45 protein-coding genes and 4 tRNA genes (2 of these 49 cut by a window edge) are annotated in these 57,671 nt (G+C 69.7%); 32 read left to right on the forward strand and 17 right to left on the reverse strand.

The genetic code is table 11. From position 1 onward, the window contains the following. Window positions 1-35: the 3' end of a Y-family DNA polymerase gene (locus BM272_RS02385; protein ID WP_093427139.1), read on the forward strand. It extends 1,381 nt beyond the left edge of the window; 35 of the gene's 1,416 nt are visible here — the last part of the coding sequence; the start codon falls outside the window, past its left edge; the stop codon is at window positions 33-35. Window positions 36-54: 19 nt separating this feature from the next. On the opposite strand, the gene BM272_RS02390 is transcribed toward BM272_RS02385, so the two are convergent. Continuing rightward, window positions 55-1,734, reverse strand: a complete 1,680-nt coding sequence (locus tag BM272_RS02390; RefSeq protein WP_159432999.1) for a Na/Pi cotransporter family protein — start codon at window positions 1,732-1,734, stop codon at window positions 55-57. 115 nt (window positions 1,735-1,849) lie between these two features. On the opposite strand from BM272_RS02390, the gene BM272_RS02395 reads away from it, so the two are divergent. The 10 genes from BM272_RS02395 (at window position 1,850) to BM272_RS02440 (ending at window position 16,121) form a co-directional block, all read left to right on the forward strand. Further along, entirely contained in the window at window positions 1,850-4,945 is a 3,096-nt protein-coding gene (locus BM272_RS02395) for an error-prone DNA polymerase (RefSeq protein WP_093427141.1), read from the forward strand. 110 nt (window positions 4,946-5,055) lie between these two features. After that, window positions 5,056-5,140 (forward strand) — tRNA-Leu (locus BM272_RS02400). Window positions 5,141-5,286: 146 nt separating this feature from the next. Further along, on the forward strand, window positions 5,287-6,102 hold the full coding sequence (locus BM272_RS02405; RefSeq protein WP_093427142.1) for a hypothetical protein: 816 nt from the start codon (window positions 5,287-5,289) through the stop codon (window positions 6,100-6,102). Window position 6,103: 1 nt separating this feature from the next. Further along, window positions 6,104-7,150 carry an extracellular solute-binding protein gene (locus BM272_RS02410; RefSeq protein ID WP_093427143.1) on the forward strand — a complete coding sequence of 349 codons (1,047 nt, stop codon included), beginning with the start codon at window positions 6,104-6,106 and terminating at the stop codon, window positions 7,148-7,150. Then, window positions 7,147-8,646 carry an ABC transporter permease gene (locus BM272_RS02415; RefSeq protein WP_240307982.1) on the forward strand — a complete coding sequence of 500 codons (1,500 nt, stop codon included), beginning with the start codon at window positions 7,147-7,149 and terminating at the stop codon, window positions 8,644-8,646. The genes BM272_RS02410 and BM272_RS02415 overlap by 4 nt, the downstream gene beginning before the upstream one ends. 18 nt (window positions 8,647-8,664) lie before the next feature. Beyond that, window positions 8,665-9,780, forward strand: coding sequence for an ABC transporter ATP-binding protein (locus tag BM272_RS02420; protein ID WP_093427144.1), 1,116 nt, complete (start codon window positions 8,665-8,667; stop codon window positions 9,778-9,780). A 38-nt stretch (window positions 9,781-9,818) separates the two neighbouring features. Next, window positions 9,819-10,220: a hypothetical protein gene (locus tag BM272_RS13500; protein WP_143613123.1), complete on the forward strand. Its 402-nt coding sequence runs from the start codon at window positions 9,819-9,821 to the stop codon at window positions 10,218-10,220. Window positions 10,221-10,285: 65 nt separating this feature from the next. After that, window positions 10,286-11,533: a TolC family protein gene (locus tag BM272_RS02430; RefSeq protein WP_093427146.1), complete on the forward strand. Its 1,248-nt coding sequence runs from the start codon at window positions 10,286-10,288 to the stop codon at window positions 11,531-11,533. Continuing rightward, a complete protein-coding gene (locus tag BM272_RS02435) occupies window positions 11,530-13,044 on the forward strand; it encodes an efflux RND transporter periplasmic adaptor subunit (RefSeq protein ID WP_093427147.1) in 1,515 nt (504 codons plus the stop codon). Before BM272_RS02430 ends, BM272_RS02435 begins: the two co-directional genes overlap by 4 nt. Before the next feature lie 8 nt (window positions 13,045-13,052). Continuing rightward, the gene (locus BM272_RS02440) at window positions 13,053-16,121 is read left to right on the forward strand and encodes an efflux RND transporter permease subunit (protein ID WP_093427148.1); all 3,069 of its coding nucleotides are present in this window, start codon (window positions 13,053-13,055) and stop codon (window positions 16,119-16,121) included. A 55-nt stretch (window positions 16,122-16,176) separates the two neighbouring features. Here BM272_RS02440 and BM272_RS02445 read toward each other — a convergent pair. From BM272_RS02445 to BM272_RS02470, 6 genes are all read right to left on the reverse strand, one after another. Further along, window positions 16,177-16,251 (reverse strand) — tRNA-Cys (locus tag BM272_RS02445). Between the two features lie 115 nt (window positions 16,252-16,366). Then, window positions 16,367-16,442, reverse strand: a tRNA-Gly gene (locus BM272_RS02450). 39 nt (window positions 16,443-16,481) lie between these two features. Then, window positions 16,482-17,060 (reverse strand): CDP-diacylglycerol--glycerol-3-phosphate 3-phosphatidyltransferase, encoded by a 579-nt coding sequence (gene pgsA / locus BM272_RS02455; RefSeq protein ID WP_093427149.1) that lies wholly within the window; start codon window positions 17,058-17,060, stop codon window positions 16,482-16,484. 3 nt (window positions 17,061-17,063) lie between these two features. Next, window positions 17,064-18,923 (reverse strand): excinuclease ABC subunit UvrC, encoded by a 1,860-nt coding sequence (uvrC, locus tag BM272_RS02460; protein WP_093427150.1) that lies wholly within the window; start codon window positions 18,921-18,923, stop codon window positions 17,064-17,066. Further along, entirely contained in the window at window positions 18,920-19,558 is a 639-nt protein-coding gene (locus BM272_RS02465) for a uracil-DNA glycosylase (protein WP_093427151.1), read from the reverse strand. Before BM272_RS02465 ends, uvrC begins: the two co-directional genes overlap by 4 nt. Continuing rightward, complete coding sequence (locus tag BM272_RS02470) at window positions 19,558-20,298, reverse strand: response regulator (RefSeq protein ID WP_240307983.1); 741 nt, start codon at window positions 20,296-20,298, stop codon at window positions 19,558-19,560. The genes BM272_RS02465 and BM272_RS02470 overlap by 1 nt, the downstream gene beginning before the upstream one ends. Window positions 20,299-20,466: 168 nt before the next feature. On the opposite strand from BM272_RS02470, the gene BM272_RS02475 reads away from it, so the two are divergent. The 7 genes from BM272_RS02475 to BM272_RS02505 all read left to right on the forward strand — a co-directional run bounded on the left by BM272_RS02475 (window position 20,467) and on the right by BM272_RS02505 (window position 30,485). After that, entirely contained in the window at window positions 20,467-20,985 is a 519-nt protein-coding gene (locus BM272_RS02475; RefSeq protein ID WP_205407727.1) for a hypothetical protein, read from the forward strand. A gap of 244 nt (window positions 20,986-21,229) precedes the next feature. Beyond that, window positions 21,230-26,566, forward strand: coding sequence for a PAS domain S-box protein (locus tag BM272_RS02480; RefSeq protein WP_159433000.1), 5,337 nt, complete (start codon window positions 21,230-21,232; stop codon window positions 26,564-26,566). Then, entirely contained in the window at window positions 26,563-27,480 is a 918-nt protein-coding gene (locus tag BM272_RS02485; protein WP_093427153.1) for a diguanylate cyclase, read from the forward strand. Before BM272_RS02480 ends, BM272_RS02485 begins: the two co-directional genes overlap by 4 nt. A gap of 149 nt (window positions 27,481-27,629) precedes the next feature. Further along, window positions 27,630-28,445, forward strand: a complete 816-nt coding sequence (locus BM272_RS02490; protein ID WP_093427154.1) for a hypothetical protein — start codon at window positions 27,630-27,632, stop codon at window positions 28,443-28,445. Between the two features lie 86 nt (window positions 28,446-28,531). Beyond that, window positions 28,532-28,831 (forward strand): type II toxin-antitoxin system CcdA family antitoxin, encoded by a 300-nt coding sequence (locus tag BM272_RS02495; protein WP_093427155.1) that lies wholly within the window; start codon window positions 28,532-28,534, stop codon window positions 28,829-28,831. Between the two features lie 183 nt (window positions 28,832-29,014). Next, the gene (gene abiEi / locus BM272_RS02500; protein ID WP_093427446.1) at window positions 29,015-29,599 is read left to right on the forward strand and encodes a type IV toxin-antitoxin system AbiEi family antitoxin; all 585 of its coding nucleotides are present in this window, start codon (window positions 29,015-29,017) and stop codon (window positions 29,597-29,599) included. Further along, a complete protein-coding gene (locus BM272_RS02505) occupies window positions 29,577-30,485 on the forward strand; it encodes a nucleotidyl transferase AbiEii/AbiGii toxin family protein (protein WP_093427156.1) in 909 nt (302 codons plus the stop codon). Before abiEi ends, BM272_RS02505 begins: the two co-directional genes overlap by 23 nt. Before the next feature lie 391 nt (window positions 30,486-30,876). Here BM272_RS02505 and BM272_RS02510 read toward each other — a convergent pair. Next, a tRNA-Ser gene (locus tag BM272_RS02510) sits at window positions 30,877-30,966 on the reverse strand. Between the two features lie 170 nt (window positions 30,967-31,136). On the opposite strand from BM272_RS02510, the gene BM272_RS02515 reads away from it, so the two are divergent. Further along, window positions 31,137-31,805: a Bax inhibitor-1/YccA family protein gene (locus tag BM272_RS02515; RefSeq protein WP_093427157.1), complete on the forward strand. Its 669-nt coding sequence runs from the start codon at window positions 31,137-31,139 to the stop codon at window positions 31,803-31,805. A 107-nt stretch (window positions 31,806-31,912) separates the two neighbouring features. Here the strand turns inward: BM272_RS02515 and serS are convergent, their stop codons facing one another. The 5 genes from serS to BM272_RS02540 all read right to left on the reverse strand — a co-directional run bounded on the left by serS (window position 31,913) and on the right by BM272_RS02540 (window position 37,983). Next, window positions 31,913-33,193, reverse strand: a complete 1,281-nt coding sequence (gene serS / locus BM272_RS02520; protein ID WP_093427158.1) for a serine--tRNA ligase — start codon at window positions 33,191-33,193, stop codon at window positions 31,913-31,915. 95 nt (window positions 33,194-33,288) lie between these two features. Then, on the reverse strand, window positions 33,289-33,666 hold the full coding sequence (gene crcB / locus BM272_RS02525; protein ID WP_093427159.1) for a fluoride efflux transporter CrcB: 378 nt from the start codon (window positions 33,664-33,666) through the stop codon (window positions 33,289-33,291). After that, entirely contained in the window at window positions 33,663-35,012 is a 1,350-nt protein-coding gene (locus tag BM272_RS02530) for a replication-associated recombination protein A (protein ID WP_093427160.1), read from the reverse strand. The genes crcB and BM272_RS02530 overlap by 4 nt, the downstream gene beginning before the upstream one ends. A gap of 3 nt (window positions 35,013-35,015) precedes the next feature. After that, window positions 35,016-35,648: an outer membrane lipoprotein periplasmic chaperone LolA gene (gene lolA, locus BM272_RS02535; protein ID WP_093427161.1), complete on the reverse strand. Its 633-nt coding sequence runs from the start codon at window positions 35,646-35,648 to the stop codon at window positions 35,016-35,018. 13 nt (window positions 35,649-35,661) lie between these two features. Then, complete coding sequence (locus BM272_RS02540) at window positions 35,662-37,983, reverse strand: DNA translocase FtsK (RefSeq protein WP_093427162.1); 2,322 nt, start codon at window positions 37,981-37,983, stop codon at window positions 35,662-35,664. A gap of 318 nt (window positions 37,984-38,301) precedes the next feature. On the opposite strand from BM272_RS02540, the gene trxB reads away from it, so the two are divergent. From trxB to infA, 5 genes are all read left to right on the forward strand, one after another. Then, complete coding sequence (trxB, locus tag BM272_RS02545; protein WP_093427163.1) at window positions 38,302-39,279, forward strand: thioredoxin-disulfide reductase; 978 nt, start codon at window positions 38,302-38,304, stop codon at window positions 39,277-39,279. Window positions 39,280-39,476: 197 nt separating this feature from the next. Continuing rightward, window positions 39,477-40,649, forward strand: a complete 1,173-nt coding sequence (locus BM272_RS02550; protein ID WP_093427164.1) for a GNAT family N-acetyltransferase — start codon at window positions 39,477-39,479, stop codon at window positions 40,647-40,649. Next, window positions 40,646-41,386, forward strand: a complete 741-nt coding sequence (gene aat / locus BM272_RS02555; RefSeq protein WP_093427165.1) for a leucyl/phenylalanyl-tRNA--protein transferase — start codon at window positions 40,646-40,648, stop codon at window positions 41,384-41,386. Before BM272_RS02550 ends, aat begins: the two co-directional genes overlap by 4 nt. Continuing rightward, window positions 41,383-42,117 (forward strand): arginyltransferase, encoded by a 735-nt coding sequence (locus BM272_RS02560; protein ID WP_205407742.1) that lies wholly within the window; start codon window positions 41,383-41,385, stop codon window positions 42,115-42,117. Before aat ends, BM272_RS02560 begins: the two co-directional genes overlap by 4 nt. 93 nt (window positions 42,118-42,210) lie before the next feature. Continuing rightward, entirely contained in the window at window positions 42,211-42,432 is a 222-nt protein-coding gene (gene infA / locus BM272_RS02565) for a translation initiation factor IF-1 (protein WP_093427167.1), read from the forward strand. Window positions 42,433-42,465: 33 nt separating this feature from the next. Here infA and clpA read toward each other — a convergent pair whose 3' ends face one another. Next, window positions 42,466-44,769, reverse strand: a complete 2,304-nt coding sequence (gene clpA / locus BM272_RS02570; protein WP_093427168.1) for an ATP-dependent Clp protease ATP-binding subunit ClpA — start codon at window positions 44,767-44,769, stop codon at window positions 42,466-42,468. 16 nt (window positions 44,770-44,785) lie between these two features. Next, window positions 44,786-45,106, reverse strand: a complete 321-nt coding sequence (clpS, locus tag BM272_RS02575; protein WP_093427169.1) for an ATP-dependent Clp protease adapter ClpS — start codon at window positions 45,104-45,106, stop codon at window positions 44,786-44,788. A 300-nt stretch (window positions 45,107-45,406) separates the two neighbouring features. Between clpS and BM272_RS02580 the strand changes: the two genes are divergently transcribed. Beyond that, window positions 45,407-45,619 (forward strand): cold-shock protein, encoded by a 213-nt coding sequence (locus tag BM272_RS02580; protein WP_093427170.1) that lies wholly within the window; start codon window positions 45,407-45,409, stop codon window positions 45,617-45,619. Window positions 45,620-45,640: 21 nt separating this feature from the next. Here the strand turns inward: BM272_RS02580 and icd are convergent, their stop codons facing one another. Then, a complete protein-coding gene (icd, locus tag BM272_RS02585) occupies window positions 45,641-46,903 on the reverse strand; it encodes an NADP-dependent isocitrate dehydrogenase (RefSeq protein WP_093427171.1) in 1,263 nt (420 codons plus the stop codon). A gap of 439 nt (window positions 46,904-47,342) precedes the next feature. On the opposite strand from icd, the gene BM272_RS02590 reads away from it, so the two are divergent. The 7 genes from BM272_RS02590 to BM272_RS02620 all read left to right on the forward strand — a co-directional run bounded on the left by BM272_RS02590 (window position 47,343) and on the right by BM272_RS02620 (window position 56,741). Further along, the gene (locus tag BM272_RS02590) at window positions 47,343-47,795 is read left to right on the forward strand and encodes an NUDIX hydrolase (RefSeq protein ID WP_093427172.1); all 453 of its coding nucleotides are present in this window, start codon (window positions 47,343-47,345) and stop codon (window positions 47,793-47,795) included. A gap of 281 nt (window positions 47,796-48,076) precedes the next feature. Then, on the forward strand, window positions 48,077-49,225 hold the full coding sequence (mnmA, locus tag BM272_RS02595; protein ID WP_093427173.1) for a tRNA 2-thiouridine(34) synthase MnmA: 1,149 nt from the start codon (window positions 48,077-48,079) through the stop codon (window positions 49,223-49,225). Beyond that, window positions 49,222-49,848, forward strand: coding sequence for a high frequency lysogenization protein HflD (hflD, locus tag BM272_RS02600; protein ID WP_093427174.1), 627 nt, complete (start codon window positions 49,222-49,224; stop codon window positions 49,846-49,848). The genes mnmA and hflD overlap by 4 nt, the downstream gene beginning before the upstream one ends. A gap of 77 nt (window positions 49,849-49,925) precedes the next feature. Beyond that, entirely contained in the window at window positions 49,926-51,929 is a 2,004-nt protein-coding gene (locus BM272_RS02605) for a bifunctional diguanylate cyclase/phosphodiesterase (protein WP_159433001.1), read from the forward strand. A 109-nt stretch (window positions 51,930-52,038) separates the two neighbouring features. Continuing rightward, window positions 52,039-54,783 carry an aconitate hydratase AcnA gene (gene acnA, locus BM272_RS02610; RefSeq protein ID WP_093427176.1) on the forward strand — a complete coding sequence of 915 codons (2,745 nt, stop codon included), beginning with the start codon at window positions 52,039-52,041 and terminating at the stop codon, window positions 54,781-54,783. A gap of 9 nt (window positions 54,784-54,792) precedes the next feature. Then, complete coding sequence (gene purB, locus BM272_RS02615; protein ID WP_093427177.1) at window positions 54,793-56,166, forward strand: adenylosuccinate lyase; 1,374 nt, start codon at window positions 54,793-54,795, stop codon at window positions 56,164-56,166. Next, a complete protein-coding gene (locus BM272_RS02620) occupies window positions 56,163-56,741 on the forward strand; it encodes a Maf family protein (protein WP_093427178.1) in 579 nt (192 codons plus the stop codon). Before purB ends, BM272_RS02620 begins: the two co-directional genes overlap by 4 nt. Before the next feature lie 156 nt (window positions 56,742-56,897). Here the strand turns inward: BM272_RS02620 and BM272_RS02625 are convergent, their stop codons facing one another. Further along, window positions 56,898-57,671: the 3' portion of a S49 family peptidase gene (locus BM272_RS02625; RefSeq protein WP_093427179.1), read on the reverse strand. Its footprint extends 219 nt past the window's final position; only the last 774 of its 993 coding nucleotides appear in the window; its start codon lies off the right edge, out of view — the gene reads right to left on this strand; it ends in the stop codon at window positions 56,898-56,900.

Genomic DNA, 57,671 nt, shown 5'->3' on the forward strand with positions numbered 1-57,671 from the left:
ACGGCGCCTGGTATCTGGCGGGGCTGTTCGGTTGAGCGCCGGGGACGCCGAGGCTCAGCGCACCGGCTCCTCGTCCCCCTCGCCCTCCCGATCCTCCGGATCCGGGGTCAGGACCTGATCGCGGTGGCGGTGGAGGTGTCGGGTGTAGCGCGCCGCCTTCAGCCCCTGATCCACCGCGCGGCGCAGGGCACTGATCCGGTCCAGGGCGGCGACCACCCGGCGCACCGGCTCGCGATCCTCGCTGCCGGCCCGCAGGATGGCCGCCTTGACCTCCTGGTAGTCGGCATCGAAGGTCTTGAAGGCGCGCTTGACTGCCTTGCGCGGCCAGGCCTCCGGCTCGGCCAGGGCGCCATCCAGTTCACTGATGGCCCCCGCCTCCAGGCGCGCGATGGCGGCGGCAAGTTCCGGATCCTCCGGTTCGCCGCCGGCCGCGCGCTGATGGGCCATGTCCACGGCCCGTTCGGCCATGTCCTGGTAGTAGTGGGTGACCCGGACCACCTCCGGCAGCGCCTCCGCCACCTCGGCCGGGGCCTCGTCCCGCCGGATCCGGTTGACGAAGTCGTCGATGGCCAACCCCAGGTCGGTCACCGCCTGCCGCTGGGTGCGCAGCTGCGGCTCCTCGTCCCCGCCCTCGTCGTTCACTGCCTGGCGCACGGCCGCGTGGGCCTGCTCCCCCATGCGTGCCAGCTCCAGGGTGGCTACCTCCAGGGCCAGACCCGGCGTCTCCAGCAGCGTGTGGTCCAGGTGGCGGGGCTGGCCGGCCACGGCCTCCGTGCCTCGATAGCGGCGCTCCAGCCAGCGGACCAGCGCCGGCGTGGCCGGCCACAGCAGCAGGATCCCCAGCAGCTTGGTCTGGGTGTGGAAGAGGGCCAGCAGGGTCGCCGGCTGCAGGGCCAGCCCCAGGGCCCCGGCGGCCAGCCGGGACAGCTCCAGCAGCGGCGCCAGCAGGATGAAGGCGGCCACCGCCACCACCACGTTGAAGGCCACGTGGGCGGCGGCCACCCGGCGTGCCGGTGCGGTGGCGCCGATGGAGGCGAAGACGGCGGTGGAGGTCGTACCGACGTTGGCGCCGATGACCATGGCGGCGGCCGTGGTGAGCGGGATGAGGCCGCTACCGGCGGCCGTGAGGGTCACCGCCAGGGCCGCGCTGGAGGACTGCATCACCACGGTCATGGCGATACCCAGGAACATGAGCAGGAGCAGCGCCGGGATTCCCTCGCCGGACCCGGCCATCCAGTCCGCGGCGACATCCCCCGCGGTCATGGTGTCGTGGAGGACATCCAGCCCCAGGAAGAAGATCCCGAAGCCGGCCACCGCCTCCCCCAGGGCGCGCTGACGCGGTTTCTGCGACAGCACGCGCAGGAACATTCCCAGGGCGATGGCCGGCAGGGCCAGGGCGCGCAGGTCCACGTTGAAGCCCAGCAGGGCGACGATCCAGGAGGTGAGCGTGGTCCCGAGGTTGGCGCCGTAGACCACCCCCACCGACTGGGCGAGGTTGAGCAGGCCGGCGTTGACGAAGCCGACCACGGCGAAGAGGACGGCGCTGGAGGACTGCACCGCCGCCGTGATGGCGACCCCGGAGAAGAGGCCCCGCAGGCGGCTGCGGGTGGAGGCGGCCAGGATGGCGCGCAGGGTGCGACCGGCAGCGACCTGCAGACCGTCGGTCATCAGCCGCATGCCCAGCAGGAAGAGCCCCACCCCGCCCAGGAAGGCGAGTACCGCGCCGATGTCCATTGCCACCCCCGTTGCCCGCGAGCCGGCAACCATGCCACGGACGGGGCAGCGGGAAAACGGTCCCCCGGCGCCGTCCGCCCTTGCCCGCCCCGGATGGTGTAAATAGTATCACCCCATGGACGACGCCCCCGCCTATGCCGAACTCCACTGCCTCTCCCGCTTCTCCTTCCTGCGCGGGGCCTCGGACCCGGCCGAGCTGGTGGCCACGGCGGCGGAACGCGGCTACACCGCCCTGGCGCTCACCGATGAATGCTCCCTGGCCGGGGCTGTACGCGCCCACGAGGCGGCCCGGGAATCCGGTCTGCCCCTCCTCCACGGCAGTGAACTCCACCTGGCCGCCGGGGAGGGCCTGCCGCCCCTGCACCTGGTCCTGCTCGCCGCGGATGCCGGGGGCTACGCCAATCTGGCCGCCCTCATCACCACCGGCCGGCGGCGGGCCGACAAGGGCAGCTACCATCTGACCCCGGCCGACATCGCCGCCCACGCCGAGGGCTGCCTCGCCCTCTGGATACCGCCGGCAGCAGCCGAGCCCGAACCGGCCCCGGGGCACTGGCTGGCAGCGACCTTTCCCGGCCGCGCCTGGCTGGCCGCGGAGTTCCACCGGGACGGCCGGGACGAGCAGCGCCGGACCACCCTGACCACGCTCCAGCGCGCCACCGGCCTGCCCGTCACCGCCGCCGGCGAGGTCCACATGCACCGGCGCGGCCGGCGCGCCCTCCAGGACCTGGTCACCGCCATCCGCCACAACACCACCCTGCAGGGGGCCCGCCCCCACCTCTTCCCCAACGGCGAGCGCCACCTGCGCCCGCGCGACGACCTGGCCCGCCTCTACCCCGCCGACTGGCTGGCCCAGAGCGTGGCCATCGCCGGGCGCTGCCGCTTTTCCCTGGACGAGCTGGAGTACGCCTACCCCGAGGACGACCTGCCCGCCGACCAGCCGCCGGCCGCCGCCCTGCGCCGGGCAGTGGAGGCCGGCATGGCCGAGCACTGGCCCGAAGGGGCGCCCCACCGGGTGGCGCGCCAGGTGGAGCACGAGCTGGCCGTCATCGCCGAGCTGGGCTACGAGGCCTACTTCCTCACCGTGGCCGACCTGGTCACCTTCGCCCGCAACCGCGGGATCCTCTGCCAGGGACGCGGTTCGGCGGCCAACTCGGCGGTCTGCTACTGCCTGGGGATCACCGCCGTGGACCCCTCGCGCTCCGCCCTGCTCTTCGAGCGCTTCCTCTCCCCCGAGCGAGGCGAACCGCCGGATATCGACGTCGACTTCGAGCACCAGCGCCGGGAGGAGGTGATCCAGTACGTCTTCGCCAAGTACGGCCGGGACCGGGCCGCCCTGGCGGCCACGGTCATCCGCTATCGCCCCCGGGGCGCCCTGCGCGACGCTGCCCGCGCCCTGGGCTTCGAACCGGTGGCGGTGGACCGCCTCAGCGGCGCCCTGGCGCGCTGGGACCACGGCCTGCCGCCCCCGGAGGCCCTGCGCGAGGCCGGCTTCGACCCGGAGGGCCCCGCCGTGCAACGGCTGCTCACCCTGGCCGGCGAGCTGGTGGGGACGCCGCGCCACCTCTCCCAGCACGTGGGGGGCATGGTCATCGCCCGGGAGCCGCTGTACCGGCAGGTGCCGGTGGAGAATGCCGCCATGGAGGACCGCACCGTCATCCAGTGGGACAAGGACGACCTGGCCGCCATGGGCATGCTCAAGGTGGACCTGCTCAGCCTCGGCATGCTCTCCGCCATCCGCCGCGCCTTCGACCTCGTCGCCGGCTACCGCGGCCGGCCGCTCTCCCTGGCCGCCATCCCCGCGGAGGACCCGGCCGTCTTCGCCATGCTCTCCCGGGGCGACTCCCTGGGCGTCTTCCAGGTGGAATCCCGGGCGCAGATGGCCATGCTGCCGCGGCTGCGGCCGGCGACCTTCTACGACCTGGTCATCCAGGTCTCCATCGTCCGCCCCGGCCCCATCCAGGGCGACATGGTCCACCCCTACCTGCGCCGCCGACAGGGGCTGGAGCCGGTGGAGTACCCCGGCGAGGCGGTGCGCGGGGTGCTGGAGCGGACCCTGGGCGTCCCCATCTTCCAGGAGCAGGTCATCGAGCTGACCATGGTGGCCGCCGGTTTCTCCGCCGCCGAGGCCGACCACCTGCGCCGCTCCATGGCGGCCTGGAAGCGCGGCGGCGGGCTGGAACCCTTCCGCGAACGGCTCCTGGCGGGTATGGCGGCCAATGGCTACGCCGCCGAATGGGGGGAGCGGATCTTCGAGCAGATCCGCGGCTTCGGCGAGTACGGCTTCCCGGAGTCCCACGCGGCCAGCTTCGCCCTGCTGGTATGGGTCTCCGCCTGGCTGAAGTACCACGAGCCGGCCGCCTTCGCCGCCGCCCTGCTCAACAGCCAGCCCATGGGCTTCTACGCCCCGGCCCAGATCGTCGCCGATGCCCGCGACCACGGCGTGGAGGTCCGGCCGGTGGACGTTACCGCCAGCGCCGCCGAATCGACGCTGGAGGGGGACGGTGAGGCCGCGCCGGCCCTGCGCCTGGGGCTCGGGATGGTCCACGGCCTGAGCCGGGCCGGGATCCGGCGGCTGCTGGAGGCCCGGTCGGCGCGTCCCTTTGCCGGTGTGGATGACTGCCTCCAGCGGGCCGGGCTGGACGCCCGGGATCGCGCCGCCCTGGCGGATGCCGGCGCCCTGGCGGCCCTGGCCGGGGATCGCCGCCGCGCCTGGTGGGCAGTGCTGGGCCACGAACCCGCCGCCCCCGCGGCCCCGGCGCCCCGGGATCCCGCCGCGGAACTGGCGGCACCCACGGAGGGCGAGGAGCTGGTGGCCGACTACGCCAGCCTCGGCCTAACCCTGGGCCGCCACCCCGTGAGCCTGCTCCGCGACGGCCTGAACCGCCACCGCTGCACGCCCTGCGGCGACCTCGCCCACACCGGCCACGGCCAGCGCGCCCGGGTCGCCGGCCTGGTCATCAACCGGCAACAGCCCCACAGCGCCCGGGGGACGCTCTTCATCACCCTGGAGGACGAGAGCGGCCACGCCAATCTCATCCTTCGCCCCTGGCTCAAGCCGCGCCACCGCCGGGCGCTGCTGGCCGGCCGGATGCTCCAGGTGGAGGGCGTCGTCCAGCGCCAGGGCGAGGTGGTCCACCTGCTGGTGGACGAGGTCACCGATCGCACCCCCTGGCTGGGCGAACTCCCCACCCGCTCCCGGGACTTCGGCTGAAACCGCGATCCGGGCGGGAGGTCGCCGCCGCTGCCCCGGCACGCTAGAATGGACGCCACCGCGGGACTTATTGTTCATTCAGAACTTAAACAATCCCCGGTAACTACCTGGCCCGGGTGACGAAACTGGTAGACGTAGCGGACTTAAAATCCGCGGGCTCAGGCCGTGCCGGTTCGAGTCCGGCCCCGGGCACCATTTACAGCACCGACCCCGCAAAGCGGGGCCGCGGAGGGGCGGCACCGGGGCGACCATGACACCCCGTTTACACCCAAATAAAAATGAGTTTTATTTAGGGTGATAATTCGATCCGTCCTTGTAACCCCGTTCTGGAGGAACGCCCGATGACCATCCGTTCCGGACATGCCGGCTCCACCCCCCTGGCTGCCACCCTGCTGCTCGGGGCCTCCCTCCTCGTCCCGGCCGGCGCCCTGGCCCACGGCGAGGCCGGCGAACACGTCGAGGAGTTCCAGGAGCACCTGGATGACTACGCCGCGGACGTGCGCACCCTGGCCGACTCCCTGGATGCCCTGGCCCGGGATTACGCGGCTGGCGAGGCCGGCCCGGAACGGGTCCAGGCCTTCGTCGACGAATGGGAAGAGGTGCGCTACCACGCCGCCGTAGAGAAGGTCGCCACCCCGCTCTATCCCGCCATCTGGCAGGCCATCTCCGACCTGCGCCAGGCGGTGGACGGGGGCGCGGAGGCCGAGGTGATCCACCAGCGCGCCCACGCCGTTACCGCCGCCCTCCACCAGGGCATGGGCGGGCTGCGCCTGACTGCCGCTCGCGGTGGCGGGGCGGCCGCGGACGACCACGGCCACGACGAGCCGGCGGGCCCCGAGGCCGCCTTCCAGCGTATCGACGAGCTGCTGGACAGCGCCGTGGCCGAGTACCAGGCCGGCCACGCCGACGACGCCCTGGAGCTGGTCCGCAGCGCCTACTTCGACTACTTCGAGGGCCTGGAGGGTGGCCTCATCGAGGTGGATGCCCAGCGGGTCGCCCGCCTGGAGGAGGACTTCAACGGCACCCTGCCCCGGCTGCTGGAGAGCGGCGCCTCCATGGACGAGGTGCGCGAGCAGGTGCAGGCCATGAAGGAGTCCCTGGACACCGCCGAGGGCCAGCTGGAAGAGTCCGACGGCGACAGCAGCGAGGTCTTCTAGCATGGACCGCCGGACCTTCCTCCAACGCGCCTCTGCCCTGGGGGCCCTGGGCCTGCTCGGCCCGACCGGCCTGATCGGATGCAGCGGTGAGCCGGCCGCCCCGCCGGCGCTGTCGGTGGACGAACTGCCGCCCCTGGAGGGCCAGCTCCGGGTCTACCTGGGGCGCGGCGAGGGCGGGCTCTACACCGACGTGATCCGCGCCATCCGGGACCGCAATCCCGACCTCGACCTGGAGGTCCGACGCGGGAGCTCCAGCGCCCTGGCCAATACCCTGGTGGCCGAGTCCGAGCGCGGCGGGGCCCGGGCCGACCTCTTCTGGTCCACCGACACCAGCTCCCTGGGGCAGGTGGTGGATCGCGGTCTGACCCACGCCATCCCGGAGAGCCTCCAGGAGAAGCTGGAACCGCCCTTCCGCTTCCAGCAGATCGCCCCCGTCTCCGGGCGGGTGCGGACGGTGGCCTACAACACCGATCGCCTCACCGCCGAGGACATCCCCACGGACATCATGGCCCTGCCCGACAGCGGTCTCACCGTGGGCTGGGCCCCGGCCTACGGCGCCTTCCAGTCCTTCATTACCGCCATGCGGCTGCTGGAGGGGGACGAGGCCACGGTGGCCTGGCTGGAGGCCATGAAGCCCAACACCCGTGAATATGCCGGCGAACTGGGGGCGGTGCTGGCCACCGCCCAGGGCGAGGTGGATGTCGCCCTGGCCAACCACTACTACACCCTGCGGCTGAAGTCCGGCCAGCCCGACGCCAGCGTCGACCTGGCCTTCACGGAGGGCGATGCCGGCTCCCTGGTGAATGCCTCGGGGGTCACCATCCTCAATCCCAGCGAGATCGCCAACGACTTCATCCGCTACCTGCTCTCCCGCGAGGTCCAGTCCTACCTGGCCCGGAAGGCCTACGAGATCCCGCTGGTCCCCGGTGTCCCGGTGCCGGACAACCTCCCCTCGCTGGACCGGATCCAACCCCCCTCGGTGGATCTCACGCAACTGGGTAACCTCCAGCCCACCCTGAAGCTCATGCGCCGGGCGGGGGTGCTTTGACCCGTCTCCCCCTGGTGACCCTGCTCAGCGCCCTGCTGGCCGCCGCCGTGCTTTCGCCGGTGGTGGTCCTGCTGGGCATGGGCATCGGGGCGGAGGCCGGTCTGGATGCCCGCGTGGCCGAGGTGGCGCTGAACAGCCTGCTGCTGGCCGGCCTCACCGTCATCGGCGCGACCCTCCTGGGCGTCCCGCTGGCCTTTCTCACCGCCTGGACCCGGCTGCCCGGTCGCGGGATCTGGACCGGCCTGCTGGCCGCCCCGCTGGCCATCCCCAGCTACCTCGGGGCCTTCGCCTGGTTCGCGGCCTCCGGCCCCGGCGGCGAGATCCGGATGGCCACCGGGATCCCGCTGCCCAACGTGGACGGCCTGGCCGGGGCCACCCTGGTCATGAGCCTGTACACCTATCCCTTCGTCTTCCTGGCGACCCGGGCGGCCCTGCGCAACATGGACGCCAGCCTGCTGGAGGCGGCGCGCACCCTGGGCATGCCCCTGGCGCCCGCCCTGTGGCGGGTCGTCCTGCCCCGCGTACGCAACAGCGTCGCCGCGGGCGGCCTGCTGGTGGCCCTCTACACCCTCTCCGACTTCGGCACCCCGGCGATCATGCGGGTGGATACCTTCACCCGGGTCATCTTCGTGGAATACAACGCCTTCGGCCTCGACCGCGCCGCCCTGCTCTCCCTGGCGCTGCTGGTCCTGGTGGCCGTGGTGCTCTTCCTGGAGTCCCGGGTCCGCGCCGTGCGCGAGACCCCGGGCCGGCCGCCGAGCTTCGCCCTGGGCCAGGGGGCACGGCTCGGCGCCATCGCCGGCATGGGCACGGTGCTGCTGGCCGCCATCGGCCTGCCGGTGGGGATCTTCACCCTCTGGCTGGTACGCGAGGGGACGGGCCACTTCGACCCCGCCATCCTGCTGAACTCCACCACCGCCTCCCTGCTCGCGGCCGTGGCCGCAGTGGCCGCCGCCCTGCCCATCGCCTTCGCCGCCACCACCGGGCGCCTGGGCCGGCTGCTGGAGCGCGTGGCCCACGTGGGCTTCGGCGTCCCCGGCATCGTGCTGGGAACGGCGCTGGTGGTCGTCGGTCTGAATGTCGGATTCCTCTACCAGACGCTGGCGCTGCTGGTCTTCGCCTACGTGGTACGCTTCCTGCCCCTGGCGGTGGGGAATATCCGGGCACCGCTGGAGCGGGCCGAGGGCAGCCTGGTGGGCGCGGCGCGCTCCCTGGGCGCCTCCCCGGCGGAGGCCTTCCGGCGGGTGACGCTGCCGCTGATCCTGCCCGGCCTGCTGGCGGCGGCGGCCCTGGTCTTCCTGGAGGCCATGCGCGAGCTGCCGGCGACGCTGCTGCTGCGGCCCACCGGCTTCGAGACCCTGGCCACCCACCTGTGGCGGGTCTACGAGGCGGGCTACTTCGGCCGCGGCGCGGTACCGGCCCTGCTGCTGGTGGTAGTATCGGGAGTGGCCGTCGCGCTCATGCTGCGCGGCGAGCGGCGCTCCTCCCAGACCTGATTCGGTTCGAGGACATCCATGCTGGAGATCGACGGACTCAACGTAACCTACGGCGACGAGATCGCGGTGCAGGATGTCAGCCTGCGCGTGGACGAGGGGGAGATCGTCACCCTCCTCGGCCCCACCGGTTGCGGCAAGACCACCACCCTGCGCGTGGTCGCCGGCCTGGTCCGCCCCTCCAGCGGCACGGTCCGCATCAGCGGCCAGACGGTGAACTCGGATACCGCCTTCGTGCCACCGGAGCAGCGCCGAACCGGCCTCGTCTTCCAGGACTTCGCCCTCTTCCCCCACCTGACGGTGGCCGAGAACGTCGGCTTCCGCCTGGGCCGCGGGGCGGGCGTCGACCACTGGCTGGACTGGCTCGGCCTGGGTGACCAGCGGGACGCCTACCCGGAGGAGCTCTCCGGTGGGCAGAAGCAGCGCGTAGCCCTGGCCCGCTGCCTGGCCCACCACCCCGAGATGGTGCTGCTGGACGAGCCCCTGTCCAACCTGGATGCGGCCCTGAAGGACAGCCTGCGCTGGGAGATCCGGGCCGCCCTGAAGGAGGCCGGGGTGCCGGCCATCTGGGTGACCCACGACCAGGCCGAGGCCCTCTCCATCGGCGACCGGGTGGGCGTCATGCGCCACGGTCGGCTGGAGCAGATCGCCGAGCCGGAGACCTGCTTCCGCGACCCGGCCAGCCGCTTCGTGGCGGAATTCCTGGGCGAGGCCTCCTTCCTCCCGGGCCGCACCCGGGAGGGCTCCGTGGCCACCCCCATCGGCCCGGCCACCGGCCACGGCGCCGAGGGCGCGGTGGAGGCACTGGTGCGACCGGACGACCTGGACCTGCGGGCCGACGAACCCGGCAACGGCGTGGTGGCCTGGTCGCGCTACGAGGGGGCCACGCGACTGTTCGCCGTGGACCTGGCCGGCGGAAGCCGGGTCCGGGTGCGGACCAATCACGAGGTCCACCACGAACCCGGGGATCGGGTGACGGTCACCATCACCGCCAACCACGGCCTCGCCCTCTTCCCTGCCGACCACGACGTCGAGGAGCTGGACTGGGGCGAGACGGCCGCGGAACCGACCCCCGAGACCCACGACGGCATGCCGGAGGACGTGGTCGCCACCGGCCACATCGGCTCCGGTGGCTAGGGTTGTCGGGACCACGTCCCCCGGCGTACCGTAACCGGATGGACCCGCTCCGCCGCTCCTCCACCCTGCGCCTGCTGCTACTGGCCTGGCTCGTGCTCGCCATGGCGAGCCTGCAGGGCGTGAGCCTGCACAAGCACGTGGACCACCACGGGCACCACCACGAACACCCGGCTGGACTCCATCTCGCCCAGGCCCCCGACCATCCGCCCCACCACGAGGCGACCGAGGAGGTCGAGATCACGGGCCTGGCACTGCCGGTCTCGCAGGCCAGCACGAAGGCCGTTGACCTGCCGAGTGACGCGGATCCCCAGGCGCTCGCGACTCGGGGGCCCACCCTGGTACGACACCCCGACCGGGCCGGCGACCCCTTCCCGGCGGGATCCCCCTTACCGCGCGAGCCCGACCGGCGAGTATCACTACCGCGCGGCCCGCCCGCCTGACCCCATCCCGCCGTGGAGTCGGCCCCGCGCCGACCGGACCACCACCTTGATGGGGAATCATTCCCGTGCAGAACCGAATCCTGTGGGGGATTGCGCTGCTGTGCGCGATCCTCGCCGGGCCGGCCACCGCCGAGCCGCCGGGGTCGTGGACCCTGGAACAGGCGATCCGGCAAGGGCTGGCCGTCAGCCCGGAAAGAGAGGTCGCCCGACAGCGGATCGAGGCCCGTCGCGGCCAGAGCGATCAGGCAGGCCGCTGGGCCAATCCTGAACTCAGCCTGCGGGCCTCCGATGAACTGGGCCGCCAGGACGGCACGGGCGGCTACAGCCTCAAGGAGCTGGAGATCGCCCAGTCCCTGCCCCTGTGGGGCAGCCTCGGCCATCGCCGGGCCGCGGCCCGGGCCGGTGTGGAGGCTGCCCGGCTCGACGCCACGGCCCACCGACTCCGCCTGGAGGGCCGGATCGCCAGCGCCTTCCACGGCTGGCAACTGGCCGCGGCCCGCCACCGCCTGACCCGGGAGCGACGGGAGGTCGCCCGGCGACTGGCGGAGGTCGCCAGCCTGCGGGAAGAGGCCGGCGACCTCGCCGAACGCGAGCGGCTGCGGATCCAGGTAGTCCGGTCGGAGGCCCAACGGCGTCACCACCACGCGAAGGGCAACCTCACCGAGGCGCGCACGACCCTGGCCGGCCTGCTGGCCATCTCCCCGGAGTCACTGGGCCGCCCCCCCGAACTGCGGGCCCCACCCGAGCCGGGCAAAGCCCTGCCCCCGCCGACCAACCATCCCGCCCTGCAGGCCCTTCAGGCGCGGATCACCTCGGCGCGGGAGCAGACCGAGGCCACCCGGGCCGATGGATGGCCGGATGTCGGGCTCCAGCTTTTCAGCGAGAGCAACCTCTACGACGGCCAGCGGGAGAACAGCCTCGGCCTGGGCCTGATGCTGGAACTCCCGCTGTGGGATCGCAATCAGGGCGCCATTCAGCGCGCCCGGGCCGAGGAACGGATCCCCGTCGAGGAGGCCCGCGCCCTGCGCCGGGATCTGCACACCCGGATCCACGTGAGCCACCGGCACCTGGAGCATCTCCTCGAGGAACTCGACCGCCATCGCACCGAGCTGCTGGAGCCGGCCCGGCGCATTCTCGAGATGACCGAGCGCGGTTACCGCGCGGGCGAGGCCTCCCTGCTGGAATGGCTGGAGGCCGAGAACACCTGGTACAGCGCCCGGGAACGCGAACAGACCATCCTCGCCCGCGCCTGGAAGGAATGGCGCCAGTGGCGAATCAGCACGGGGCGCGGCCTCGTGGAGGAGACCCCATGATCCCGACTCCCAGGACCCACCGACTGATTGCCGCGCTGCCCGGTCTGTTGCTGCTGGCCCTTCTGCTCTCCCCCGGCCAGGCGGCCGCCTGGACCCTCACCCACTGGGACGAGGACCGGGAGTGGTTCGTCGAGGCGCAGGATGCCGCCGGAGAGGCCGTCCCCGGCCTGGCCGCCGGAGCGGACGTCACCTTCCTGGTCCACGCCACCGAACTCGCCGGGTCATCACCCATCGCGGACGGGCGCATCACCCTGGAACTGCGCGACCTCACCGGCGCGCTGGTCGCACAGGGTGAGGCCAGGGCCGACCGGCCGGGGATCTTTCCGGTCTCCGTGGACCTGCCGGGCCCCGGCCACTACCACCTTACCGGCCGGCACCACACCAGCGAGGGTACGCAGAGCAGCCTGCTCGGGAGCATCGAGGTCCTCGCCGAGCTCCCCGAGGGCGCCACGGCCGGGGAATCCGGCACCCTCCCCAAGGAGACCCAGTGGCGGATGGACTTTGCCACCGAGGTCATCGAGCGCCGGCCCTTCGCCGAGCGCATCGAGGTCCCCGGGACGATCCGCTCGGTCCCCGGGGCCCGCTTCCACCTGACGGCCCCCGCGGCGGGGGTGGTCCACGGGGTCGACGGCTGGCCGCGACCCGGGCGCGAACTGGCGGCCGGGGACGCCCTGCTGGAACTCGGGCTGCTGCCGGACAGCGGCACGGCCAGCGGCCTCGCACTGACCATCACCCGGGCCCGGGAGCGCCTCACCGAGGCCCGGGCCACCCTGGATCGCCTCTCCGCCCTGGCCGAACAGGGGGTCGTCGCCGAGAGCCGGGTCCTGGAGGCCCGCCGGGACCGCAACACGGCCCGGGCGGAATGGCGGGATGCCCGTGAGCGTCGCGACCGCATCGCCGGGGGTAGTGGGGACGAGGGTCGCATCGCCCTGCGCGTCGCCAACGGGGGGCGCCTGGAATCCATCGATGTGACCCCGGGCGAGGCGGTGCAGGCCGGCCAGCGCCTGGCCACCCTCCTGGATCCGGCCCGCCAGTGGCTGATCGCCGAGCTCTACCCCGCCGATCTCGACCGTGCTACCGAACTGCGGGATCCGGCGGTGCGCCGACCCGGTGCCCGCGAATGGCGGTCGCTGAGCGGCGAACCCGTCTGGCAGGCGGCCGCCTTCCGCGAGCCGGGCGGGACCCTCCCCGTCGCCTTCGCACTGGAGGGGGACGAGGGGTACCGCCCCGGCATGCCGGTGACCGTCGCCCTTACCGCCGGTCCCGGGGAATCGCGACTAACCCTCCCCGAGCGGGCGCTCATCGACGACAACGGCGTCGCCGTGGTCATGGTCCAGACCGGGGGGGAGCGGTTCGAGCGCCGCCCGGTCCGCACCGGGATCCGGGCTGCCGGTCGGGTCGCCATCGAGAGCGGGCTGAAACCGGGGGATCGCGTGGTCACCGACGGCGCCTGGGCGACCCTCCTCGCCGGCCGGGATAACGACAATGCCGGCCACGGCCACAGCCACTAGGGGGCCCGATGCTCGACCGACTCATCCAGTGGTCCCTGACCAATCGCCTGCTGGTCGTCGCGGGGGCGCTGGTCGTCCTCGCGCTGGGCGTCTGGCAGGCCCAACGCGCCCCGATCGACATCTTCCCGGATCTCACCGCCCCCACGGTCACCGTGATGACCGAGGCGCCCGGCCTCGCCGCCGAGGAGGTGGAACAGCAGGTCTCCTACCCCATCGAGACGGCGACCATGGGGGCCGCCGGCGTGCGCCGGGTCCGGTCCCAGTCCGTCGCCGGCTTCTCCATGGTCTGGGTGGAATTCGAGTGGGGCGAGCCCATCTACCGCACCCGCCAGATCGTCAGCGAGCGCCTCGGTCGGGTGCGGGACCAGCTCCCGGCGGGCGTCGCCTCCCCGGAGCTGGGGCCCATCACCTCCATCATGGGGGAGATCGCCTACCTCGGCGTCCGGGACACGGCCCGGGAGGATGCCATGCGCGCCCGGGAGATCGCGGACTGGGTCATCGCACGTCAGCTGGAGGCGATCCCCGGGATCTCCCAGGTCACCACGCTGGGCGGGAGCGTGCGCCAGTACCAGGTCCAGGTCCTGCCGGAACAGCTCGCCGCCCATGACCTCAACCTGACCGAGGTCCGCCAGGCCCTGGCCGACTCCAGCCTCAATGCCGGCGGCAACCGGTTGAGCGCCGCCGGCCAGGACTACCTGATCCGCTTCATGGGCCGCGCCCAGAGCCTGGAGGAGCTGGAGAAGGCCGTGGTCGCGGTCCGCGACGGCACGCCCATCCGCGTGCGCCACGTCGCCGAGGTCCGGATGGGTGCGGGCATCCCGGTGGGCAATGCCGGCGTGAACGGGAAGCCGGGGGTGGTCCTCGCCGTCTCCAAGCAGCCCGGCGCGGATACCCTGGCTCTCACCGAGACCATCAACGAGACCCTGGCCGAACTGGAGCCAGGGCTGCCGGAGGGTATCGTCGTCGAACCGAACCTGTTCCGGCAGGCCGAGTTCATCCAGACCGCGGTGAACAACGTCGTCGAGGCGCTGCGGGATGGCGCCCTGTTCGTGGTGGTGATCCTGCTGCTCTTCCTCCTGAGCATCCGGATCACGGCCATCGCCGTGCTGGCGATCCCGCTCTCCCTGACCGTCGCCCTGCTGGTTCTCCAGGCGCTGGGGATCACCGTGAACACCATGACCCTGGGGGGCATGACCATCGCCATCGGCGCCCTGGTGGACGATGCCATCATCTTCGTGGAGAACATCGTCCGCCGATTGCGCGAGGCCCCCGAGGGGGCCGATGTCGACACGACCATCCACCGGGCGTGCTCGGAGATGCGCCACCCCGTGGTCTACTCCACGGTCATCATCATGCTGGTCTTCGCCCCGCTGTTCTTCCTGGGGGGCGTGGAGGGCCGCCTGCTGAAGCCCCTGGGGCTCGCCTACCTGGTCGCCATCGCCGCCTCGCTCATGGTGGCGCTCACGGTAACCCCGGTCCTGGCACGCTGGCTCCTGCCGGCCGTCGCCCGCAAGGACGAGGGCCGGGAGCCTCCGGTCGCCGCGGCACTGCAGCGGGCCTACCGCCCCCTGCTCCACGCGGCCCTGCGCTGGCGCGGCGCCGTCATCACCCTCTCCGCGGCGCTGGCCCTGGCCACGGTAGCGGCCACACTACTGCTGGGGCGCTCCTTCCTGCCGGCCTTCAACGAGGGGAGCCTGACCATCGCCATGAATACCCCGGCCGGGACCAGCCTGGAGCGCTCGGCCCGCATGGCCAGCCGGGTGGAGGAGTGGCTCATGGACCAGGAGGAGGTCCTCACCGTGGCACGGCGAACCGGGCGGGCCGAGGGGGCGGAGCACACCCAGCTGCCCAATCAGAGCGAACTGGACGTCCGGCTGGGACCACTCCCCCAGGGCAAGGCCGCCTTCCTGGAGGAGCTACGGGACGGCCTGGCCGCCTTCCCCGGGCAGTTCAACATCGGCCAGCCCATCTCCCACCGCATCGACCACATGCTCAGCGGTGTCCGGGCCAACCTCGCGGTGAAGGTCTTCGGGCCCGGCCTGGGCGAGATCCAGCGCCTGGTTGGCGAAGTCGAGACCACCCTTCAGGGAGTGGAAGGGCTGGTGGATATCTCGGTGGAACCGGTCTCCGACGTCCCCCAGATCCGCCTGCACGCCGACCGCACCGCCCTGGCCCGGTACGGCCTCACCGTGGCCGATGCCGCCGCCGCCGTGCGCACCGCCTGGCGCGGGGCCCATGTGGCCGAGATCTTCGAGGGCGAACGGCGTTTCGACCTGGTGGTCCGCCTGCCGGATCGCCTTCGCACCCGGGATGGCCTGGGCGATATCCCCCTCCAGACGCCCACTGGCCACACCATCCGCCTGAGCGAGGTCGCCCGCCCCCAGGTGGAATACGGCCCGGCCCGGATCAATCGCGAGGATGCGGAGCGCCGGCTGGTGGTCAGCGCCAATGTGGCCGGACGCGACCTGCGAAGTGCCGTGGATGCGGTCCGTACGGCCATCGAGGACGAGGTAGCCCTGCCTACCGGCTACCGCGTGGAACTGGGTGGCCAGTTCGAGGCGGAGGCCCAGGCGGCCCGGACCCTCGCCACGGTCTCCGCGGGCGTGGCCGTTGCCATGCTGCTCGTCCTGCAGCTGGTCCTGCGCTCGCTGCCGCTGGTCCTCCTGGTCATGGCCAACATCCCCCTCGCCCTCATTGGTGGCGTGCTGGCCGTCTTCGCCATGGGGGGGACACTGACCATCGCGGCCCTGGTAGGCTTCATCACCCTGTTCGGGATCGCCATTCGCAACGGCCTGCTGCTCATCAGCCGCTATCAGGACCTGGAGGCGGACCGGGTGCCGCTGGACGAGGCCGTGGAACGCGGCGCCATGGAGCGACTGGCCCCCATCCTGATGACGGCTCTCACCGCCGCCCTCGCCCTCATCCCCCTGGCCATGGGGCTGGGCGAGACCGGCACCGAGATCCAGGCCCCCATGGCCATCGTCGTCCTCGGCGGTCTCCTGGGCTCGACGGCGCTGAACATGGTGGTGTTGCCGGCCCTCTACCACTGGGTCCGGGAGCGGCGAAGGGATCGTTAAGGCATCGGAACGGAAAAGGCCCGCACCGGCGAACCGATGCGGGCCTTTTCGTATCTGGAGGCTGGGGCCGGATTCGAACCGACGTTGCACGGCTTTGCAGGCCGCCGCATAGCCACTCTGCCACCCAGCCAGTGAGCGGAATTATAACCCGGGACCGCCGGCCCGGGCGAGCCCCCGGCGCACAAAGACGCATCAAAAAGCGGGGGACACAAAAAAACCCCGGCCGAAACCGAGGTTTTGATATTTGGAGCGGGAAACGAGACTCGAACTCGCGACCCCAACCTTGGCAAGGTTGTGCTCTACCAACTGAGCTATTCCCGCCTAATTCGGCTGCGCATTCTACCGTGTTACGCGGAGACGTCAACCCCCTTCGTTGCGCACGAAGATGGGCCATGCGGCGCGCAGGTAGACGATCATGGACCAGAGGGTCAGACCCGCCGCGACGTAGAGCAGCCAGAAGCCCAGGTGGAGGCTGGGCAGCCCCCAGAGGGGATCCTCGAACAGCAGCAGGAGGATGGCGACCATCTGCGTCCCCGTCTTCAGCTTGCCCATCCAGGAGACGGCCACGCTGGCCCGCTCACCGATCTCCGCCATCCACTCCCGCAGGGCGGAGATGGCGATCTCCCGGCCGATGATCACCACCGCCGCAATGCCCACCAGGATCCCGGGATAGGGGGTGGGATTGGCCTCCACCAGCAGGACCAGGGCGGCCGCGACCATGAGCTTGTCCGCCACCGGGTCCAGGAAGGCGCCGAAGGCGGAACTCTGCCCCCAGCGCCGCGCCAGGAAGCCGTCCAGCCAGTCGGTAATCGCCGCCGCCGCGAAGAGGATGGTCGCCGCCTGGCTGGACCACGACACCGGCAGGTAGAAGGCGATAATGAACAGCGGGATGGCGCCGATCCGCAGCAGGGTCAGGATATTGGGGAGGTTCCATCTCATGCGTCAGCCACCCGGGTGGAAGGTATCAAAGATCCGCTGGGCGAGCTCGCTGCTGATCCCCGGCACGCGGGCCAGCTCCTCGACCCCGGCCCGGGTGACACCCTGGAGGCCGCCCAGCTGTTGCAGCAGGGCCTGGCGCTTGCGCGGCCCGACCCCGGGGATGTCCTCCAGCGAGGAGGTGTTCCGGCTCTTCGCCCGGCGCTGGCGATGGCCGCCGATGGCGAAGCGGTGGGCCTCGCCGTCGATCTGCTGGATGAGATGCAGGCCCGGCGAGTCCGGCGGCAGTATAAGACCGGCCTCCCGACCCGACAAGAACAGCGTCTCCTCCCCCGCCTTGCGCTCCGGACCCTTGGCGATGCCGATGACGGGGATCCCGGTGATCTGCAGTTCCTCCAGGACGCCCTCCGCCACGTTGACCTGGCCGCGGCCGCCGTCGATGAGGATGGTGTCGGGCAGCTCGCCCTCCCCCTGCTTCATCTTGGTGTAGCGCCGGGTCAGCACCTCGCGCAGGGCGCCGTAGTCGTCGCCGGGCTCCACGTCCCGGATATTGTAGCGCCGGTAGGCATCCTTCACCGGGCCGCTGTGGTCGAAGACCACGCAGGCCCCCACCGGCGCCTCGCCGCGGGTATGGCTGATATCGAAGCCCTCGATGCGCCGGGGGAGATCGGGCAGATCCAGCCCCTCCTGCAGGGACTGGAAGCGCTCCAGGAGGTTGGTCCGGGCGGCCAGGCGGCTCTCCAGGGCGGTGCGGGCATTGGTCCCGGCCAGCTCCACCCAGCGGGCCCGCTCCCCGCGCACCCGGGTGGCCAGCCGCACCCGGCGCCCGGCCTGCTCCGAGATGGCCTCCTCCAGCAGCTCGCGCTCCGGCGGCTCCTCGGCCAGCAGGATCTCCGGCGGGATGGCCTGGGCCCCCTCGGCGTGGTCCAGGTAGTGCTGGGCCAGGAAGGCCTCCAGCACCTCGCCGGGTTCGGCGCCGTCGCTGTGCTGGGGGAACCAGGTGCGGTTGCCCAGGTTGTTCCCGCCGCGGATGACGAAGACCTGGATGCAGGCCATGCCGCCCTCGGCGGCCACCGCCACCACGTCGTGGTCCCCGCCCTCGCCGCTGATGGACTGGCGCTGCTGGAGCTTGCGCAGCTGAGCGATCTGGTCGCGATAACGCGCCGCCGCCTCGAACTCGAGGTTGGTCGAGGCCTTCTCCATGCGGCTGACGAGATCGTCGATGACGGCGTTGCTCTTGCCCTCCAGGAACATCACCGCGTGCTCGACGTCCTCGGCGTAGCGCTCCTCGTCCACGTAGCCGACGCAGGGCGCGGTGCAGCGCTGGATCTGGTACTGCAGGCAGGGGCGGCTGCGGTTGTTGAAGAAGGTGTCCTCGCACTGGCGCACGGGGAAGAGCTTCTGCAGCAGCGAGAGCGTCTCGCGTACGGCGGTGGCCGAGGGATAGGGCCCGAAGTAACGCCCCTTGGCCCGGCGCGCCCCGCGATGGAAGGCCAGCCGCGGGAAGCGCTGCTGGCTGGAGAGATAGATATAGGGGTAGCTCTTGTCGTCGCGCAGGAGGACGTTGTAGCGCGGCCGGTAGCGCTTGATGAGGTTGTTCTCGAGGATCAGCGCCTCGGCCTCGCTGCCGGTGACCGTCACCTCGACGTTGGCGATGTGGGAGACCATCGCCCGGGTCTTGGGGCTGTCCACCTTGCGGCGGAAGTAGCTGGAGAGCCGCCGCTTGAGGTTGCGCGCCTTGCCGACGTAGATGACCTCGCCGGCGGCGTTCTCCATGCGGTAGACGCCCGGACGCTCGGTCACGCGCTCCAGGAAGGCGCGGGCATCGAAGCCCCCGGCCTCCCCCTGCGGCTCTTCCTCACTCATGTGGCTGGCAGTCGTTCGCGGATGGACTCGAAGACGGCATCGAACATCGCCGGGGTGAGCCGGCGCGTCTGGGTGTTGTAGCGGCTGCAGTGGTAGGAGTCCACTACCGCCGGTCCGCCCTCTGGCTCATGCCAGCGTCCGTGGGCGAAGGGGTAGTCCTTCTGCCGGCCGCCCAGGGCGGCGATGGTCGTCTCGTGCGCCACTCGGCCCAGGGCCAGGACCACGGCCCCGGGCCGCAGGCCGGCCAGCTCCGCCGACAGGAAGGGGCGGCAGGTGCGCACCTCGGCGCCGGTGGGCTTGTTGGCCGGCGGCAGGCACTTCACGGCATTGGTGATCCGGCAGTCGTGGAGCTGGAGGCCGTCGTCCGCCGACCGCGATTCCGGCGCCGAGCCGAAACCGAAGCGGTAGAGGGTGTCGTAGAGCATGATCCCGGCGTGGTCCCCGGTGAAGGGGCGGCCGGTGGCGTTGGCCCCGTGCAGCCCCGGCGCCAGCCCCACCACCAGCAGGCCCGGGTCCTCCGCCCCGAAGGGGGCCACGGGACGGCAGTGGTAATCGGGGTGCTCGGCCGCCACGGCATCCAGATGGGCGGCCAGCCGCGGGCAGGCGCGGCAATCGAGGTCGAAGATCGCGCTCATCAGCTGCCGGCGGCACCCTCCGCCGTACCCGGGGGCTGCTCGCCCACGCCGTGCTCCATCGCCAGCCGGGTCAGGGCGCTGTCGGAGCCCACGCCGAGCTTGGAGAAGATCCGGTGGCGATAGGTGGAGATGGTCTTGGCGGAGAGGTGCATGTCCTCGGCAATCTGCCCTACTCGCTGCCCGGCCAGCATCATCAGGGCGACCTGCATCTCCCGCTGGGAAAGCCGGTCGAAAGGATTGCACGCCCCGCCCGGCAGCATGTTCAGCGCCAGGTGGCGCGCCACGTCGGCATCCAGGTAGCGCTCGCCGCGGTCCACGGCCTCCAGCGCATCCAGGATGGTCTCCGTGGTGCAGCCCTTGGTGAGATAGGCGCTGGCCCCGGCTTCCAGCATCCGGCCGGGGAGCGGGCCCTCCCCGTAGACGGAGATGACCACGATCCGGATCCCGGGCATCAGGGCGTGCAGCCGCCGGGTGGCCTCCAGCCCGCCGATGCCGGGCATGTTCACGTCCAGCAGGACGGCATCCGGCGCATGCTGGCGCGCGAGCTCCACCACCTCCTCGCCACAGGCCGCCTCGGCCACGACTTCCACCTGCCCGGAATCCTCCAGTAGCCGGCGGATCCCCTCCCGCACCAACTCGTGGTCGTCGGCGAGAATGACCTTGAAGGTGCGCAGAACGTGATACATATCCGCCGCGACTCGCTCTTCTCTCTCTTCCTCGTGTTCGCCTTCCTGGCGCATCGCCCCTCCTGGCGTTGTCGGCCTCTCCCTGGCTCCACGACCGTGGCCCGAAATATGACAGATCGCTCATGTTCTGAGAAGTGGGGCTGGCCACGGCCGCTGTTTCGGCTACCCTGAACGCGGCAACCTGAAACGGCGCCGGGCACCGTCACAGAGCGAGGAGCAGCCATGACCGCCACAGCTACGGAGACCGCCATCGAGACCCTGACCCTGCCGCCCGACGGCCCCTTTCCGAACAATCCGGCTCTGCCAGTCATCCTCCACCGCGAGGCCTTCACCGATCCCGACCCGGCCACCATCGAGGCCACCTTCGCCGCCCACGGCTGGCCCCCGGCCTGGCGCTGGGGCGTCTTCGACTGGCACCACTTCCACGCCAGCGCCCACGAGGCCCTGGGCTGCTACAAGGGGAGCGCCACCCTCCAGCTGGGTGGCCCCAATGGCCCCTTGGTGGACGTCGCCGCGGCTGATACCGTGGTTCTACCTGCCGGTACTGCCCACCGGGCGGTGGCCACCCGTGACGGATTCCGCTGTGTCGGTGCCTACCCCGAGGGCCAGGAGCCGGATGTCCAGCGTGGGGATGGCGATGCCTTCGAAGCGCTGGAATACCGTATCCACCACGTTCCGCTTCCTGCCCAGGACCCCGTACACGGATCCGCCGGAAGCCTGACGGGGCATCATCCCGACTGATAACCCAATCGCCACGGCAGCGATAGGAACCTTTTGCCCCCTCGTTCCGCGACTGCCGGTGCTGGCAACCACTCGCGGTTAGTACCAGTGGAAATAGGTCACCCAAGGCGGGGCTGTCCCGAAGTCCGCCATCGTCTTAATGAGTGACCGATGGGTGCTAATCCTATTACGCTAACTACCCTGAATGGAGCATCCGTTCTCCCGACGGCGTACTCCAGCCGCAGCATCCGCTCCCGAGGGGCCTATGTTCTTCCCGGAAATCCGCACCATCGCTACCACCGACGTGGTCACCGTGCCGCCCACGGCGACCATCGCAGACGCCGTACGGACCATGAAGGACCACGATATCCGCGACGTCGTGGTACGAGATACCGAGGGCTACCGCCTCTTCCTCTCCTCGACGCTGCTGGAGCTGGAATCCCGGGGACTGGATTTTCGGACCCCACTGGAGCAACTCGACCTCCCGCGGCCGGCGACCCTCCCACCGGATGCCTCTGTCCTGGATGGACTCAAGGCGATCCGCAACCGCAGCGACCACATCTGCCTGGTCGGTCCCGCCGACGAACTGAGCGGGATCCTCAGCTACAGCGACCTCGCGGGCAGCCTCGACCCGCGGACCCTCGCCCAGACCCAGAGTCTCGGCGAGCTGTTGCGCGGCATTCACGCCCTGGAGCTGGACCCGGCGGAGTCGCTGCACTCGGCCATGACCGGCATGGCGGACCAGGGCCATGACGCCGCCATCATCGTGGAAGACGGGCGCCCGTCCGGGCTTCTGACCCAGCGCGACATCGTCCACCTGCTGGACTCCCGTACCGACCCGGCGACGCCGGTGGGCGACTGCATGACCCGGCCGCCGCAGACGCTCCACGAGCAGGCCAGCATTGCCGAGGCCCTGGAATTCTGCCGAGAGCGGCATATCAAACGCGTGGTGGTGGTCGACGACACGGACCGCCTCACCGGCGTCATCAGCCAGAAGGAGCTGGTCAATCTCTACTACAACCAGTGGTTCACCCTGCTCAAGGACCACCAGGCCGAGCTCGGCCGCCTCAACGAGGAGCTGCAGGAGAAGAACCGCGCGCTGGAGTCCCTGACCGAAGAGGTCCCGGACGGCCTTTTGGCCCTGGATGCCGACGGCACCGTCACGCGGGCCAGCAGGGCCGCCGCGGACATGCTGGATACGGAGCCCGCCCGCCTCATCGGGCTTCCGGTCTTCAACCTCTTCCGGTGCGCCGACCAGTCAGCCGAAGCGGGCCGCCAGGACGGCGAATTCACCGAGCAGCCGATCTCTCCGGGCGATTGTCGCGTCCACCAGGCGCTACGCGCCCGTACCCCCTACCGGGGTCGGGAGATGCTGAGCCGGGGCGACGGTCAGCAGCGGGTCGTGGACATCCGGACCAAGCCCCTTGCCGACGACGGCTCCGCCATCCTGCTCTTCCACGACGTCACCGCGGAGGAGCGCGCCGAAGCTGGCCGCCGCCAGGAGCAGGAATTCTTCAGTGGCGGGCCGGTGGTGGTCTTCGTCTGGCGCCCGGAGCCGGGCTGGCCGGTGCACTATGTCTCCCCCAACGTGGAGCAGGTCCTCGGCTACAGCGTGAACGAAGTCATGGCGCCGGACTTCCGCTTCATCGACCTGGTGCACCCGGATGATGTGGAGCGCCTCGGCGATGAGGTCACCGCCGCCCTGGCCCGGGGGGATACCGCCTTCGAGCAGTACTACCGGCTGCAGACCCGCGCCGGCGAATGCCGCTGGTTCTACGACTACACCGCCCCGGAATACGACGAGGCCGGCCGGCCCCGTCTGATCCGCGGCTACATCCTCGATCGCACCGAGGAGCGCCAGGCCCGGGAGCGGCTGGCGGAGAACGAGGAGCGTTGGCGCTTCGTGCTGGAGGCCACCGATCAGGGCGTCTGGGACTGGGATGCCACCACCGATTCGGTCTATTTCTCCCCGCAGTGGAAGCGCATGCTCGGGCTCGAGGAGCACGAGGTCGGCAACGACCTCGACGAATGGAAGAGCCGGGTCCATCCGGACGACCTGGACAACGTCCTGGCCGACCTGGAGCGCCACTTCCGCGGGGAGACCGACACCTACGAGAATGAACACCGGGTGCGCTGCAAGGACGGCAGCTACAAGTGGATCCTCGACCGCGGCCGGGTCATCAAGCGCGATGGGGACGGGCAGCCGCTGCGCGTCATCGGCAGCCACACCGACATGACCGAGCGCCATGCGCTGGTCGAGAGCCTGGAAGAGCAGCAGAACCGCTTCCGCACCCTTTTCGAACTCTATCCGGATGCAACGCTCATCATCGACCCGGAGAGCGGGCTGCCGGTGCAGTTCAACCGGCTGGCCCACGAACAGCTGGGGTACACCGCCGGGGAATTCGCCGAGCTGCGCATCCCCGATTACGAGGCCCAGGAGACACCGGAGGAGATAGCCGACCACATCCGGACGATCTTCAAGTTCGGCCGGGACGACTTCGAGACCCGGCACCGCTGCAAGGATGGCAGCATCATCGATGTGCGGGTCTCGGTGATCCTGCTCCACCTGGAGGGGCGCACCCTGTTCCTGGCCGTCTTCCGCGACATCACCGAGCAGGAACAGAACCGGCAGCAGCTCGCCGCGGAAGAGGCGAAGTTCCGGGGCCTGTTCGAGCTTTCCCCCGTCGGGATCGCCATGAACGACTTTGCCACCGGCGAATTCCTCGACTTCAACGACGCCGTCAACGAACCCGCCGGCTACACCCGCCAGGAGTTCGCGGCGCTGAGCTACTGGGATGTAACGCCCAGGGAGTACATGCCCCTGGAAATGGCTCAGCTGGAGTCCCTGCAGCGGACCGGGCGCTACGGCCCGTTCGAGAAGGAATACATCCACAAGGATGGCCACCGCTACCCGGTGCTGCTCCACGGCTTCAAGACCACCACGCCGGAGGGGCGGGAGGTCATCTGGTCCCTGATCCAGGACATCTCCGAGCAGAAGGCCACCGAGCAGGCCCTGCGCGAGACCACGGAACGGTTCGGCGGCATCTTCGAGCAGACCAGCAGCGGCGTGGCGGTCTACCGTCCCGTGGATGACGGCGAGGACTTCGTCTTCGTCGACTACAATCCGGCCGCGGAGCAGATGGACCAGACCGAGCGCGACACCGTCCTCGGCCACCGCTTGACGGCGTGCTTCCCCGGCGTCAGGGATATCGGCCTGCTCGCGGCTTTCCAGCGCGTCTACCGCACCGGCGAGCCGGAGCATCTGCCCGTCTCCGAGTACCGGGATAACAACATTGTGGGCTGGCGGGAAAACCGGGTATTCCGACTCTCCTCCGGCGAGGTAGTGGCCGTCTACGACGACCTGACCAAGGTCAAGCAGGCCCAGCAGGAATCCGAGCGGGCGCGGGAGGAAGCCGAGCGGGCCAGCCGCGCCAAGAGCGAGTTCCTGGCCAACATGAGCCACGAGATCCGCACGCCCATGAACGCGGTCATCGGGCTGAGTCAGCTCCTGGAACAGACCGACCTCGGTGAGAAGCAGCGCGACCAGGTCAACAAGATCCACCAGTCGTCGCGGATGCTGCTCGGCATCATCAACGACATCCTCGACTTCTCCAAGATCGAATCGGGCCGGCTGGAACTGGAGGTCCGCGATTTCGAGCTGAACGAGGTCGTCGACCAGATGGCGACCCTGTTCGGCGAGAAGGCCCACAACGACGGGCTGGAGCTGATCTACGACATCCAGCCCGATCTGCCGCGCTCCCTGGTGGGCGATTCCCTGCGGCTCTCTCAGGTCCTGAGCAACCTGCTCAGCAATGCCATCAAGTTCACCGATCAGGGCGGCACCGTGGAACTGGGAGTGCGGGCCGTGGAGCGCCCGGATGCCGAACGGATCACCCTGCGCTTCCACGTCCGCGACACCGGCATCGGCATGAGCCAGGTCCAGCGCGCCCGGCTCTTCCGGCCCTTCAGTCAGGCGGATAGCTCCACCACGCGCCGCTACGGCGGCACCGGTCTGGGTCTGGTCATCAGCCGCCGATTGGTCGAGAAGATGGGCGGCACCCTGGAGGTGGACTCCGCTCCCGGTGAGGGCAGCACCTTCACTTTCACCCTCACACTACCCCTCGGAGAGGATCAGCGAAGTTCGGTTGACTGCCCCGATACCACTGGACATCGCGTATTGATCGTCGATGACCAGGACAGCGCCCGCGAGGTCATTCGCACGCTGCTCGACCACTGCGGGTTTTCCACCGAAGAGGCCACCAGCGGCGAGGCCGCCATCAGGCAGGTGGTGGCAGCGGAGCAGCGCGGCGCGCCCTTCGACTTCATACTGATGGACTGGTGGATGCCCGGCGGCATGGACGGCTCCGAAACCTGCGAGGAGATCGAACGCCTTCGACAGCGCGGTGAACTGGAGGAGACCCGGCCGCCGATCCTGATGGTCAGCGCCTATTCGCAGGACGAGATCGACCTGCCCGACGGTCTGACCATCGACTACATGGCCAAGCCGATCACGGCCTCCTCACTCTACGACGCCCTGGTCCGCGCAGAGGGCGGCACGGTAACCACTCGACCCCCGACATCCGGCGAGGTACCGAACCTCAACGGCCGCCACCTCCTGCTCGTGGAGGACAACGAGGTCAATCAGGAGGTAGCCACCCTCCTGCTCGAGCGTACCGGCGCCCGCGTCGTCACGGCCGAGAATGGCGGCGAGGCGCTCGAGCAGGTACGGTCCGAGGCCCCGGACCTGATCCTGATGGACCTGCAGATGCCGGTCATGGACGGCTTCGAGGCAACCCGGACGCTCCGTGATGAGGGCTTCAACGGTCCCATAATCGCCCTGTCCGCCGCGGTCATGGACGACGATCGGGAGCATGCCCGGGCCGCGGGCGTCGACGACCATCTGGGCAAACCCATCGAAAGCGAGGACCTCTATACCGCCCTGTCGAACCATCTCGCACCCATCGCCACGCACCGGGCCGAGCCCCCTTCCGCCAGGGAGCTCCGCGGCGAGTCAGGAGCAATCGCGGGCCTGCCGGAAGAGTTGCCCGGCTTCGATATCCCGCGCGGCCGCCAGCTACTCGGTGGCGACGACGCCCTCTACGCCCGCCTCCTCAGAAGTTTCCGCGGGAAACTGGCCAGCGATTACGCCCCGCTCCTCGATCACCTCCGCGCCGGTCGAGACGAAGAGGCGCGCCGAATCGCCCATACCCTCAAGGGGGCGGCCGGAACACTGGGTGCCACGACCATCCAGTGGCTGGCCGAGGAGATCGATTCTACCCTGAAGGCTGGCCACCCCGTCACGGAAGACGATATCAGCCGCCTGGAGCAGGCCTTCCAGGAGGCGGACCGGGCCCTGGAGGCGCTGTCGCCATCCGGGACCGCCGGCTCGGCGGGCACACGAGCAGCCGTGGAGACCCTGCGCCAACGCCTGACGAACAGCGAGCTGGTCGAGGAAGAGACCCTCCGCGAGGCCACTGGCTACCTGCGTGGGCGCGGCCTCGAGTGTGACGAACTCGAATCAAAGGTAGAGCAGATGGACTTCGACGAGGCCCTGCAACACCTCGACGAATTGATGGATACCGACGACGACGGCGACACATGAGCGACGAAGAGCAGAAGCAGACCATCCTCGTGGTGGATGACGAGCCGGCCAACATCCAGGCTCTTGGCAACCTGCTCAAGGACGAGTACCGCATCCGGATCGCCAATAGTGGCGAGAAGGCGCTGGCCATGGTCCAGGATGGTGACCAGCCTCCACCCGACCTGATCCTGCTCGACATCCAGATGCCGGGCATCGATGGCTACGAGGTCTGCCGTCGTCTCAAAGCCCAGCCGGAGACCAGCGGAATCGCCATCATCTTCGTTACCGCGCGCGATTCCGCCAGCGACGAGGAATACGGTCTGAACCTGGGCGCAGTGGACTACATCGCCAAACCGTTCAACCAGGCCATCGTCCGCGCTCGCGTGAACACGCACATGAGCCTCAAACGCAAGACCGACCTGCTGGAACGGTACGCCCTTCTCGACGGCCTCACCGGGATCCCCAACCGTCGCCACTTCGACAACCTGTTCGAAAAGGAGGCGCGTCGCTGTCTACGAGAGGGCCAGCCGCTCTCCGTGATCATGATGGACATCGATCACTTCAAGGGCTTCAACGACCACTATGGCCACGGCGCCGGCGACCAGTGCCTCCAGCGGGTCGCCGACGCGCTGAACGGGGCCATGGCCCGCCCCGGTGATGCGCTCTGCCGCTATGGCGGCGAGGAGTTCGTCGCCCTCCTCCCCGGAACCGATGCCGAGGGCGCCCGCGAGGTGGCCGAGCACCTTCGCCAGGCGGTGGAGGGGCTAGCCATCACCCACAAGTATTCCAGTGTAGGACCCGTGGTCACCGTGAGCCTCGGCACGGCCACCCTCGACACGAACCGGGACCCGGAGGCGGACCGGAAATCCCTGCTCAAGAGCGCGGACGAGGCCCTCTACAGCGCCAAGGAGGCCGGCCGGAACCGAGTTGGATGACCGGAGGCCCCGCCTCTCCAGCGGTCTCGCTCGCGGGCTTGACTCCTCCGAACAGGGGGGGCCCACGGACAATGACCGGGTTAGGATGCGGTGAGGGTGTGCTTGCGCCCGGCAATCGCCCGACAATCGAGGGACCAAAGGAGGCAGCCATGAACACGACCATCCGACTCGGCCTGGTGGCCGGTGCCGCCCTGGCCGTATCGGGCTGCGGCACGGGCAACAACTTCGTCGACGACGCCATCGGCTCGGCGGCGAGCGCCATGGGCCAGCAGGTCGGCAAGGCCGCGGGCGATGCCGTCGTCCACCACTACTCGCCCATGTTCCTGCGCTGGCAGACCGGCTACCTCATGCGCATGGCCTTCTACGCCGAGGGCTATTCCATCGAGGCCGCCGCCCACCCCTACGAACCGGGCGAGTACACCGAATGGGCGGTAAGCGGCCGTGACCGGGAGACTGCAAGCCACATGCGCCGCGCCTTCCTGTTCGAGAACGGGGACGGCAACGAGTGGTGGCAGGTCGTCCACGACAATGTGGATGGCGAGGAACAGGTGACCCTCGAGGCGCTGTTCACCCCCGACCGCTCGCAGATGCTGCGCCTGCGCGCCGAGTATCCCGATGGCGAGGGCTCGCGCGAGATGCCGGTGGAGGAGCAGAACTACCGCGCGCCGCAGCGGCTGACGAGCCAGAGCATCGAGGGCGCCACCGAGGGTGTGGAGTCCGTAAGCGTGCCGGCGGGCACCTTCGAAGCGCGCAAGGTCCGCTTCGGCCAGCCCGGCGGCGGCACCCAGACCTGGTGGCTGAACGACGACGTCCCCGGCGGCGTGGTCAAGTACAGCTGGACCGCCCCGCGCGACGAGGACGAAGAGGCCCCGGAGGGCGCCGAGGACATGCCCACCAGCGCCTACATCGTCGAACTGCAGGACTACGGCTCCGGCGCCGGGAGCCGCCTGGGCATCGAGCCCTGAGACGGCCTGCCATGCCGAACAAGCAGGCGCTTGAGGCCCATGACGCATGCGCATAAGCTATGCGTATCCAGCATGGAGGGTTTGCTATGCAGCCTTTACCCTACGACCCCGACGCCCCCCGCAAGGCCGCTAACCTCAGCGTGAACTCGGACCTGATGGCCCAGGCCCGAGAGCTGGGGCTCAACGTATCTGCCCTGCTGGAGGAACGACTGGCCGCAGCGGTGCGGGAAGCGCGCCGGGAAGCCTGGCTTGCCGAAAATGAACAGGCCGTGTCGGAATACAATGACCGCGTCGCCGAGCGCGGTAGCTTTGGTGACCGGGCTCGACGCTTCTGGTGGCGTTCGAGGACGGTGACGAAATCACCCTGGGGCCCGGCGATCACCTGACCATCCCCGCCCACCGCCGCCACCGCGTGGCCTGGACGGCTCCCGACGAGCTGACCGTATGGTTGGCCATTCATTATGGCTGATGCCCGCGGGTGCCGAAAATCCTGATCGCTCCCGGGTAACTGGACAGAAAAACCACCTACGTATAGTTTTTCTGTCCAGTAAAAGCTATTGTTGTCGGCTATGCATCAGACAACTGCCCTCAAGATCCTCAATGCCCAGGCCCGCCAGGATAGGGCCATCTTCACCCGTCGCGACCTCGACGGGCTGTTCCGCGCGGACCGCCCCAAGGCCCGGGGTGCCAGCATTGCGCGACTGGTCGACGCGGGCTGGCTGCAACCCGCCGCCCGCGGCGTCTACCTCTATCCGCCGGGACTGCCCCGGGACGGCTACACGCTGGAGCGGATCGCCCGCACCCTGCGCCGAGGCGAGTACAGCTACGTAAGCCTGGAGTCCGCTCTGTCCGAATGGGGGGCGATCTCGCAGATCCCGCTGGGGCGTCTGACGGTGATGACCACTGGCCGTAAGGGGACCTTCCGGACCGAGTGGGGCACCATCGAGTTCACCCACACCGCCCGTCCCATCGAGGACATCCTCAATCATACCGTCCACGACGAGCGCCGACCGCTTCGCATCGCCATGCCCGAGACCGCCTGGCGCGACCTCAAGCGCGTCGGACGGAACACGGAGATGGTGGATCAGGAAGAGCTGGCAGATATCATCCGGGACCGAGAGGAGGCTCTGCATGGAACTCCGACAACTGACTGACGCGGCGCTCAGCGAGTTCCCCGATGGCGAGAACCTGCGCCCGGTGGTCGAGAAGGAGGTGCTCCACTACGACATCCTCCGCGCCCTGGAACAGGCCGGCCTACTGGGTCACCTGACCTTTCAGGGCGGAACGGCCCTGCGACTGTGCTACGGCTCCGCCCGTTACAGCGAGGATCTCGACTTCGTCGGCGGGCCGGAGTTCGCCGCCAACGATCTTGCCACCCTCGCCGAGGTGGTCGAGGTATTCATCGGGAAGCGCTACGGGTTGGAGGTCCGGGTAAAGGATCCCCTCTCGCGGGAGACGACATCGACCCCGGACGGGGTCACCGTGATCCGCTGGCAGGTCGCCCTGGTAACGGCCCCGGCCCGGCCGGACATCCCGAAGCAACGGATCCGGATCGAGGTCGCCAACGTCCCCGCCTACTCCGGAGAATTGCGGGCGCTGCAGCGTAATTACGCGGCGCTTCCGGATGGCTACGAGGATATCCTCGTCCCGGTGGAATCCATGGACGAGATCATGGCCGACAAGCTCCTCTCACTGGTGGCCAGCGAGAAGAAGGTCCGGTATCGCGATCTCTGGGACCTGCCCTGGCTACACCAGCAGGGAGTCTCGCCCCGCGTTGAATGGCTCCAGGCCAAGATTACCGACTACGGCGTCAGCGATTACGAGACGAAGCTCCAACGCCGGCTGGCCGACCTCTCCTCGCTCATCCAGGGGGACGCCTTCCGGGAGCAGATGACCCGTTTTCTCCCGGCGGCTGTCCTTGATCGCACCTTGGAGCGATCCGGTTTTCTCGATTACCTGGAGCGGACCAACCGGGAGCTCCTCACCAGCGTCCAACGGGGGCTCACCGGAGAGTTAGAGGGCCCGGAGTTCCGGATGTAGGTTTGCTTCGCCAGTCGCCATTGGTTGACGTTGACCTGGGCATCCGCATAACCCGGGGCGACCGAAGTCCCCTCCCCCGATTGACGGAGTACCGGAATCAGGGCCTGGCGCCGACCGGCTCTGGCCGGACGCCCCGGGGAGTTGGCCGAAGCGTCCGAGCCGACGGCGCGGATCATCCGCAACTGGCTGGTCCAGTTCCGACACGATGCCGGTGACTGCTCCGATGGCCCGGGGACAAGCGGCTCGCGTTTCGGAGCTACGGCAGGCGGGTTTGCGAGGGGAATGACGAGAAATCAGTGACGTACGAAGTGGCTAGTAACGCCAAAAAATGTGGGACACAGTGTGGGACACGCTTTTTGTGGTTCGTAACTACTTGATTTTCTGTGGTATTTGGTGGAGGGCCAGGGATTCGAACCCTGGAGGGGCGTAGACCCCTGCCGGTTTTCAAGACCGGTGCTTTCAACCACTCAGCCAGCCCTCCGGAGGGGCGTACTCTACCGCACCGGTGGCCGGGCTAGCCAGACGGGGGCGCCAGGTCGGCGGGCACCTTCCCTAGCGCGCGGCGGGCCCGTACACTTGCCGGGAACATTGCGGCCCGCCGCGGGTCCAACTGACCGAAAGCGGACAAGCCTCGACGGAGGAAACGAACCGATGAACCAGAATCAGTCCGTAGCCACCGGCACTCGTGCCAGTGAGCTCTCGACCAACAAGGTCCTGCGGAACACCTACGCCCTGCTCTCCATGACGCTGATCTTCAGCGCCGTGACGGCCGGGCTGTCCATCGCCAACAACTGGCCGCACCCGGGGCTCATCATCACGCTGGTGGGCTACTTCGGTCTGCTCTTCCTGACCAGCTACCTGCGCAACAGCGTCTGGGGCATCGCCTCGGTCTTCGCGCTCACCGGCTTCATGGGGCTGACCCTGGGGCCGATTATCAGCATGTACCTGAACCTGCCCGGCGGTAGCCAGATCGTCATGACCGCCCTGGGCGGCACCGGCGCCATCTTCCTGGGCCTGTCCGGCTATGCGCTGACCACCCGCAAGGACTTCAGCTTCATGGGCGGCTTCCTGATGGTGGGCATCCTGGTGGCGTTCCTGGCCGGGATCGGCGCCATGCTCTTCTCCATCCCGGGCCTGTCCCTGGCGGTCTCCGCCATGTTCGTGCTGCTGATGTCGGGTCTGATCCTCTACCAGACCTCCGAGATCATCCACGGCGGTGAGACCAACTACATCATGGCGACGGTGACCCTCTACGTCTCCATCTACAACCTCTTCACCAGCCTGCTGCACCTCCTCGGCGCCTTCGCCGGCGAGGACTAGGAGCAGCACTCGCCGGGGCTCTGCCCCGGCGGGATCCCCTGGCGAGATCGAAAAAGGCCCCGACGGTTCGCCCGTCGGGGCCTTTTTCATGGTCGTTTGTCCGGGGTTCAGGCCGGGCGCAGCTCGGTGATCCCGCCCATGTAGTGGTGGAGCGCCGGCGGGATGGCCACGGAGCCGTCCTCGCGCTGGTGGTTCTCCAGGATGGCGACCAGGGCGCGGCCCACGGCCAGGCCGGAGCCGTTGAGGGTGTGGGCCAGACGCGGCTTGCCGGTCTCGGGATCCCGGAAGCGGGCCTGGAGCCGCCGGGCCTGGAAGTCCTCGAAGTTGGAGCAGGAGGAGATCTCGCGGTAGGCGGCCTGCCCCGGCAGCCAGACCTCCAGGTCGTAGGTGCGGGCGGCGGAAAAACCGAGATCGCCGCCGCAGAGGTTCACTACGCGGTAGGGCAGCTCCAGCCGCCGCAGGATCACCTCGGCGTGGCCGGTGAGCGCCTCCAGCACGGCGTAGGATTCGTCCGGGTGGACGATCTGCACCAGCTCCACCTTGTCGAACTGGTGCTGCCGGATGAGGCCGCGGGTGTCCCGCCCGTAGGCCCCCGCCTCGCTGCGGAAGCTGGGGGTATGCGCCACCCATTTGCGCGGCATCGCCTCCGCCGGGAGGATCTCGTCGCGGACCAGATTGGTCAGCGGCACCTCGGCGGTGGGGATGAGGTAGAAGGGGTTCTCGGTGTCCAGCCGGAAGAGGTCTTCCTCGAACTTGGGCAGCTGGCCGGTGCCGCGCAGGCTGTCGGCGTTGGCGATGTACGGGACGTAGGTCTCAGTGTAGCCGTGCTCGGCGGTGTGGACGTCGAGCATGAACTGCGCCAGCGCCCGGTGCAGCCGCGCCACGCCGCCGGAGAGCGTGGCGAAGCGGGAGCCGGCGATCTTCGCCGCCGCCTCGGTATCCAGACCGCCCAGCCCCTCGGCGACATCCACGTGGTCCCGCGGCTCGAAGTTCAGCGCCGGCGGCTCGCCCCAGCGGCGGACCTCGACGTTGGCCTCCTCGTCCTCCCCTTCCGGCACGTCGGGGTGCGGCAGGTTGGGGATGGCCAGCAGCTCCGCCTCCAGCTCCTGCTGCAGGCTCTCCAGCTCCGCCTCCCTGGCCTCCAGCTCGCTCTTCAGCTCGCCCATGGCGTCCACCAGGGGCTGAATGTCCTCGCCCTGGGACTTGGCCTGGCCGATGGCCTTGGCGCGGCTGTTGCGCTCCGCCTGGAGCTCCTGGGTCCGGGTCTGGAGTTCCCGGCGGCGGGCCTCCAGCTCGCCCAGGCGCGCGGTATCCAGCTGGAAACCGCGCTGCGCCAGGCGGCGGGCCACCTCGTCCAGGTCGTTGCGGATGAGATGCGGGTCGAGCATGGGAGCTCCCTGTGGTTCCGGTCCGGGTTTGCAGCCGCGTAGTATCGCCCATCCGCGGGGTGACTGACCAATCCCGCCGCGAAGCTGGCGCGGGTTCAGGAGAAGGCGCGCCCCAGCCACAGGCCGATGCCGGCCGCCCCCAGGCAGAGGACGACGTTGGCAAGGACGCTGGCCGCCGCTGCGCCGGGCTGGCCGGTCTCCAGCAGCCGCAGGCTCTCCAGGGAGAAGGTGGAGAAGGTGGTAAAGCTCCCCAGCAGGCCGGTGAGCAGGGCCAGGCGCCAGGCCGGGTCGAGGTTGCCCACCTCGTGCAGCCAGACGTAGCCCAGCCCCATGAGCAGGGAGCCGGTGACGTTCACGGCCAGGGTGCCCCAGGGGAAGCCGTGGCCCAGGGCGTAGTGGACGGCCTGCCCACCCCAGAAGCGCAGCACCGCCCCGGCGGCGCCGCCCGCGGCCACGGCCAGCCAGGGGCTCATCCCTCGCGCTCCTCGGTCTTGCCGGCCTGGCGGTCCAGGCCGCGCCAGTACTCCAGCCGCTGCTGGATCTTCGCCTCCAGGCCGCGCTCCACCGGCCGGTAGTAGCGCCGCTCCGGCATGGCATCGGGGAAGTAGCGCTCCCCGGCGGCGTAGGCCTCCGGCTCGTCGTGGGCGTAGCGGTACTCGTGGCCGTAGCCCAGCTCCTTCATCAGCCGGGTGGGCGCGTTGCGCAGGTGGATGGGTACCTCCTCCGAGCCGCGTTCGCGCACGTCGGCCAGGGCGGCGTGCCAGGCCAGCTCCAGGGCGTTGCTCTTGGGCGCGCAGGCGAGATAGGTGATGGCCTGGACGATGGCCAGCTCCCCCTCCGGGCTGCCCAGCCGCTCCTGGGCCTCCCAGGCGGAGAGCGCCACCTGGAGCCCGCGCGGGTCGGCGTTGCCGATATCCTCGGAGGCGATCCGCACGACCCGGCGGGCGATGTAGAGGGGGTCGGCGCCGCCGTCGAGCATGCGGGCGAACCAGTAGAGGGCGGCGTCGGGGTCGGAGCCGCGCACCGACTTGTGCAGGGCGGAGATCTGGTCGTAGAAGGCGTCCCCGCCCTTGTCGAAGCGGCGCAGGGCGTTGCCGGCGGCCTCGGCCAGGCGGTCGGCATCGATGACCCCCTCCCCCGCCGCCTCGGCCAGGCCGGCGGCCACCTCCAGGATATTCAGGGCGCGGCGGGCGTCGCCGTCCGCCGCGGCGGCCAGCTCGTCGCGCAGCTCCGGGGCCATCTCCAGCCCCTGCCCCCCGAGGCCGCGCTCGGTATCGGCCAGGGCGGTATCCAGCAGCTCGCGGATGACCGTGGCGTCCAGCGCCTCCAGGACGTAGGTCCGGGCGCGGGAGAGCAGCGCGTTGTTGAGCTCGAAGGAGGGGTTCTCGGTGGTCGCCCCCATGAAGGTCAGCGTGCCGTCCTCCACATGGGGCAGGAAGGCGTCCTGCTGGGCCTTGTTGAAGCGGTGGACCTCGTCCACGAAGAGGACGGTGGCCTGGCCGCCCTCCCGACGCCGCTTGGCCTCGTCCACGGCGGCGCGGATGTCCTTCACCCCGGCGAAGACGGCGGAGAGGCTGACAAAGGCCGCCTCGGCCCGGGCGGCCAGCAGCCGCGCCAGGGTGGTCTTGCCGGTCCCCGGGGGGCCCCAGAAGATCATGGAGTGGAGCCGGCCGGTCTCCGCCGCCCGGCGCAGGGGCTTACCCTCCCCCACCAGGTGGGGCTGGCCGCGATACTCGTCGATGGTCCGCGGCCGCATGCGCTCGGCCAGGGGGCGCGGGTCGTCGGCGGTAGCGGCGAAGAGGTCGTCGGTGGCGCCCATGGCTCAGTCGGTTTCGTCCACCACGTCCGCCCCCTCGGGCGGCTCGAAATGGAAGCGGCCCTCGTCCACGGCGATGCCGTAGGCGACCCTGGAGAAGGTCATGCGCGAGGTCTGGCCCGTGCCGTCGACGATCTCCAGGGCGCGGATGTGCTCGGGGCCGAAGGTCAACCGCACCTGCTCGAAGTTCTCCGCATCCTCCCGGGGGCGCAGCTCCACCCAGCGCTCGCCGTCGGTCCCGCCCACCTCGGCGATGCGGAAGGTCTCTTCCAGTGGCTCATTGCCGGCGAGCAGGGCCGCCGGGGTATTGCCCAGGATGGCGGTGACGTCCTGGACGATGACCTGCTCCAGCCCCGGGTCCCAGGACCAGACCCGGCCGCCGTCGGAGACGTAGAGCTGCTCGTAGGGCTCGATGTACTCGAAGCGGAAGCGCCCCGGCCGGTGGATGACCACCTCCCCGGCGTGGCGTCGGCCGGTCTCGCTCCCCTCGCGCAGGCGGACCTGCTCGAAGTCGGCGCGCATGGTCTCCACCTGGTCGTAAAAACGGGTCAGCCGCTCGCGCGCGGAATCGGCCGCGGCGGGCAGGCTCACTATCAGGGCAAGCAGGGTCGCGGACCATCGGCTGAACCATCGGCTCATGGTAGGGGCTCCGTTATTCACTGCCAGGGGGCGGGGGCGCGATGACCTCGCGGCCGCCGTTGGACTGCATGGGGGTCACGACGCCGGCCCGCTCCATGTCCTCGATGAGGCGGGCGGCGCGGTTGTAGCCGATCTTCAGTCGGCGCTGCACGCCGGAGATGGAGGCGCGGCGGCTCTCGGTGACGATCTGCACCGCCTGGTCGTAGAGGGGATCGGCCTCGCCGCCCTCGTCGCCGCCGGACTCCCCGGGGAGCAGACCGGCGTCACTCTCCCCGCCGTCGGTGAGACCCTCCACGTAGTCGGGCGTTCCGGTCTGCTTGAGGAACTCCGCCACCCGGTGGACCTCGTGGTCATCCACGAAGGCGCCGTGGACACGTTCCGGGACCGGCTTGCCGGCGGGCAAGTAGAGCATGTCGCCATTGCCCAGCAGGTGCTCCGCCCCGCCCTGGTCGAGGATGGTGCGGGAGTCCACCTTGCTGGAGACCTGGAAGCCGATACGGGTGGGGATATTGGCCTTGATGAGGCCGGTAATGACGTCCACCGACGGCCGCTGGGTCGCCAGGATGAGGTGGATGCCGGCGGCGCGTGCCTTCTGCGCCAGCCGGGCGATGAGTTCCTCCACCTTCTTGCCCACCACCATGATGAGATCGGCGAACTCGTCCACCAGGATGACCAGGTAGGGGAGCGGCTCCAGCGGCGGGGCCGGCTCGCCGTTGGTGGATTCATACAGCGGGTCGAGGATGGGCTCCCCGGCATCGGCCGCCTCCTGCACCTTGCGGTTGTAGCCGGCCAGATTGCGCACGCCCAGCGCGGCCATGAGCTTGTAGCGCCGGTCCATCTCCGCCACGCACCAGCGCAGGGCGCCAGCGGCGTCGTTCATGTCCGTGACCACCGGCGCCAGGAGGTGCGGGATGTCGTCGTAGACCGAGAGTTCCAGCATCTTCGGATCCACCATGACCATGCGGACCTCTTCCGGCGTGGCGCGGTAGAGCAGGCTCATGATCATGGCGTTCACCGCCACCGACTTGCCGGTACCGGTGGCGCCGGCCACCAGCAGATGCGGCATCTTCGAGAGATCCGCCATCACCGGCTGGCCGCTGATGTCCTTGCCCAGCGCCAGGGTCAGGGGCGATTTGGCCTGTTCGTAGTCCTTGGAGCCCAGGATATCGGCCAGGAAGACGGTGTCCCGCTGCTGGTTGGGGATCTCCAGGCCGATGGTCGTCTTGCCCGGGATGACCTCGATGATGCGGACGCTGCTCACCGACAGCGCCCGCGCCAGATCGGTGGCCAGGCCGGTGATCCGGGAGGCCTTCATGCCGGCCGCCGGCTCCAGCTCGAATCGCGTAATCACCGGTCCCGGGTGGACGGCGACCACCTTGGCCTGGACCCCGAAATCCTCCAGCTTCTTCTCCACCTGCCGGGACAGGGCCTCCAGCGTCTCCTCGGAGAGGACCGAGTTCTGTTCCGGGGGCGTATCCAGCAGGGAGAGTGGCGGCAGTCCGCCCGGGGGTACATCGCCGGTGAAGAGATCCGTCTGGCGCTCGCGCTGGACCCGCTCCGCCGGTTCCGGCTTCTCCACCACCGGCTCGATGCGCGGCGGCGCCTCCTGGCGGCGGCGCTGGCCGCGCTCCTCGTTGGCCGCGCTGGTCACGCGCCGCTGGCGCCGGGCGCGCCACTCGATCCAGCGCTGCCGGAGTCGGCGCCCCAGCCCCGCAAACCCCATGGCAACCCAGCCGGCAGCGGCAAGGGAAACGGCACCGGTGATATCCATGGCCCGGAACCAGGAGACGCCGGTGGCCAGCGGCACGCCGGTAAGGAAGAGCGCCAGCAGGAGCAGGGTCGCCCCCAGCAGGCTGACCACGCCCACCAGGGCGTGGCCCACGCTGGCGCCGATAACGCCGCCGGCCCCCATGGGCAGGGGATTCTCGCCGCCGAAGTGGAGGCTGGCCAGGCCGGCGCCGCCAACAATGAGCATGGTCATGCCGACGAGATGGACCGCCACCACCCGGCGAGGTGGCCAGGGCTCGCCCCGATCCCGCGCCAGGTACCAGCCGGCCCAGGCCGCGCCGGCCGGAATGAGGTAGGCGGTATAGCCGAAGACGTAGAAGACGAGATCCGCGAACCAGGCCCCCACCACGCCGCCCATGTTGGCGATGCGGGAGGTGTCGCCGGCGTGGGACCAGCCCGGATCCATGGGGTCGAAGGTCACCAGGGAGGCGACCAGATAGACGGCCAGCGCCCCCAGGAGGAAGAGCGCACCCTCGCGCATACCGCGCCAGAGGTGGCGGGTGAGACGGCTCTCCTCGTTCTGGGTCCGGCGCGCCTGGCTCGTCATGAAGTCCCGGGATCCCTGGTTCAGGACCGTTGCGGCTGAATCAGGTAATCGTATCACAGGGCGGCCCCCTCCACAGGGGCCAGGGCAGCTCGCCCCGGCTGCCCGGAAACCGCCCCATCCATCTGACTCGACGGAGATTTCTCGCGTGCCAAGACGGGTTTCAGGCTTTACCCCCCGGTACCCTTTCCGTACCATGAAAACCAGTACACGGAACCCCCGGTGGTCGTCGGCTGTCCCTGAACTGGCATGCGGATGCCAGTGGCTCGACACTGGCCCGTCGACAGAGTCCCGTACCCCAACATCCCAGGAGTCCATCCCATGAGCGAGACCCGGCACTGTCAGCTTCTCATCCTCGGCTCCGGCCCCGCCGGCTACTCCGCGGCGGTCTACGCCGCCCGCGCCAACCTCAAGCCGGTGCTGGTCACCGGCCTGGAGCAGGGTGGCCAGCTCACCACCACCACCGATGTGGACAACTGGCCCGGGGACGACGAGGGCGTGCAGGGTCCCGAGCTCATGGAGCGCATGCGCCGCCACGCCGAGCGCTTCGGCACCGAGATGGTCTTCGACCACATCTCCTCGGTGGATCTGCAGCAGCGCCCCTTCCAGCTCCACGGCGACTCCGGCACCACCTACACCTGCGATGCGCTCATCATCGGCACCGGCGCCTCGGCCATGTACCTGGGCCTGCCCTCCGAGGAGACCTTTGCGGGCAAGGGCGTCTCCGCCTGCGCCACCTGTGACGGCTTCTTCTACCGCAACCAGAAGGTCGCGGTGGTCGGCGGCGGCAACACCGCCGTGGAGGAGGCACTCTACCTCTCCAACATCGCCGACCACGTCACCGTCATCCACCGCCGGGACCGCTTCAAGGCGGAGGCCATCCTGGTCGACCAGATCAACGAGCGCATCGAGGAAGGCCGGATCTCGGTGGAGTGGAACCAGCAGGTGGACGAGATCCTGGGCGACAACTCCGGCGTCACCGGCGTGCGCATCGCCTCTACCGAGGACGGCTCCACCAAGGAGCTGGATATCCACGGGATCTTCATCGCCATCGGCCACAAGCCCAACACCGACATCTTCCAGGGCCAGCTGGACATGACCCAGGGCTACATCAACGTGAAGAGCGGCACCCAGGGCAACGCCACCGCCACCAGCGTGGAGGGCGTCTTCGCCGCCGGGGACGTGGCCGACCACGTCTACCGCCAGGCGGTGACCTCCGCCGGCACCGGCTGCATGGCGGCCCTGGATGCCGAGCGCTACCTGGAGGCGCTGGCCGTCGAGCGGAAGAAAAACGGCTAGGCCCACCCGTCCCTTCCCGGCGGCCGCCGTGTTCCGGGCCCGCATCCCGTTGGCGACCGCCGCCGGTGGGGTCGCCGGGCGGGCGCATTCCCCGCGGCGCCGGGCGCTCGCCCTCCTCCCCCTCCTCCTGTCGCTGCCGGCCTCCGCCTCCCTGACCCTGAAGCACCGCTTCGAGTAACCACAAGGACGGCCCGCGCATGAAACCGGAACCGACCATCCACCAGCATCGCGCCCTGGCCGAGATCGACGCCACTGCCTGGAATGCCCTGGTCTCTCCGGCGGGCGAGCCCTTCCTGCGCCACGAGCTCCTGGCCGCCATGGAGGAGACCGGGGCCGTGGGCGAGGATTACGGCTGGATCCCGGCCCACCTCACCGCCTGGCGCGGCGACACCCTGGTGGGCGCCTGCCCCTTGTACCTCAAGGACAACTCCTACGGCGAATTTGTCTTCGACTGGGCCTGGGCCGATGCCTGGGAGCGCATGGGGCGGCGCTACTACCCCAAGGGGGTCAGCGCCATCCCCTACACCCCGGCGCCGGGCCCGCGCCTGCTGGTGGCCCGGGATGTTCCCGATCCCGAGACCATCCGCCGCGCGCTGCTGGAGGCGCTGCGCGCACCGGTGGACCGCGAGGAGATCTCCGGCGCCCATCTTCTGTTCACGGAGGCCGACGACACCGCCGCCGCGGAGGCGGCCGGCTTCCTCACCCGGTGGGGGGTGCAGTTCCACTGGCACAACCGCGGCTGGGCCGATTTCGACGCCTTCCTGGCCGACTTCACCAGCAAGCGGCGCAAGGAGGTCCGGCGGGAGCGCCGCCAGGTCAGCGACGCCGGCCTGACCCTGGAGACCCGCCACGGCGACGAGCTCAGCGAGGCGGACTGGGAGGCGCTCATCCACTTCTACCGCGATCCCTTCCTGCGCAAGGGCGGAATCCCGACCTTCTCCCGGGACTACTTCCGCCTGGTGGGGGAACGACTACCGCGGAACCTGGTGGTCTTCCTCGCCCGCGACGGAGAGCAGCCGGTGGCGGCGGCCATCTGCTATCGCGGCGGCGATACCCTCTACGGCCGCCACTGGGGCACGGCCGCCGACTATCCCGGCCTCCACTTCGAGGCCTGCTACTACCAGGGCATCGAGTACTGCCTGCGCGAGGGCCTGGCCCGCTTCGAGCCCGGTGCCCAGGGGGAGTACAAGGTGCCGCGCGGCTTCGAGCCGGTCTGGACCCGCTCCGTCCACCTCCTGGGGTGGGAGCGGCTGCAGCCGGCGGTGGCCGATTTCATCCAGCGCGAGCAGGGGCTGCTGGACGACTACATGGCCGACCTCCAGGGCCAGCTCCCCTTCCGTGAGCCTAACGGCCGTGGGGGTAGCGGATGATCCTCCCCTGGATCGACGAGGGTGCCCCGCCGGAGGCCTTCCCGCCGCCGGAGCAGGCGCTGCCGGACCCGCCGGGGCTGCTGGCCGCCGGCGGCGATCTGCGCCCGGAGCGGCTTCTGGCCGCCTACCGGCGCGGGATCTTCCCCTGGTATGGCGAGGACCAGCCCATCCTCTGGTGGTCGCCGGAGCCACGCGCGGTCTTCCCGGCGGGGGGCGTCCACGTCAGCCGCAGCCTGCGCCGGACCCTGCGCCGCGGCCATCTCCACATGACCGCGGACACCGACTTCGACGGCGTCGTGGCCGGCTGCGCCGCTCCCCGTGCCGAGGACGAGGGGACCTGGATCACGCCCGCCATGGCCCTGGCCTACCCCCGCCTCCACGAGCTGGGCCACGCCCATTCGGTGGAGGTGCGCGACGATACCGGGGCGCTGGTGGGCGGGATCTACGGCGTGGCCGTGGGGGCCGCCTTCGCCGGGGAGTCCATGTTCAGCCGCATCACCGATGCCTCCAAGGTCGCCCTGGCGACCCTGGCGCGGCAGCTCTGGCGATGGGAGTTCCATTTCCTGGACGCCCAGGTGGCCAGCCCCCATCTCCTGCGCATGGGCGTGGAGGAATGGCCCCGGTCCGCCTTCCTGGAAGCACTACAGCGGGCCGTGGCCGAGCCCGAGCGCAGCGGAACCTGGCGGCTGGAGCCGCTGGAAGAGCTCTTCCCGGAGGTATTCGGAGGACCGGCGTGAACGATACCCGCCCCCTGCGCTTCTTCCGCACCCCGCGTCAGGACTGCCCCTATCTGGAGGAGGAGGTCGCAGTCCAGCGGCTGGTGGACCCCCATCGCGAGCTGGATCCCCCTACCTATACCGACCTGCTGGCGGCCGGCTACCGCCGCAGCGGCTGCCTGGTCTACCGGCCGGACTGCCCGGAGTGCAGCGCCTGTCGGGCCGCCCGGATCCCCGTCGCGGAGTTTCGCCCCACGCGCGGACAGCGCCGCACCAGTCGCCGTAATGCCGACCTGCGCGTGCGTCTGCGGCCGCCGCGGATCACCGCCGAGAATTTCGAGCTCTACCGCCGCTACCTGGCCGCCCGCCACCGCGGTGGCGGCATGGATGACCCGACCCCGGAGCAGTTCCTGGAGTTCTTCACCTGCCACTGGTGCCCCACCCTCTTCCTGGAACTTACCGATGGCACGGGCCGACTCCTGGCCGTGGCGGTGACGGATGTCCTGGAGGACGGGCTGTCAGCGGTCTACACCTTCTTCGACCCCGACCTCCCCCGCCGTGGACTGGGCGTTCAGGCCATCCTCACCCAGATCCAGCTCGCCCGCGCCCGCGGACTGGAATGGCTCTACCTGGGCTACTGGATCCCGGATTCGCCGAAGATGGCGTACAAGGTAGATTTCCGCCCGGTGGAGCTGTTCGAGGAGGGGGCCTGGCACCGGTGGGAGGAGCGACCCCGCCCTGGTGACGGCTGATCCCCGCCATCAGAGTCGGGCTTTTTGAAAAGCGCCCCGCCATGCGGCACAATGCTCGGTCAGTCAATCAGCGAGCGAGGATGCCACCCGCCCATGGCAAAAGACGACCATATCGAGATGGAAGGGACGGTGCTGGAGACCCTCCCCAACACCACCTTCCGCGTGGAGCTGGAGAACGGCCACATCGTCACCGCCCACATCTCGGGCAAGATGCGTAAGCACTATATCCGGATCACGGCCGGCGACCGGGTGGTCGTCCAGCTCACCCCCTACGACCTCTCCAAGGGGCGCATCACCTACCGCATGCGCAAGTAGCCGAGCGCCGCCGCCCGGCGGCGCCCGCCCGCCTCAGGCGGGCTCGGCCTCTTCGGAGGCCTCGCTCCCCCGACTCACCCGCGGCTGGTACTCGAAGGCGAGCTCGTCGCCGTCGGTGGTCACCTTCACGTGGCCGCCGTTGGCGAGTTCGCCGAAGAGCAGCTCGTTGGCCAGCGGCTTCTTGATGTGCTCCTGGATGATCCGGCTCATGGGTCGTGCCCCCATGGCCGGGTCGTAGCCCCGCTCGGCCAGCCAGTCCCGAGCCGCCTCGTCCACCTCGATGGAGACGTGGCGATCCATGAGCTGCGCCTCCAGTTCGGCAACGAACTTGTCCACCACGTTGACGACCTGCTCCTGGGAGAGGGCATCGAACTGGATAATGGCATCCAGCCGATTGCGGAACTCCGGCGTGAAGGTCCGGTTGATGGCCTCGCTGCCGTCGGTGGAGTGGTCCTGGGTCCGGAAGCCGATGGACCGGCGGTTCATCTGCTCCGCCCCGGCGTTGGAGGTCATCACCAGGATGACGTTGCGGAAATCCGCCTGCCGGCCATTGTTATCGGTGAGCGAGCCGTGATCCATCACCTGCAGCAGCAGGTTGTAGACATCCGGGTGCGCCTTCTCGATCTCGTCGAGCAGGACCACCGAGTGGGGGTGCTTGGTCACCGCCTCGGTGAGCAGACCGCCCTGGTCGAAACCGACATAGCCCGGAGGAGCCCCGATGAGTCGGGAGACGGTGTGCGCCTCCATGTACTCGGACATGTCGAAGCGGATGAGTTCCACACCCAGGGTGTTGGCCAGCTGCCGGGTGACCTCGGTCTTGCCCACCCCGGTGGGGCCGGAGAAGAGGAAGGAGCCGATGGGACGGTCCTCCCGACCCAGCCCGGAGCGGGACATCTTGATGGCCGAGGTCAAGGTATCGATGGCGTCGTCCTGGCCGAAGATGACCCGCTTGAGGTCCTCCTCCAGGCTGCGCAGCACCTCCTTGTCCGACTTGGAGACCTGCTTCGGCGGGATGCGGGCGGCACGGGCCACGATGGCCTCCACGTCCTTGACCCCGATGGTCTTCTTGCGCCGGGAGGGCGGTAGCAGGTTCATGTTGGCCCCGGCCTCGTCGATGACGTCGATGGCCTTGTCCGGGAGGAAGCGGTCGGTAATGTACCGCTCCGACAGGCCGGCCGCGGCCTGCAGCGCCGGCTTGGTGTAGCGGACCTTGTGGTGGTCCTCGTAGCGACCCTTGAGACCCTCGAGGATCTGCACCGTCTCGTCCACCGTGGGCTCCGGCACGTCGATCTTCTGGAACCGGCGGGACAGCGCCCGATCCTTCTCGAAGATCCCGCGGTACTCCTGGTAGGTGGTGGAGCCGATGCACTTGAGCTCACCCGAGGCCAGCATGGGCTTGAGCAGGTTGGAGGCGTCCATCACCCCGCCGGAGGCCGCGCCGGCCCCGATAATGGTGTGGATCTCGTCGATGTAGAGGATAGAGCCCTTGTCCTTCTTGAGCTGGGCCAGTACCGCCTTGAGGCGCTTCTCGAAGTCGCCACGGTACTTGGTACCGGCCAGCAGGGCGCCCAGATCCAGGGCGTAGACGGTGCTCTCCGAGAGGATCTCCGGCACCTCGCCATCGACGATCTTGCGCGCCAACCCCTCGGCCAGTGCGGTCTTGCCCACGCCGGCCTCTCCCACGTAGAGCGGGTTGTTCTTGCGACGGCGGCTGAGGATCTGGATGGTCCGCTCGATCTCGTTGGCGCGGCCAATGAGCGGGTCGATGCGACCCCGGCGCGCCTGGTCATTGAGGTTGGTGGCGAACTGCTTCAGCGGCGACCCGCCCTCCTCGGCGCCTTCTTCGTCCTCCTCGGCGGAGCCGGACATGCCCTCGTCGCTGTCATCCTCCTCCTCGTCGTCCCCCACTTTGGAGATGCCGTGGGAGAGGTAGTTGACCACGTCGTAGCGGGTGACGTCGTGCTTGTTGAGGAAGAAGACCGCCTGGGACTCCTGCTCGTTGAAGATGGCCACCAGCACGTTGGCGCCGGTCACCTCGTTCTTCCCCGAGGCCTGGACGTGGAACAGCGCCCGCTGCAGCACCCGCTGAAAGCCCAGCGTGGGCTGCGTGTCCGAGGTATCGCCCTCGGGTAGCAGCGGGGTGGTCTCATCGATGAACTCGGTAAGATCCTGGCGCAGACGCTCCAGGTCCACACCGCAGGCACGCAGGACCTCCGCCGCGGACGGATTGTCCAGCAGCGCAAGCAGCAGGTGCTCCACGGTCATGAACTCGTGGTGCTTGTCGCGCGCCTCCTTGAAGGCGAGATTGAGCGTGAATTCGAGCTCTTTACTAAGCATCTGCGTCCACCGGCGGTTACGCCGCCTCCATCGTGCACTTGAGCGGGTGATCGTGTTCCCGGGCGTAGTCGTTGACCTGAGCCACCTTGGTCTCGGCCACCTCCCGAGTATAGACCCCCGCCACACCGACGCCCCGGGTATGAACCTGGAGCATCACCTGGGTCGCCTTCTCCCGTCCCATCCCGAAGAACTTCTCCAGGATATGGACCACGAAGTCCATGGGCGTGTAGTCGTCATTGTGGATGAGGACCTTGTACATGGGCGGCCGCTTGAGCTTCGGCCTGCCCGGCTCGACTGCCAGGCCCTCATCGCCATCTTCCGGACGTTCTTCGCTCATGTCTCCGCTATGTCCTTTGGACCGGGGTGCCGAGGATCGGGTTCCGACCCTGTGCCGCGACCCTGTTGGCAGAGTATATCAACACACTGTCGCGGCCAAGAGCAGGGCCACAAACCACTGTAAAGAAAGGGTATTCCTTCCGGGCACGGCCCTGTTCAGTGAATCGGTACGATCCCCGGCCACTCCCTTGACGGTGGGGGCCGGCTGGGCCAGTTTTCAAGGGACAGGCGGCCGGGTAGTAGCCTGCCAGGGGGACCGGCGCCCGCCGGTTCAGGCTCACTCAATGCTGCAGGCCAGCCCATGCCCGCCGGAATCGTGAAATGGTTCAACAATGCCAAGGGGTATGGCTTCATCCGCCCCGAGCAGGGGGGTGAAGATATCTTCGCCCACTTCAGCGCCATCGACATGGAGGGCTTCCGGACCCTGCGCCGGGGCCAGCCCGTCGCCTTCGAACTCCACGAGAGCCCCAAGGGCCTGCAGGCCCGCCGGATCCAGCCGCTTCCGGAGGCCTGACGGCTCGGGAATCGCGAGGCCTCAGCCCCCCATGCGGGCGATGATGGCCTCGCCGAAGCCGGCGCTGCCCACCTCGGTGGCGTGGTCCATGAGGCGGGCGAAGTCGTAGGTCACCACGCCTTCCCGGATGGAACCGGCCATGCCGGCCACGATGAGATCGGCGGCCTCGTTCCAGCCCAGGTGGCGCAGCATCATCTCGGCGGAGAGGATGATGGAGCCGGGGTTGACCTTGTCCTGGCCGGCGTACTTGGGCGCGGTGCCGTGGGTCGCCTCGAACAGGGCCGTGGTGTCGGAGAGGTTGGCTCCCGGGGCGATGCCGATGCCGCCGACCTGGGCGGCCAGGGCGTCGGAGATGTAGTCGCCGTTGAGGTTCAGGGTGGCGATGACGTCGTAGTCCTCCGGGCGCAGCAGGATCTGCTGCAGGAAGGCATCGGCGATGGCGTCCTTGACCACGATGTCCCGGCCGGTCTTCGGATTCCTGAAGGTCAGCCACGGGCCGCCGTCCAGCTCGATGGCGCCGAACTCCTCCCTGGCCAGCTCGTAGCCCCAGGCTTTGAAGGAGCCCTCGGTGAACTTCATGATGTTGCCCTTGTGCACCAGGGTCACCGAGGGGCGGTCCTGGTCGATGGCGTACTGGATGGCCTTGCGCACCAGCCGCTTGGTCCCCTCCTCCGAGACCGGCTTCACGCCGATGCCGGAGGTCTCCGGGAAGCGGATCCTGTTCACGCCCATCTCGTCCTGGAGGAAGTCGATGACCTTCTTCACCTCCGGGGTGCCGGCCTGCCACTCGATGCCGGCGTAGATGTCCTCGGAGTTCTCCCGGAAGATGACCATGTCGGTCTTCTCCGGCTCCTTGAGGGGGCTGGGGGTACCGTCGTAGTAGCGCACCGGGCGCAGGCAGGTGTAGAGGTCCAGGTCCTGGCGCAGGGCGACGTTGAGCGACCGGATCCCCTCGCCCACCGGCGTGGTCAGCGGCCCCTTGATGGCGACCTTGTAGGTGCGGATGGCCTCCATGGTCTCCGCCGGCAGCCAGATCTCCTCGCCGTAGACGTGGTTGGCCTTCTCGCCGGCGTAGATCTCCATCCAGCTGATGGCGCGCTTGCCGCCATAGGCCTTCTCCACCGCGGCATCCACCACCCGCTTCATCACCGGGGAGATGTCCACGCCGGTACCGTCGCCCTCAATGTAGGGGATGACGGGGTGGTCGGGGATGTGGAGGTTGCAGTTGTCGTCGGCGGTAATGGCCTCGCCGGTGGCGGGCAGCTGGATCTTGTCGAAGGCCATGCGGTTGTCGCTCCTGAGTGCTGTGCGTTGGCGCTGGGGCCGAATTCCGGGGCGAAAGTCTACTGGAACGGGCGCGGTGCGGGAACCGGGAGCCTTTTCCCGGCGCTGCCATTCCGTAGTCCTTCTCATCCCTTCGGGGCAGGTTTCCCGGGAGCCGGGGACTCCTCGTCCAGGGACGCGAGAATCATCCCGTATCCCGTTGCGAAGAGGGACTGCCTGACCGGGGCTCCGAAAGGGCAGACACCCCGGGCCGGGGGAAGCCTCGGTCAGGGACGCGAGGACCGTCCCTGGCGCTCCACGGCGGCCATCCATGGCCGCCGAGGCCCTGACCGAGGCTTCCCCCGCCCGGGCTATCTGCACGGAGCATACCCCTCCGCGACTCCGCTCCGATCATGCACACTAGGAGGATATCGAAGCCATCCCCACCCGGAGCACTCGCATGGTCTGGAAACCCCGCACCACCGTCGCCGCCGTTATCGAGGCCGACGGCCGCTACCTCCTGGTGGAGGAGGCCGATGCCGAGGGCAACCGGGTGCTCAACCAGCCCGCCGGCCACCTGGAACCCGGGGAATCGCTGGAGGCCGCGGTGATCCGGGAGGTGGCCGAGGAGACGCGGCGCGACTTCACACCGGGAGCGCTGGTCGGGATCTACCGCTGGGACGGCGCACCGGACGGCTCCACCTTCATGCGCTTCACCTTCGCCGGCAGCGTGGGCGAGGAGATCGCGGGACGAGAGCGGGACGCCGATATCCTGGCCACCCACTGGCTCACCGCCGAGGAGGTCCGCGAAGCCGGGGCCAGCGGACGCCTGCGCAGCCCCCTGGTGGCCCGGACGCTGGAGGACTATCTACGCGGGGAGCGCTATCCCCTGACGGTGTTGCAGGAGGTGTGAGCAAGCCAGCCTATAGGCCGGGAGAAACCAGGAACCTCGAAGGCTTCGTCTACATCCGAAACAACCCCAGCGCCTTTCATCCGGCCGGGAAGGGGGTAGCCAGGGCCTCGGCGGCCATGGACGGCCGCCGTGGAGCGCCAGGGATGGTCCTCGCGTCCCTGGCTACCCCCTTCCCGGCCGGATGAAAGACGCCCCAGAGGAAGCCTCCGACCTCGACAGCCCCAACCTGGTATCACCGACTACCGTTATCGCCACCACCCCCATCCCGTACAATGGCCGCCATGGAAGCCCTGGCTGACAAGATTCCCGTCGAGCACGAGCGCCTCGTGGTCGGCCTCTCCGGTGGTGTCGACTCCTCCGTCGCCGCCGCCCGGCTGGCCGCGGCCGGCCACGATGTCCAGGGGATCTTTATGCGCAACTGGGAGCCGGCCCCCGGCGAGCCCTGCCCCGCCGAGCAGGACTACGCCGACGCCCGGGCCGTGGCACGCGCGCTGGAACTGCCCCTCTCGGCCGTGGACTTCATCGCCGATTACCGCGAGCGCGTCTTCGCCCGCTTCCTCGCCGAATACGAGGCCGGTCGGACCCCCAACCCCGACATCCTCTGCAATACCGAGATCAAGTTCGGCACCTTCCTGGAACACGCCCGTGCCCGGGGCGCCGAGGCAGTGGCCACCGGCCACTACGCCCGCCGACGCCACCGCGACGGCCACTGGCAGCTCCTGCGCGCCGTGGACGCCAACAAGGACCAGACCTACTTCCTCCACGGCCTCGACCAGGACCAGCTCGCCGCCGCCCGCTTCCCCCTGGGAGAACTCACCAAGGACGAGGTCCGCGCCGAGGCCGAGCGGCTGGGGCTGAGCACCGCCCACAAGCGCGACTCCACCGGCATCTGCTTCATCGGCGAGCAGGACTTCCGCGCCTTCCTGAGCCGCTACCTGGCCACCGAGCCCGGCCCCATGGTCACCCCCGAGGGCGACCGCGTGGGTGAACACCAGGGGCTGGCCTTCTACACCCTGGGCCAGCGCCAGGGGCTGGGCCTGGGGGGCGTGCGCGGCTATCCCGACCGGCCCTGGTTCGTGGTCGGCAAGGCGCCGGGGGAAAACGCCCTCATTGTCGCCCAGGGCGGCGACCACCCCTGGCTCATGAGCCGGGAACTCATCGCCTCCGGCCTGCACTGGATCGCCGGCGAACCGCCGGAGCTGCCGCGCCACTGCACCGTCCGCACCCGCTACCGCCAACCGGACCGCCCGGCCACCATCGACGCCAACGGCGACCGGCTCACCGTCCATTTCGACGAACCGGAACGCGCGGTAACCCCCGGCCAGGCAGTCGTCCTCTACGACGGCGAGGTCTGCCTGGGCGGGGCCACCATCGATACCACCGACGCCCCCGGAATTGCCGTGGGCGCCCCTAGCGGAGCCAATGCATGAAGGGTACTGATCGCGACCGCACCCTGGCCCTGGCCGGGGTCTTCCAGGCCGCCGGACTGGTCAACCAGATCGCCACCAACGGCATGGCCGATGCGCAGTGGCTGAAGACCACCCTGGGCACCCTCTTCGTCCGTGATCCGCAGGACACCGCCGATGTCTTCGGCGGTGTGGACGGCGTGGCCTACGGACTCCGCCGCCTGGGGGAGCAGCTGGGCGGCCAGCGCGCCAACATGCAGATTACCCAGTACGGTCTGGGCGCTCTCATCCTGGAGCGCAAGCTGAGCAAGGACAGTACGCGCATGAATGCCCTGGGCGAAGGACTGGAGGGGGCGCGCCGCCAGGAAGAGGCCTTCGGCCTCACCCACGACAACACCGTCGCCGCACTGGCGGAGGTCTATTCCGAGGTCATCAGCCCCCTGCGCCCGCAGATCCTGGTGCGCGGCTCCGAGGGCCACCTGGAGCGGGCGGACAGCGCCAACCGCGTCCGCGCCCTGCTGCTCGCGGCCATCCGCTGCGCCGTGCTCTGGCGCCAGGTGGGTGGAAGCCGCTGGCGGCTCATCTTCGGTCGGCGCAAGCTCATCAACACCGCCGGCGAACTGCTGCGCCGGACCGACCCCTCCTGACGGCATGAACCACCGGGCACTTGTAGCGGTCCGGTGGCCGGCATAGGATGGCCTCCACTATCCAACCGGCGGGAACCATGGGCCGAGCCGACGTCGAAGACCGTATACCCCGGCTGCACGGACGCAAGCGCCTGACCCACTATCTCGTCTGGATGGTGCCCTCGGCCCTCGTCGTGGTCACCTTCGCCGTTGTCCAGCACCTGTTCGTACAGCACGTCCCGCTCCCCGATATCACCCCCTCGATCTATCTCATCCCAGCGCTGGTGGGCAGCCTCTTCGGCCTGCTCATGGCCCGGAGCCGGGAGATGCAGCGCGAGACTCGCGCCATGGTGGCGCTGCTCGACGATCGCGAACGCAGACTGGAACAGTTGAACACCAACCTGGAAGGGCAGGTCGCCGCCCGCACCCGCAACCTGGAACGCCAGCAGGCCCTGCAGCGGAACCTGCTGGATGCCCTGCCCGAGATCATCCTCCTCACCGACGGCAGCCAACCGACCGAGGTGAATGCCGCCTTCTTCCAGCTCTTCCCGGAGTACGGCGATCTGGAGGCCTTCGGGGCCGATCACGGCTGTATCAGCCGGCTCTTCGAAGAGGAGGAGGACCCTACGGTCCTCGCCCCCGGTGATCCCGACTGGGTCCAGCGATGCGCCGACCAGCCGGACCGGGTCCACAAGGCGGTGCTGCGCCGCCAGGACCGCCGCTGGGTCTTCGACGTCAATGCGCGGGCCCTCCCCTCCGCCGAAGAGGGGGCCTACGTCGTCAGCCTCACGGACATCACCGCCCTGGAACAGGCCCGGGAGCGGCTGCAGGAGGCCTCGGTGGCGCTGCGCCATCAGCTCTACATCGACGACCTCACCGGCCTGCCCAATCGCGCCCGCCTGCTGGCCGACCTGGAGCGGACCAGCGACCCCGTCCTGCTCCTGTTGAACATCGACAACTTCCGGGAGATCAACGACTTCTTCGGCCATGCCACGGGGGATGCCATCCTCCGCGAGGTAGCCGCACGCCTGAGCGCCAGCCTGCCGGACGGGATCGGCCCCCTCTACCGCGTCGGGGCCGATGAATACGCCCTCCTCTACGCCGGCTGCGGCAACCATCCGCCCCCGGAACGACTGGCGGCACGATTGGTGGATGCCGTCCGCGCCACGTCCTTCAGCGGCGATACCGATGTCGGGGTCATCCTGGGCGTCACCGCCGGCGTAGTCAGTGGCGATCAGGGGCTGGTGGAACCCTTTACCGCGGCGGACCTGGCGCTCAAGACCGCTCGCTCGCGCCACCTGGACTGGCTCCCCTACAGCGAGGGGCTGGAGACCCACCGGGAGTACGGCGAGAATATCCGGCGCGTGCAGGTCCTGCGCGAGGCGCTGGATGCCGGCCGCGTGGAACCGGCCTACCAGCCCATCCTCGACCTCGGCAGCGGCCATATCACCCACTTCGAGTGCCTGGCCCGGCTGCATACCGCCGATGGTCGGGTAATCCTCCCCGGCGAGTTCCTGCCAGCGGCCCACACCACGCGACTCTATCCCCGGATCACGCTGGCCATGGTCGACCGTGCCTGCCGCGACTTCGCCCACCGCCCGGAACACTTCAGCCTGAACCTCTCCATGAGCGATATCCTGGACGAGGCCACGGTGGAGGCCATCCTCGGCACGGTGGAGCGGACCGGCACCGGCGACCGGGTGGTCTTCGAGATCCTGGAGTCCGAGGGGCTGAGCGAGCCGGAGCGTTTCGCCCGCTTCATGGAGCGCGCCCGGGCCCTGGGCTGCCGCTTCGCCATCGACGATTTCGGGGCCGGCTTCGCCAACTTCGAGTACATCACCAAGCTCGAGGTCGACCTACTGAAGATCGACGCCAGCCTCATCCGCGAACTCGACCGGGAGCCGGCGGCCCGGGTAGTGGTGGACACCATCCGCAGCTTCGCCCACCGCCTGGGGATCGAGACGGTGGCCGAATTCGTCCACAGCACCGAGGTCCTGGAGGTGGTCCGCGGCCTCGGCATCGATTACGCCCAGGGCTTCCACATCGGCCGCCCCGGTTCGCCGCCGACCGGATCCGCCGACCAACCCTCCCGGGCCGGCTAGTCCGCTTCCCCGCGCCCGCCCGGGCCCGGTATACTGCGCCCCATCCGAACAGCCCCCGGCGCGGCCACCACCCCTGGTCTCCGCGCCCCTTTGCCCACGAGGAGGCCCCATGACCGACAGCTTCCAGGCCCGCGCCGAGCTCGAAGCGGGTGGCAACCGGTACCGCTATGTCCGCCTGGACGCCGTGCCCGGCAGCGAGCGCCTACCCTACTCCCTGAAGATCCTGCTGGAGAACCTCCTGCGCCACGAGGACGGGCGTACCGTCACCGCGGAGGACATCCAGCGGCTCGCCAACTGGGATCCGCAGGCCGAGCCGGCCCACGAGATCGCCTTCCGCCCGGCGCGCGTGCTCATGCAGGACTTCACCGGCGTCCCGGCGGTGGTGGATCTGGCCGCCATGCGCGATGCCATGGCCGAGCTCGGCGGCGACCCGGAGCACATCAATCCGCTGCAGCCGGCGGAGCTGGTCATCGACCACTCGGTCCAGGTGGACCACTACGGCAACGGCGAGGCCTACGGCCTCAACGAGGCGCTGGAGTATCAGCGCAACCGCGAGCGCTATACCTTCCTCAAGTGGGGCCAGGGCTCCTTCGCCAACTTCAAGGCGGTGCCGCCGGGCAAGGGCATCGTCCACCAGATCAACCTGGAGCACCTGGGCCGCGTGGTCTTCGGCGCCGAGGGCCCGGACGGCGCCCAGTGGGCCTGGCCGGACACCCTGGTGGGGACCGACTCCCACACCCCCATGATCAACGGCCTGGGTGTCCTCGGCTGGGGCGTGGGCGGTATCGAGGCAGAGGCGGCCATGCTCGGCCAGCCCATCTCCATGCTGGTCCCGCAGGTGGTCGGCTTCCGCCTCACCGGCCAGCTCCCCGAGGGGGCCACCGCCACCGACCTGGTCCTCACCATCGTCGAGCAGCTGCGCGCCCACGGCGTGGTGGGCAAGTTCGTGGAGTTCTTCGGCGACGGGCTGGACGAGCTCCCCATCGCCGACCGCGCCACTATCGCCAACATGGCCCCCGAGTACGGCGCCACCTGCGGGATCTTCCCGGTGGACACCGCCACCCTGGACTATCTGCGGCTCACCGGCCGCAGCGAGGATCAGGTCGCCCGGGTGGAGGCCTACGCCCGCGCCCAGGGGCTCTTCCGCGAGAGCGGCGCCCCCGAGGCCGCCTACACCAGCGTGGTGGAGCTGGATCTGGCCACTATCGAGCCCAGCCTCGCCGGCCCCCGCCGCCCCCAGGACCGGATCGCGCTGTCCCAGGCGCGGCGCCCCATCCGCGAGTCGCTGGACGGCATCCTCTCCGAGCGCGGCATGGTCCCGCGCGAGGACCGCGAGACCGAGCGTTTCGCCGCCGAGGGCGGCCACACCGCCCCCGGGGTGGAGCACCAGGGGGACCACCGCGGCAAGGTCCGCGTGGAGCGCAACGGCGAGAGCTTCTACCTGGATGACGGCATGGTGGTCATCGCCGCCATCACCTCCTGCACCAACACCTCCAACCCCTCGGTGATGCTCGGCGCCGGCCTGCTGGCCAAGAAGGCGCTGGAACGCGGCCTGCAGGTCAAGCCGTGGGTGAAGACCTCCCTGGGCCCGGGGTCCCGCGTGGTCACCGACTACCTGGAGCACGCCGGCCTGCTGGACGACCTGGAGGGGCTGGGCTTCGACGTGGTGGGCTACGGCTGCACCACCTGCATCGGCAACTCCGGCCCGCTGGACGAGTCCATCAGCCACGCCATCCGCGAGGACGACCTGGTGGTCTGCTCCATCCTCTCGGGCAACCGCAACTTCGAGGGCCGCATCCATTCCGAGGTGCGGATGAACTACCTCGCCTCGCCGCCGCTGGTCGTGGCCTACGCCCTGGCCGGCCGCATGGACATCGACCCCTACAACGATGCGCTGGGCACCGATGCCGACGGCAATGCCGTCTACCTGCGGGATATCTGGCCGAGTCAGGCGGAGATCCAGGCGCTGGTCCGCGATCACGTCCGCGCGGACGCCTTCGAGCAGGCCTACGCCGACGTCTTCGCCGGCGGCGAGCGCTGGGAGGCCCTCACCGCCCCCGGCGGCCGCCTCTACGACTGGGCCGAGGACTCCACCTACATCCGCCGCCCGCCCTTCTTCGAGGGGATCCAGCCGGAGCCAGAACCGGTGGGCGACATCACCGGGGCCCGCGCTCTGGCCGTAGTGGGCGATTCCGTGACCACCGACCACATCTCCCCGGCCGGCAGCATCGCCGCGGACAGCCCCGCGGGCCACTATCTGCGGGAGAACGGCGTGGAGCCGGCGGAGTTCAACTCCTACGGCGCCCGGCGCGGCAACCACGAGGTCATGATGCGCGGGACCTTCGCCAACCCCCGCTTCCGCAACCGACTGGCGCCGGATACCGAGGGCGGCTGGACCGCCCATCAGCCCAGCGGCAAGGTCATGCCCATCTATGATGCGGCCATGCGCTACGCCGAGGAGGGGACCCCGCTGGTGGTCCTGGCCGGCAAGGAGTACGGCTCCGGCTCCTCCCGTGACTGGGCGGCCAAGGGGCCGCGCCTGCTGGGGGTGCGCGCTGTCATCGCCGAGAGCTACGAGCGCATCCACCGCTCCAACCTCGTGGGCATGGGGATCCTGCCGTTGCAGTTCCGGGACGGTGACACCGCCGACTCCCTGGGCCTGGACGGCACCGAGACCTTCGCCCTCGCCGGTCTGGGGGACGGCTCCGCCGACCAGGTGACGGTCACCGCCACCACGGCCGACGGCGGCGAGACCACCTTCACCGCCCGGGTCCGCATCGACACCCCGCAGGAGGTGGAGTACTACCGCCACGGCGGGATCCTCCCCTACGTCCTGCGCCAGCTGGCCGCCTGAGGAGGCGATATGGAACTCTCCAACCTCACCGCCATCTCCCCCATCGACGGCCGCTACGGCGGCCGGACGGAGGAGCTGCGGCCGGTCTTCAGCGAATACGGCCTCATCCGCCACCGGGTTGTGGTGGAGGTGCGCTGGCTGCAGATGCTGGCCGACCGCTCCGGCATCCCGGAGGTCCCCGCCTTTTCCGACGAGGCGCGCCAGCTCCTGGACGCCATCGTTGACGGCTTCGACGAGGCCGCCGCCGAACGGGTCAAGGCCATCGAGGCCACCACCAACCACGACGTCAAGGCGGTGGAGTACTACCTCAAGGAGCGCATCGCCGGTAACGCCGAGCTGGAGGCGGTGAGCGAGTTCATCCACTTCGCCTGCACCTCCGAGGACATCAACAACCTCGCCTGGGCACTGATGCTGCGCGAGGCGCGGACCCAGGCCCTGCTGCCGGCCATGGACGAGCTCATCGACCGGGTCAGCCAGCTCGCCGACGAGCTGGCCACCGTCCCCATGCTCGCGCGCACCCACGGCCAGCCGGCCTCCCCCACCACCCTGGGCAAGGAGATGGCCAACGTCGCCTTCCGGCTGCGCCGGCAGCGCGAACAGGTGGTGATGGTCCCCATCCTGGGCAAGATCAACGGCGCCGTGGGCAACTACAACGCCCACTACGCCGCCTACCCCGAGGTGGACTGGCCGGGCCTGGCGCGCAGCTTCGTCCGCGACCTGGGGCTGGACTGGAATCCCTACACCACCCAGATCGAGCCCCACGACTGGATCGCCGAGCTGTTCGACGCCACCACCCGGTTCAATACCGTCCTCACCGACCTCTGCCGGGACATCTGGGGCTACATCTCCTGGGGCTACTTCCGGCAACGCACGGTGGCCGGTGAGGTGGGCTCGTCCACCATGCCGCACAAGGTGAACCCCATCGACTTCGAGAACGCCGAGGGCAACCTGGGCATGGCGGACGCCATCTTCGGCCACCTGGCGCGCAAGCTCCCCATTTCCCGCTTCCAGCGCGACCTCACCGACTCCACCGCCCTACGCAATCTGGGGACGGGCGTGGCCCACTCGGTCATCGCCTACCGCTCCGCCCTCAAGGGGCTGGGCAAGCTGGAGGCGAACCGGGAGCGGCTGGCCGAGGACCTGGACGGCAGCTGGGAAGTACTGGCCGAGGCCATCCAGACGGTCATGCGCCGCCACGGCGTGGACCAGCCCTACGAGCGGCTCAAGGAGCTCACCCGGGGCCACGCCATCGACGCCGAGGGGGTGCGCGCCTTCGTCGAGGACCTGCCCATCCCGGACGATGCCAAGGAGCGGCTCAAGGCCCTGACCCCCGCCACCTACATCGGTAACGCCGCCGAGCAGGCGGCCCGGATCGGGAATTGAGCGACTGGATCCTGGCCTCCGGCTCCCCCTACCGCCGGGAGCTGCTGGGCCGCCTGGGACGGGACTTCGAGGTCGCCTCGCCGGACATCGACGAGTCCCCCCGCCCCGGCGAGAGCGCCGACGAACTCGTAGTCCGCCTGGCGGAGTCCAAGGCGCGGGCGGTGGCCGAGGGGCGGCCAACAGGGCTGGCCATCGGCTCCGACCAGGTCAGCGAGCGCGACGGCACCATCCTGGGCAAGCCGGGGGATGCCGCCACCGCCCGGGAGCAGCTACGCGGCGCCTCCGGACGCACGGTCACCTTCCATACCGGCCTGGCGCTGGTGGACGCGGCCACCGGCGAGGCACAGGTGGCGGTGGAGCACACCCGGGTCCGCTTCCGGGAGCTGGATGACGCGATGATCGAGCGCTACGTGGCTGCCGAGAATCCGGTGGACTGCGCCGGCGGCTTCAAGTCGGAGGGATTGGGGGTGGTGCTCTTCGACGCCATCGAGGGGGAAGACCCCGCCGCCCTGGTCGGGCTCCCCCTCATCCGGCTGGTACGGATGCTGGAGGCGGCGGGCGAGACCCTGCCCTGACCCACCCCCGTCGTTCCGGTAATACAACCCCCGTCGTTCCAGATGGCGCGCCAGCGCCAGTCCGGAACCCCGAGAACAGGCCCTAGGAGGCAGTTCGAGCCCCGGTGGCCAGGTTATCGAGGTTCCCGCCTGCGCGGGAACGACGTGCCCCATCCCTCAGCGCAGGACCGGCGTATCCGGCCCCAGGACCTGGGCGATCCCGCGGCCCAGGGCGGCGCCGAAGCGGTCCATGAGGCGGTCCAGGTAGCGCTCGCGCGGGGTGAAGTCGACCATGGTCTCCGCCCCGATCTCCTCCCGGGCGACCTCGGCCGGCGAGGCCAGACCATCCACCAGCCCCAGTTCCACGCCGCGCTCGCCGGTCCAGACCAGGCCGGAGAAGAGCGGCGTCTCGCCCCCGGTCTTCAGCCGATCGCCCCGGCCCTCCTTCACGGCGGTGATGAACTGCTGGTGCATCCGGTCGAGCACCGCCTGCATGTGGGCCGCATCGGCCTCCGGCAGGGGCTGGAAGGGATCCAGGAGATCCTTGTGCTCCCCGGCCGTGAGCAGGCGGCGCTCGATGCCCAGGCGCTCGATGACCTCGTCGAAGCCGAAGCTGGACGGGCTGAAGGAGCTCATGGTCACGCCGATGGAGCCGACGATGGAGGAGCGGTTGGCGTAGACCTTCTCCGCGGCGGCGGCGACGTAGTAGCCGCCGGAGGCGCCGATGTCGGTGATCACCGCATGGATCGGCGTCTCCTCGTGCTCCTTGCGCAGGCGCTGGATGTCATCGAACAGGTAACCGGCCTGGACCGGGCTGCCGCCGGGGGAGTTGATCCGCAGGATCACGCCCTCGGTCTGCGGGTCCTCCAGCGCCGCCTCCACCCCGCGGGTGACGATATCGGCGCTGGCGCGGCTGTCAGCGGAGATGACGCCGGGGACATCCACCACGGC

The sequence above is a fragment of the Thiohalospira halophila DSM 15071 genome (assembly GCF_900112605.1).
GTDB lineage: Bacteria > Pseudomonadota > Gammaproteobacteria > Thiohalospirales > Thiohalospiraceae > Thiohalospira > Thiohalospira halophila.

Coding starts and splice junctions, on each gene's coding strand:
- BM272_RS02390 (WP_159432999.1), bottom strand. CDS start 1,734: ATGGACATCGGCGCGGTACTCGCCTTCCTGGGCGGGGTGGGGCTCTTC.
- BM272_RS02395 (WP_093427141.1), top strand. CDS start 1,850: ATGGACGACGCCCCCGCCTATGCCGAACTCCACTGCCTCTCCCGCTTC.
- BM272_RS02405 (WP_093427142.1), top strand. CDS start 5,287: ATGACCATCCGTTCCGGACATGCCGGCTCCACCCCCCTGGCTGCCACC.
- BM272_RS02410 (WP_093427143.1), top strand. CDS start 6,104: ATGGACCGCCGGACCTTCCTCCAACGCGCCTCTGCCCTGGGGGCCCTG.
- BM272_RS02420 (WP_093427144.1), top strand. CDS start 8,665: ATGCTGGAGATCGACGGACTCAACGTAACCTACGGCGACGAGATCGCG.
- BM272_RS13500 (WP_143613123.1), top strand. CDS start 9,819: ATGGACCCGCTCCGCCGCTCCTCCACCCTGCGCCTGCTGCTACTGGCC.
- BM272_RS02435 (WP_093427147.1), top strand. CDS start 11,530: ATGATCCCGACTCCCAGGACCCACCGACTGATTGCCGCGCTGCCCGGT.
- BM272_RS02440 (WP_093427148.1), top strand. CDS start 13,053: ATGCTCGACCGACTCATCCAGTGGTCCCTGACCAATCGCCTGCTGGTC.
- pgsA (WP_093427149.1), bottom strand. CDS start 17,060: ATGAGATGGAACCTCCCCAATATCCTGACCCTGCTGCGGATCGGCGCC.
- uvrC (WP_093427150.1), bottom strand. CDS start 18,923: ATGAGTGAGGAAGAGCCGCAGGGGGAGGCCGGGGGCTTCGATGCCCGC.
- BM272_RS02465 (WP_093427151.1), bottom strand. CDS start 19,558: ATGAGCGCGATCTTCGACCTCGATTGCCGCGCCTGCCCGCGGCTGGCC.
- BM272_RS02470 (WP_240307983.1), bottom strand. CDS start 20,298: ATGCGCCAGGAAGGCGAACACGAGGAAGAGAGAGAAGAGCGAGTCGCG.
- BM272_RS02475 (WP_205407727.1), top strand. CDS start 20,467: ATGACCGCCACAGCTACGGAGACCGCCATCGAGACCCTGACCCTGCCG.
- BM272_RS02480 (WP_159433000.1), top strand. CDS start 21,230: ATGTTCTTCCCGGAAATCCGCACCATCGCTACCACCGACGTGGTCACC.
- BM272_RS02485 (WP_093427153.1), top strand. CDS start 26,563: ATGAGCGACGAAGAGCAGAAGCAGACCATCCTCGTGGTGGATGACGAG.
- BM272_RS02490 (WP_093427154.1), top strand. CDS start 27,630: ATGAACACGACCATCCGACTCGGCCTGGTGGCCGGTGCCGCCCTGGCC.
- BM272_RS02495 (WP_093427155.1), top strand. CDS start 28,532: ATGCAGCCTTTACCCTACGACCCCGACGCCCCCCGCAAGGCCGCTAAC.
- abiEi (WP_093427446.1), top strand. CDS start 29,015: ATGCATCAGACAACTGCCCTCAAGATCCTCAATGCCCAGGCCCGCCAG.
- BM272_RS02505 (WP_093427156.1), top strand. CDS start 29,577: ATGGAACTCCGACAACTGACTGACGCGGCGCTCAGCGAGTTCCCCGAT.
- BM272_RS02515 (WP_093427157.1), top strand. CDS start 31,137: ATGAACCAGAATCAGTCCGTAGCCACCGGCACTCGTGCCAGTGAGCTC.
- serS (WP_093427158.1), bottom strand. CDS start 33,193: ATGCTCGACCCGCATCTCATCCGCAACGACCTGGACGAGGTGGCCCGC.
- crcB (WP_093427159.1), bottom strand. CDS start 33,666: ATGAGCCCCTGGCTGGCCGTGGCCGCGGGCGGCGCCGCCGGGGCGGTG.
- BM272_RS02530 (WP_093427160.1), bottom strand. CDS start 35,012: ATGGGCGCCACCGACGACCTCTTCGCCGCTACCGCCGACGACCCGCGC.
- lolA (WP_093427161.1), bottom strand. CDS start 35,648: ATGAGCCGATGGTTCAGCCGATGGTCCGCGACCCTGCTTGCCCTGATA.
- BM272_RS02540 (WP_093427162.1), bottom strand. CDS start 37,983: ATGACGAGCCAGGCGCGCCGGACCCAGAACGAGGAGAGCCGTCTCACC.
- trxB (WP_093427163.1), top strand. CDS start 38,302: ATGAGCGAGACCCGGCACTGTCAGCTTCTCATCCTCGGCTCCGGCCCC.
- BM272_RS02550 (WP_093427164.1), top strand. CDS start 39,477: ATGAAACCGGAACCGACCATCCACCAGCATCGCGCCCTGGCCGAGATC.
- aat (WP_093427165.1), top strand. CDS start 40,646: ATGATCCTCCCCTGGATCGACGAGGGTGCCCCGCCGGAGGCCTTCCCG.
- infA (WP_093427167.1), top strand. CDS start 42,211: ATGGCAAAAGACGACCATATCGAGATGGAAGGGACGGTGCTGGAGACC.
- clpA (WP_093427168.1), bottom strand. CDS start 44,769: ATGCTTAGTAAAGAGCTCGAATTCACGCTCAATCTCGCCTTCAAGGAG.
- clpS (WP_093427169.1), bottom strand. CDS start 45,106: ATGAGCGAAGAACGTCCGGAAGATGGCGATGAGGGCCTGGCAGTCGAG.
- BM272_RS02580 (WP_093427170.1), top strand. CDS start 45,407: ATGCCCGCCGGAATCGTGAAATGGTTCAACAATGCCAAGGGGTATGGC.
- icd (WP_093427171.1), bottom strand. CDS start 46,903: ATGGCCTTCGACAAGATCCAGCTGCCCGCCACCGGCGAGGCCATTACC.
- BM272_RS02590 (WP_093427172.1), top strand. CDS start 47,343: ATGGTCTGGAAACCCCGCACCACCGTCGCCGCCGTTATCGAGGCCGAC.
- mnmA (WP_093427173.1), top strand. CDS start 48,077: ATGGAAGCCCTGGCTGACAAGATTCCCGTCGAGCACGAGCGCCTCGTG.
- hflD (WP_093427174.1), top strand. CDS start 49,222: ATGAAGGGTACTGATCGCGACCGCACCCTGGCCCTGGCCGGGGTCTTC.
- BM272_RS02605 (WP_159433001.1), top strand. CDS start 49,926: ATGGGCCGAGCCGACGTCGAAGACCGTATACCCCGGCTGCACGGACGC.
- acnA (WP_093427176.1), top strand. CDS start 52,039: ATGACCGACAGCTTCCAGGCCCGCGCCGAGCTCGAAGCGGGTGGCAAC.
- purB (WP_093427177.1), top strand. CDS start 54,793: ATGGAACTCTCCAACCTCACCGCCATCTCCCCCATCGACGGCCGCTAC.